The sequence below is a fragment of the Solwaraspora sp. WMMA2065 genome (genome assembly GCF_030345075.1).
Taxonomy (GTDB): Bacteria; Actinomycetota; Actinomycetes; order Mycobacteriales; family Micromonosporaceae; genus Micromonospora_E.
Genome location: NZ_CP128361.1, coordinates 2,932,856 through 2,990,526 on the forward strand (window position 1 = coordinate 2,932,856; position 57,671 = coordinate 2,990,526).

General features: G+C 71.1%; 49 protein-coding genes, 2 tRNA genes and 2 pseudogenes (2 of these 53 running past the window's edge). 17 read left to right on the forward strand and 36 right to left on the reverse strand.

Going from position 1 to position 57,671, the window contains the following annotated elements; genetic code table 11:
* The 5 genes from clpX to O7610_RS13240 all read right to left on the reverse strand — a co-directional run.
* Window positions 1–485: the beginning of an ATP-dependent Clp protease ATP-binding subunit ClpX gene (gene clpX, locus O7610_RS13220; RefSeq protein WP_281551039.1), read on the reverse strand. It extends 805 nt beyond the left edge of the window; the window shows 485 of its 1,290 coding nt (coding positions 1–485); its start codon is at window positions 483–485; its stop codon lies beyond the left edge, outside the window.
* A 211-nt stretch (window positions 486–696) separates the two neighbouring features.
* On the reverse strand, window positions 697–1,359 hold the full coding sequence (locus tag O7610_RS13225) for an ATP-dependent Clp protease proteolytic subunit (protein ID WP_281551040.1): 663 nt from the start codon (window positions 1,357–1,359) through the stop codon (window positions 697–699).
* Between the two features lie 11 nt (window positions 1,360–1,370).
* Window positions 1,371–2,015, reverse strand: coding sequence for a ClpP family protease (locus O7610_RS13230; protein ID WP_278170716.1), 645 nt, complete (start codon window positions 2,013–2,015; stop codon window positions 1,371–1,373).
* 214 nt (window positions 2,016–2,229) lie between these two features.
* A complete protein-coding gene (gene tig / locus O7610_RS13235) occupies window positions 2,230–3,576 on the reverse strand; it encodes a trigger factor (protein ID WP_281551041.1) in 1,347 nt (448 codons plus the stop codon).
* A gap of 164 nt (window positions 3,577–3,740) precedes the next feature.
* Window positions 3,741–3,814 (reverse strand) — tRNA-Pro (locus tag O7610_RS13240).
* Between the two features lie 156 nt (window positions 3,815–3,970).
* Here O7610_RS13240 and O7610_RS13245 point away from each other — a divergent pair.
* A tRNA-Gly gene (locus O7610_RS13245) sits at window positions 3,971–4,044 on the forward strand.
* A gap of 25 nt (window positions 4,045–4,069) precedes the next feature.
* Here the strand turns inward: O7610_RS13245 and O7610_RS13250 are convergent.
* Complete coding sequence (locus O7610_RS13250) at window positions 4,070–4,687, reverse strand: hypothetical protein (protein ID WP_281551042.1); 618 nt, start codon at window positions 4,685–4,687, stop codon at window positions 4,070–4,072.
* Window positions 4,688–4,924: 237 nt separating this feature from the next.
* Entirely contained in the window at window positions 4,925–5,212 is a 288-nt protein-coding gene (locus O7610_RS13255) for a hypothetical protein (RefSeq protein WP_281551043.1), read from the reverse strand.
* A 110-nt stretch (window positions 5,213–5,322) separates the two neighbouring features.
* Between O7610_RS13255 and O7610_RS13260 the strand changes: the two genes are divergently transcribed.
* A complete protein-coding gene (locus O7610_RS13260; RefSeq protein ID WP_289213618.1) occupies window positions 5,323–5,910 on the forward strand; it encodes a hypothetical protein in 588 nt (195 codons plus the stop codon).
* A 217-nt stretch (window positions 5,911–6,127) separates the two neighbouring features.
* Here the strand turns inward: O7610_RS13260 and O7610_RS13265 are convergent, their stop codons facing one another.
* On the reverse strand, window positions 6,128–6,886 hold the full coding sequence (locus O7610_RS13265) for an SDR family oxidoreductase (protein ID WP_281551044.1): 759 nt from the start codon (window positions 6,884–6,886) through the stop codon (window positions 6,128–6,130).
* Between the two features lie 66 nt (window positions 6,887–6,952).
* Between O7610_RS13265 and O7610_RS13270 the strand changes: the two genes are divergently transcribed.
* Window positions 6,953–7,837: a helix-turn-helix transcriptional regulator gene (locus O7610_RS13270; protein WP_289213619.1), complete on the forward strand. Its 885-nt coding sequence runs from the start codon at window positions 6,953–6,955 to the stop codon at window positions 7,835–7,837.
* 57 nt (window positions 7,838–7,894) lie between these two features.
* Here O7610_RS13270 and O7610_RS13275 read toward each other — a convergent pair whose 3' ends face one another.
* The 15 genes from O7610_RS13275 to O7610_RS13345 all read right to left on the reverse strand — a co-directional run bounded on the left by O7610_RS13275 (window position 7,895) and on the right by O7610_RS13345 (window position 24,300).
* The gene (locus O7610_RS13275; protein WP_289213394.1) at window positions 7,895–9,019 is read right to left on the reverse strand and encodes a DegT/DnrJ/EryC1/StrS family aminotransferase; all 1,125 of its coding nucleotides are present in this window, start codon (window positions 9,017–9,019) and stop codon (window positions 7,895–7,897) included.
* A gap of 28 nt (window positions 9,020–9,047) precedes the next feature.
* Complete coding sequence (locus O7610_RS13280) at window positions 9,048–10,406, reverse strand: lipopolysaccharide biosynthesis protein (RefSeq protein ID WP_289213395.1); 1,359 nt, start codon at window positions 10,404–10,406, stop codon at window positions 9,048–9,050.
* Entirely contained in the window at window positions 10,403–11,599 is a 1,197-nt protein-coding gene (locus O7610_RS13285; protein WP_289213396.1) for a glycosyltransferase family 4 protein, read from the reverse strand. The genes O7610_RS13280 and O7610_RS13285 overlap by 4 nt, the downstream gene beginning before the upstream one ends.
* Complete coding sequence (locus tag O7610_RS13290) at window positions 11,596–12,846, reverse strand: glycosyltransferase (RefSeq protein WP_281551048.1); 1,251 nt, start codon at window positions 12,844–12,846, stop codon at window positions 11,596–11,598. The genes O7610_RS13285 and O7610_RS13290 overlap by 4 nt, the downstream gene beginning before the upstream one ends.
* A 47-nt stretch (window positions 12,847–12,893) precedes the next feature.
* Window positions 12,894–13,901, reverse strand: a complete 1,008-nt coding sequence (locus O7610_RS13295) for a sulfotransferase family protein (RefSeq protein ID WP_289213397.1) — start codon at window positions 13,899–13,901, stop codon at window positions 12,894–12,896.
* Window positions 13,898–14,731: an FkbM family methyltransferase gene (locus tag O7610_RS13300; protein WP_289213398.1), complete on the reverse strand. Its 834-nt coding sequence runs from the start codon at window positions 14,729–14,731 to the stop codon at window positions 13,898–13,900. Before O7610_RS13300 ends, O7610_RS13295 begins: the two co-directional genes overlap by 4 nt.
* Window positions 14,722–15,720, reverse strand: coding sequence for an NAD-dependent epimerase/dehydratase family protein (locus tag O7610_RS13305; protein WP_289213399.1), 999 nt, complete (start codon window positions 15,718–15,720; stop codon window positions 14,722–14,724). The genes O7610_RS13300 and O7610_RS13305 overlap by 10 nt, the downstream gene beginning before the upstream one ends.
* Window positions 15,720–17,045, reverse strand: coding sequence for a nucleotide sugar dehydrogenase (locus O7610_RS13310; protein WP_289213400.1), 1,326 nt, complete (start codon window positions 17,043–17,045; stop codon window positions 15,720–15,722). The genes O7610_RS13305 and O7610_RS13310 overlap by 1 nt, the downstream gene beginning before the upstream one ends.
* 47 nt (window positions 17,046–17,092) lie before the next feature.
* Window positions 17,093–17,821: a sugar phosphate nucleotidyltransferase gene (locus O7610_RS13315; protein ID WP_281555668.1), complete on the reverse strand. Its 729-nt coding sequence runs from the start codon at window positions 17,819–17,821 to the stop codon at window positions 17,093–17,095.
* Window positions 17,822–17,845: 24 nt separating this feature from the next.
* Window positions 17,846–19,375, reverse strand: a complete 1,530-nt coding sequence (locus O7610_RS13320; RefSeq protein WP_281551053.1) for a hypothetical protein — start codon at window positions 19,373–19,375, stop codon at window positions 17,846–17,848.
* Window positions 19,375–21,645 (reverse strand): acyltransferase family protein, encoded by a 2,271-nt coding sequence (locus O7610_RS13325; RefSeq protein WP_289213401.1) that lies wholly within the window; start codon window positions 21,643–21,645, stop codon window positions 19,375–19,377. Before O7610_RS13325 ends, O7610_RS13320 begins: the two co-directional genes overlap by 1 nt.
* Window positions 21,646–21,841: 196 nt before the next feature.
* Entirely contained in the window at window positions 21,842–22,705 is an 864-nt protein-coding gene (locus tag O7610_RS13330; protein WP_289213402.1) for a maleylpyruvate isomerase family mycothiol-dependent enzyme, read from the reverse strand.
* A 55-nt stretch (window positions 22,706–22,760) separates the two neighbouring features.
* On the reverse strand, window positions 22,761–23,228 hold the full coding sequence (locus O7610_RS13335) for a hypothetical protein (RefSeq protein ID WP_289213403.1): 468 nt from the start codon (window positions 23,226–23,228) through the stop codon (window positions 22,761–22,763).
* Window positions 23,225–23,944, reverse strand: coding sequence for a hypothetical protein (locus O7610_RS13340; protein ID WP_289213404.1), 720 nt, complete (start codon window positions 23,942–23,944; stop codon window positions 23,225–23,227). Before O7610_RS13340 ends, O7610_RS13335 begins: the two co-directional genes overlap by 4 nt.
* A complete protein-coding gene (locus tag O7610_RS13345) occupies window positions 23,941–24,300 on the reverse strand; it encodes a hypothetical protein (RefSeq protein ID WP_289213405.1) in 360 nt (119 codons plus the stop codon). The genes O7610_RS13340 and O7610_RS13345 overlap by 4 nt, the downstream gene beginning before the upstream one ends.
* A gap of 268 nt (window positions 24,301–24,568) precedes the next feature.
* Between O7610_RS13345 and O7610_RS13350 the strand changes: the two genes are divergently transcribed.
* Window positions 24,569–24,805, forward strand: a complete 237-nt coding sequence (locus tag O7610_RS13350; RefSeq protein ID WP_502959090.1) for a winged helix-turn-helix domain-containing protein — start codon at window positions 24,569–24,571, stop codon at window positions 24,803–24,805.
* Between the two features lie 147 nt (window positions 24,806–24,952).
* Here the strand turns inward: O7610_RS13350 and O7610_RS13355 are convergent, their stop codons facing one another.
* The 6 genes from O7610_RS13355 to O7610_RS13380 all read right to left on the reverse strand — a co-directional run bounded on the left by O7610_RS13355 (window position 24,953) and on the right by O7610_RS13380 (window position 34,004).
* Window positions 24,953–28,384, reverse strand: a complete 3,432-nt coding sequence (locus O7610_RS13355) for a DEAD/DEAH box helicase family protein (protein WP_289213407.1) — start codon at window positions 28,382–28,384, stop codon at window positions 24,953–24,955.
* Window positions 28,381–29,580 (reverse strand): restriction endonuclease subunit S, encoded by a 1,200-nt coding sequence (locus tag O7610_RS13360; protein WP_289213408.1) that lies wholly within the window; start codon window positions 29,578–29,580, stop codon window positions 28,381–28,383. The genes O7610_RS13355 and O7610_RS13360 overlap by 4 nt, the downstream gene beginning before the upstream one ends.
* The gene (locus tag O7610_RS13365) at window positions 29,577–31,112 is read right to left on the reverse strand and encodes a type I restriction-modification system subunit M (protein ID WP_289213409.1); all 1,536 of its coding nucleotides are present in this window, start codon (window positions 31,110–31,112) and stop codon (window positions 29,577–29,579) included. Before O7610_RS13365 ends, O7610_RS13360 begins: the two co-directional genes overlap by 4 nt.
* A 182-nt stretch (window positions 31,113–31,294) precedes the next feature.
* Complete coding sequence (locus O7610_RS13370) at window positions 31,295–31,945, reverse strand: hypothetical protein (protein WP_289213410.1); 651 nt, start codon at window positions 31,943–31,945, stop codon at window positions 31,295–31,297.
* Window positions 31,946–31,995: 50 nt separating this feature from the next.
* Window positions 31,996–32,637, reverse strand: coding sequence for a hypothetical protein (locus tag O7610_RS13375; RefSeq protein WP_289213411.1), 642 nt, complete (start codon window positions 32,635–32,637; stop codon window positions 31,996–31,998).
* An 83-nt stretch (window positions 32,638–32,720) separates the two neighbouring features.
* The gene (locus O7610_RS13380; protein WP_289213412.1) at window positions 32,721–34,004 is read right to left on the reverse strand and encodes a helix-turn-helix transcriptional regulator; all 1,284 of its coding nucleotides are present in this window, start codon (window positions 34,002–34,004) and stop codon (window positions 32,721–32,723) included.
* Window positions 34,005–34,200: 196 nt separating this feature from the next.
* Here O7610_RS13380 and O7610_RS13385 point away from each other — a divergent pair, with 196 nt between their 5' ends.
* From O7610_RS13385 to O7610_RS13425, 9 genes and pseudogenes are all read left to right on the forward strand, one after another.
* Window positions 34,201–34,749, forward strand: a complete 549-nt coding sequence (locus O7610_RS13385; protein ID WP_289213413.1) for a ribonuclease FAU-1 family protein — start codon at window positions 34,201–34,203, stop codon at window positions 34,747–34,749.
* Window positions 34,750–34,798: 49 nt separating this feature from the next.
* Window positions 34,799–35,203 (forward strand): hypothetical protein, encoded by a 405-nt coding sequence (locus O7610_RS13390; protein WP_289213414.1) that lies wholly within the window; start codon window positions 34,799–34,801, stop codon window positions 35,201–35,203.
* Complete coding sequence (locus tag O7610_RS13395; protein WP_289213415.1) at window positions 35,200–35,724, forward strand: DUF6036 family nucleotidyltransferase; 525 nt, start codon at window positions 35,200–35,202, stop codon at window positions 35,722–35,724. Before O7610_RS13390 ends, O7610_RS13395 begins: the two co-directional genes overlap by 4 nt.
* A 142-nt stretch (window positions 35,725–35,866) precedes the next feature.
* Entirely contained in the window at window positions 35,867–47,338 is an 11,472-nt protein-coding gene (locus tag O7610_RS13400) for a non-ribosomal peptide synthetase (protein WP_289213416.1), read from the forward strand.
* Window positions 47,335–47,469 carry a hypothetical protein gene (locus tag O7610_RS13405; RefSeq protein ID WP_281551072.1) on the forward strand — a complete coding sequence of 45 codons (135 nt, stop codon included), beginning with the start codon at window positions 47,335–47,337 and terminating at the stop codon, window positions 47,467–47,469. Before O7610_RS13400 ends, O7610_RS13405 begins: the two co-directional genes overlap by 4 nt.
* Window positions 47,466–47,879 (forward strand): rhodanese-like domain-containing protein, encoded by a 414-nt coding sequence (locus tag O7610_RS13410; RefSeq protein ID WP_289213417.1) that lies wholly within the window; start codon window positions 47,466–47,468, stop codon window positions 47,877–47,879. Before O7610_RS13405 ends, O7610_RS13410 begins: the two co-directional genes overlap by 4 nt.
* A gap of 279 nt (window positions 47,880–48,158) precedes the next feature.
* Window positions 48,159–48,659: an ABC transporter substrate-binding protein gene (locus O7610_RS13415; RefSeq protein ID WP_348650052.1), complete on the forward strand. Its 501-nt coding sequence runs from the start codon at window positions 48,159–48,161 to the stop codon at window positions 48,657–48,659.
* A complete protein-coding gene (locus O7610_RS13420; protein ID WP_281551074.1) occupies window positions 48,653–49,288 on the forward strand; it encodes an ABC transporter permease subunit in 636 nt (211 codons plus the stop codon). The genes O7610_RS13415 and O7610_RS13420 overlap by 7 nt, the downstream gene beginning before the upstream one ends.
* Window positions 49,285–50,067 (forward strand): annotated as a pseudogene (locus O7610_RS13425) (amino acid ABC transporter ATP-binding protein). The gene O7610_RS13420 and the pseudogene O7610_RS13425 overlap by 4 nt, the downstream one beginning before the upstream one ends.
* Here O7610_RS13425 and egtD read toward each other — a convergent pair.
* The 4 genes from egtD to O7610_RS13445 all read right to left on the reverse strand — a co-directional run bounded on the left by egtD (window position 50,045) and on the right by O7610_RS13445 (window position 54,442).
* The gene (gene egtD / locus O7610_RS13430) at window positions 50,045–51,007 is read right to left on the reverse strand and encodes an L-histidine N(alpha)-methyltransferase (RefSeq protein ID WP_502959091.1); all 963 of its coding nucleotides are present in this window, start codon (window positions 51,005–51,007) and stop codon (window positions 50,045–50,047) included. The pseudogene O7610_RS13425 and the gene egtD sit on opposite strands and share 23 nt — an antisense overlap.
* Window positions 50,986–51,738 carry an ergothioneine biosynthesis protein EgtC gene (gene egtC, locus O7610_RS13435; RefSeq protein WP_289213418.1) on the reverse strand — a complete coding sequence of 251 codons (753 nt, stop codon included), beginning with the start codon at window positions 51,736–51,738 and terminating at the stop codon, window positions 50,986–50,988. The genes egtD and egtC overlap by 22 nt, the downstream gene beginning before the upstream one ends.
* Window positions 51,738–53,027, reverse strand: a complete 1,290-nt coding sequence (gene egtB, locus O7610_RS13440; RefSeq protein ID WP_281555670.1) for an ergothioneine biosynthesis protein EgtB — start codon at window positions 53,025–53,027, stop codon at window positions 51,738–51,740. The genes egtC and egtB overlap by 1 nt, the downstream gene beginning before the upstream one ends.
* A 71-nt stretch (window positions 53,028–53,098) precedes the next feature.
* Complete coding sequence (locus O7610_RS13445) at window positions 53,099–54,442, reverse strand: glutamate-cysteine ligase family protein (protein WP_289213419.1); 1,344 nt, start codon at window positions 54,440–54,442, stop codon at window positions 53,099–53,101.
* Between the two features lie 245 nt (window positions 54,443–54,687).
* On the opposite strand from O7610_RS13445, the gene O7610_RS13450 reads away from it, so the two are divergent.
* Window positions 54,688–54,936, forward strand: coding sequence for a hypothetical protein (locus tag O7610_RS13450; RefSeq protein WP_233606003.1), 249 nt, complete (start codon window positions 54,688–54,690; stop codon window positions 54,934–54,936).
* A gap of 59 nt (window positions 54,937–54,995) precedes the next feature.
* Here O7610_RS13450 and O7610_RS13455 read toward each other — a convergent pair whose 3' ends face one another.
* Together O7610_RS13455 and O7610_RS13460 are read right to left on the reverse strand one after the other, a co-directional pair.
* Complete coding sequence (locus O7610_RS13455) at window positions 54,996–55,193, reverse strand: type II toxin-antitoxin system Phd/YefM family antitoxin (RefSeq protein ID WP_281551077.1); 198 nt, start codon at window positions 55,191–55,193, stop codon at window positions 54,996–54,998.
* Window positions 55,194–55,314: 121 nt separating this feature from the next.
* Window positions 55,315–55,635: an SDR family NAD(P)-dependent oxidoreductase gene (locus O7610_RS13460; RefSeq protein WP_289213420.1), complete on the reverse strand. Its 321-nt coding sequence runs from the start codon at window positions 55,633–55,635 to the stop codon at window positions 55,315–55,317.
* Between O7610_RS13460 and O7610_RS30645 the strand changes: the two are divergent.
* The 3 genes and pseudogenes from O7610_RS30645 to O7610_RS13470 form a co-directional block, all read left to right on the forward strand.
* Window positions 55,558–55,779 (forward strand): annotated as a pseudogene (locus O7610_RS30645) (hypothetical protein); the annotation flags it as partial. The gene O7610_RS13460 and the pseudogene O7610_RS30645 sit on opposite strands and share 78 nt — an antisense overlap.
* A 100-nt stretch (window positions 55,780–55,879) precedes the next feature.
* Complete coding sequence (locus O7610_RS13465; RefSeq protein WP_281551079.1) at window positions 55,880–56,047, forward strand: winged helix DNA-binding protein; 168 nt, start codon at window positions 55,880–55,882, stop codon at window positions 56,045–56,047.
* A gap of 82 nt (window positions 56,048–56,129) precedes the next feature.
* Window positions 56,130–57,188: a serine hydrolase domain-containing protein gene (locus tag O7610_RS13470; RefSeq protein ID WP_281551080.1), complete on the forward strand. Its 1,059-nt coding sequence runs from the start codon at window positions 56,130–56,132 to the stop codon at window positions 57,186–57,188.
* Between the two features lie 410 nt (window positions 57,189–57,598).
* On the opposite strand, the gene O7610_RS13475 is transcribed toward O7610_RS13470, so the two are convergent.
* Window positions 57,599–57,671: the 3' end of a DUF397 domain-containing protein gene (locus O7610_RS13475; RefSeq protein ID WP_281551081.1), read on the reverse strand. Its footprint extends 128 nt past the window's final position; only the last 73 of its 201 coding nucleotides appear in the window; its start codon lies beyond the right edge, outside the window; it ends in the stop codon at window positions 57,599–57,601.

Consider the following 57,671-nt stretch of genomic DNA (forward strand, 5'->3'; position numbering starts at 1 on the left):
TTCTCGACGTCCTCGCCGACGTAGCCGGCCTCGGTCAGCGCGGTCGCGTCCGCTATGGCGAACGGCACGTTGAGCATCCGGGCGAGGGTCTGCGCGAGGTGGGTCTTGCCGCAGCCGGTAGGCCCGATCAGCAGGATGTTCGACTTGGCGACCTCGACGGCCTCGTTTGCCCCGGGCGCGCCGGCGGCATCCGCCTGGATCCGCTTGTAGTGGTTGTAGACGGCGACCGCGAGCGCCTTCTTGGCGTGGTCCTGGCCGACCACGTACGAGTCCAGGAACTGGCAGATCTCCATCGGCTTGGGAAGCTCTTCCCACTTGACCTCGCCGGACTCGGCCAGCTCCTCCTCGATGATCTCGTTACAGAGATCGATGCACTCGTCGCAGATGTAGACCCCTGGGCCCGCGATGAGCTTCTTGACCTGCTTCTGCGACTTGCCGCAGAAGGAGCACTTGAGTAGGTCGCCGCCGTCGCCGATCCGTGCCACCTACGTTCTCCCTGCGCTCTCGGCCGGTCTCGCCGGCCCTGGCCTAAGGACGGTCTGCCTCGTCAGTGTCGAGCACCTGCCGCCGGTCAACTCCGTCAGACGGTGCATCTCGACGTTACCCGCTGGCGGGGCAAACTCCGACCCCCAAAATCGGGTGTGTCAGAGGTCGGCCAGTCTACTCACTGCCCGGCCGACCTCTGACCGTGCGTCGTCAGCTGGCCGAGCTGCCTGCCAGCACACCCTTCTTCCGGCTGGTCAGGATGGTGTCGACCAGGCCGTAGTCGCGGGACTCCTCCGCGGTCATGATCTTGTCGCGGTCGATGTCCTTACGGACCTTCTCGACCGCCTGGTTGCAGTGCCGGGACAGCATCTCCTCCAGCTGGGTCCGCATCCGGAGGATCTCGCGGGCCTGGATCTCGATGTCCGAGCCCTGCCCGTAGCCGCCCTCGGTGGCCGGCTGGTGGATGATGATCCGCGAGTTCGGCAACGCCATCCGCTTACCGGGAGTGCCGGCGGCGAGCAGCACCGCGGCCGCGCTGGCCGCCTGCCCGAGGCAGACCGTCATGATGTCCGGCCGGACGTACTGCATCGTGTCGTAGATCGCCGTCATGGCGGTGAACGAGCCACCCGGCGAGTTGATGTACATGATGATGTCGCGGTCCGGGTCCGTGCCCTCGAGGGTGAGCAGCTGGGCCATCACGTCGTTGGCCGACGCGTCGTCCACCTGCACCCCGAGGAAGATGATCCGGTCCTCGAAGAGCTTGTTGTACGGGTTCGACTCCTTGATCCCGTACGAGGTGCGCTCCACGAACGACGGCAGGACGTACCGGTTGTGCACCGGAGCGAACCCGGGCGGCATGGTCAGGTCAGTCATCGTCGCCTTCCTCAGTTGCGGGTGCCAGCGCCGGTCGGGACCTGCGTGGCTCCAGTGATCACCCGGTCGATGAAACCGTAGTCGAGCGCCTCAGCGGCAGTGAACCAGCGGTCACGGTCCGAGTCCGCCTCGATCTGCGCCGGCTCCTGCCCGGTGTGGAACGCCACCCGCTCCTGGAACATCCGCTTGGTGTAGAGCATCTGCTCGGCCTGGATGGCGATGTCGGAGGCGGTACCACCCATCCCGCCGGACGGCTGGTGCATCATGATCCGCGCGTGCGGCAGAGCGTACCGCTTGCCCGGCGCACCGGCGCAGAGCAGCAACTGGCCCATGGACGCGGCCATACCCATCGCGATGGTGGCCACATCGTTGCTGACGTACTGCATGGTGTCGTAGATCGCCATGCCCGAGTAGACCGACCCGCCCGGCGAGTTGATGTACAGGTTGATGTCCCGGTCCGGGTCCTCGGCGGCCAGCAGCAGCAGCTGGGCGCAGATCCGGTTGGCCACCTGGTCGGTCACCTCGCTGCCCAGGAAGATGATCCGTTCCTTGAGCAGGCGGTTGAAGACCGTGTCGTCGAGGTTGCCACTGAGTGAGTCACCGCCGCGGGCCTCGCTCACCCGGTTGGGCATAGCTGGGATGTGCAGATCGGTCATGGCAGCCCTTCGCTCTCCGTGCGTCGTTAAGCCCGACATTAACCGTTGCTAACGGGCCGGGCGCCGTTCTCAGGGTGCTGTTCGCTCACAGCGCAGGGGGCCGCGACACGTGGTGCAGCGGTCACCCCGGTTGAGCAGGCGGGTGGTCCGCTACGACGAACGGGCCACCGGCCGGGCAGGAGCATCCCGGCCGACGGCCCGCAGTCGGTCACGCTCAGTGCTCGTGGTTGTGCTCGGCCTCGTTGGCTTCCCGGATGGCATCCATGCTGATCGGGTTGCCGGCGGCGTCCTTCATCGTGATCCGCTCCATCACCAGGCCGAGTGCCTTGCCCCGGCGGACGTCGCCGTAGACCGCTCCCGCCGCACCGGACCGGGCCAGCTGGTCGTAGTACTGCTGAGGCGCCATCCCGGCCCGCTGGGCGCGGTGCACGATCTCGTGGCCGAACTCGTCATCGGAGACCTGCACGTCCTCGGCGTCGGCGAGGGTGTCCAGCAGGAGCTGAATCTTGACCGCCTTCCCGGCCGCCTCGGTCAGCTCCGCGTCGATGTCGGACTCGGACTTCTCCTCGGAACCGAGGTAGTCCTCCCAGGAGGCCCCGATCCGCTCCAGCTGATCGGTCATCGCCTGCTTGCGGTGCTCGACCTCCTCGCGGACCACGCCGTCGGGTGCCGGTACGTCAGCCGCCTCGACCAACTGGTCGAGGGCCTTGTCCCGGGCGGCGTAGATCTGCTCGACCCGCTTGACCCGCTCGACCTTCTGCCGCAGGTCGTTGCGCAGCTCCTCCAGGCTGTCGAACTCGCTGGCCAGCTGGGCGAACGCGTCGTCCAGCTGCGGCAGCTCCTTCTCCTTGACGGTACGCACGGTCACCGCGACGTCCGCGTCCCGGCCAGCGTAGTCGCCGCCGACCAACTGAGTGACGAAGCTCGTCGCCGCGCCGGCGGCCAGGCCGACCAGTACCTCGTCCAGGCCGGGCAGCAACTGCTTGCTCCCGACCTCGTGGGAGAGGTTGGACGCCGAACCGCCCGGCACTTCCTCGCCGTCGACGGTCGCGGCCAGATCGATCTGGACGTAGTCGCCCTCCTGGGCCGGACGCTCGACCGTCTTCAGGGTGGCGAACCGCTCACGCAGCCCGCCGATCTGGTCCTCGATCTCCTTCTCGTCGATCTGCAGCTCGTCGACGGTGACCTCGATGGTGCTGAGATCCGGCAGGCTCAGCTGTGGCCGTACGTCCATCTCCGCAGTGAACTTCAGCGCCTCACCGTCGGTGAAGTCGGTGATCTCCACCTCCGGCCGGCCGAGCGTCTTCACCTCGTGCTCACGGACCGCGGCCAGGATGTTCTGCGGGATCGCCTCCTGGACGGCCTCGTTGAGCACCGAGCCCCGGCCGATCCGCTGGTCGATCACGGCCGCCGGCACCTTGCCCTTACGGAAGCCGGGGATGGTGACCTGCTGGGCAATCTCCCGGTACGCCTTCCGCAGGCTCGGTTCGAGCTCGACGAACGGCACCTCGATGGCGAGCCGGACCCGAGTCGGGCTCAAGGTCTCGACGGTGCTCTTCACAGGCGTACTCCTTGATGCATGTCAGTCTTGTCCGGTCGTCGCTGTCGGCGCCGGGCGCTGCTCGATGCAGCCACCCCCGCCGCGTGGCATGGCACAGCCCATCGAGTGTAGGCCTGCCGGCAGGCCGGATCGTTCTCACCCGGTGCCGAGCCGGCGGTTGACAGTCGGGGTGGCGGGATTTGAACCCACGGCCCCTCGCTCCCAAAGCGAGTGCGCTACCAAGCTGCGCCACACCCCGTGGCACCGGTCATTCTATGCCGTCGGCAATCCGCCACGCCGCCCGGTATCCCGCCGGCTGTCGGATCAGCCCTCCGCGCCGGCCGGCGGGACCCCCGTGCGGCAGACCCGCGACAACTTGTACGCTAGATGGTGTGCCCTGCTCGCCGGGGCGCCTGCGGGCGTAGCTCAATGGTAGAGCCTCAGTCTTCCAAACTGATTACGCGAGTTCGATTCTCGTCGCCCGCTCCATCGGCTCCACCGCAGGTCAGCGGCGCTACTCCCCTTCCGGTACGCCGTCGGCGGTCAGGGCGCCCTGCCCCGGCGCGGCCGGGAGGAAGATGTGGGTGTGCCCGTTGCCAGCGTCGACGTTGAGCACGTCGAGTTGTGTCGCTGCAACCGACCAAGTGGTGACCGCGATGTCCCGCTGACGGCCAGCGAGCTCCAGCAGAGTTCCACGGTCATCCTGTGGAAGGGCCAGCGCCGCCGTGTATGTGTCGACCGCGGCATCGAGCGCCCGTACCGCCGCAGCCAGACCGGAACGGGCGATGTTGACACCGGTGCCACCGGACGGCGGGTTGGCGAAGTCCTCGACCACGTCCCTGGTGATGCCCCGCCACCCTTCGACGTCTGACTGGGGAGCTGCCGGACCGGGCGGTTGGCCCGCCGGCACCGCACCGGCTAGCCCGTCGAGCACTGGCAAGAGGTTCTCCTGCGTACGGCGGGCAAGTGAGGTCAGCTCCACGATCTGGGCAGCGTTCCGCTCCTCCTCCTGCGCCTGCAGCTGCGCGACTCGGTCGTCGAGCGGTGCGGAGTCAGCTGCGTCGGTGGAGTCGCCTGCGGTCACGGCTCCGATCGGCGCAGCGAGTAGTGCGCCCAGCGCGAAAGCGATCACCAGTGGAGCCAGGCGACGAACCAACGGCGTCCCCGGCGAGGCTGGCCGGGTGGCCGGCCGGGCGGAGTCACGGGCACTGCGGCTTCGGCGATCTGCCGGCATGGTGGAGCCTCTCCACTGCTGGTGACGGGTGGGGTCACGCATAGGCTCGCCGAAGGCCGCTACGTCTCGCAGGGTGGGCCCGGCAACGGCCCGCCGAGGCCGGCGCCGAGGTCGAAACCACCCTAACGGACCTCCCTACCGCGCCGCGGGGTACCGACGTGTCGGCACCGCTGGCTGGCAGCACGGGAGCGCCACCGCCCGGGTCGGAATGATCCGCCGGGCATCGTCGTTGTGCATGGTCGCGCCACGCACTCCGGCCCGCAGCCGCCAGGCCCCGGCCAGGCGGCCCGGCGGGTGGGCCCGGTCGGGAATCGTCGACGGGTCGGCGTGGTTGTACATGGTCACGGCGCGCGGCAGCGCACCCGCACCCCCCATTCGGGGCGTGCCGGAGCCGCCCGCGAGCCGACGTCGCACGTCTGACATCCCGTACCACCCGGACGACCGTTTACCGCGCACCCGCCCGTGACAGGTGTGGTGCGCCCCCCTCGGCAAACGGAAGGTGGACCCCCATGACCACGATCATCACCCGTACCCTGCGTACCAGCCTGCGCACCACCGCCCTCGGCATCGCCGGGCTGACCCTGGCCGGCGGCGCGGTCGCCGCCCCCGCCCTGGCCGCCGAGCACGCCCCCACCGCCCTGGCCGCACCCGCGGCCGCCGCGAGCAGCGACAGCGTCGACACCGACAAGCTCACCCCGCACGGCGTGCAGGGCGAGCAGTCCCGCATCGGCCTGTCCGGCGAGCAGACCGACAACGTCAAGGGCATCATCGCCGCCACGAAGAAGGCCGGCATGCACGAGCGGGCCGCCGTGGTCGCCATCGCCACCGCCCTGCAGGAGTCAAAGCTGGAGAACCTCGGCCACCTCGGTGACCGCAACGACCACGACTCGCAGGGCCTGTTCCAGCAGCGCCCGTCGTCGGGCTGGGGCACCGTCGAGCAGATCACCGACGTGGAGTACTCCACCACCGCGTTCCTCACCGGGCTCAAGGCCGTCGACGGCTGGCAGGACATGCCGCTGACCCAGGCCGCGCAGACCGTGCAGGTGTCGGCGTACCCGGACCACTACGCCCAGTGGGAGACCCAGGCCGCCGAACTCGTCGCCCAGCACTGGAACAGCTGACCGCAGACACAGCGTCGAAGGGCCGGACCCCGCACCCGGGGTCCGGCCCGTCGACGTACTCCGACAGCTCAGCTGCGGCCGAGCAGGTCGGCGTTGAGGATGGTGCCGCCCAGGCACCAACCACCGTCGATGACCTCTTCGAGGATCACCAGCGTGGTTGGCCGGGCGCGTTCGCCGTACCCGTCCACGAAGGCGTCGGTGACGGCGGTCAGGCAGGTCAGCGGGCGTGCGGGTCGGCGGCGTTGAGGGCGGCCACGACCTGGTCGTAGTCGCCGCGTACCTCGGCGTACCGAAGGAACTTCACTCGCTCGACGAGGATCTCGTGAGCATGCAGGTCGGACTTGATCAGGGCCATCACCTCGTCGGCGAACTCGTCGAGCGGCATCGCGAAGTCCGAGGTCTCCTGGCCCGGCAGCAACCCGGTCCGCACGGCGGGCGGGACCAGCTCTGTCACCTGTACGCCGACCGGCGCCAACTGCAGGCGTAGCGTCTCGCTGAGCTGGTGGATCGCGGCCTTGGTGGCGTTGTACGTCGGGGTGACGCGCAGCGGGACGTGCGCCAGCCCGGAGGAGACCGTCACGATCGTGGCGTCGGGCCGGGTCTGGAGGTGCCCGGTGAACGCGGCGATCAGCCGGATCGGGCCGAGCAGGTTGGTGGTGACGATCTCCTCGGCGTCGGCGAGAAAGGCCGGGTCCGTCCAGTCCTCGCGCCGCATGATGCCGGCCATCGCGACCAGGACGTTCAGCTCCGGGTAGCGGTCGACGACGGAGGCGGCGGCCTGCGCGATGGACGCCGGGTCGGTGACGTCGACGTGTACGGTGCCGAAGCCGTGCTCGGCGGCGAGCCGGTCGAGCAGGCCGGCGCGCCGACCGCCGATGATCACGGTGTTCCCGGTGGTCTGCAGCCGCTCGGCCAGGGCGAGTCCGATGCCCGAGGTGCCACCGGGCACGAAGACGGTGTTTCCGGATGGGTTCATGCCCACCACCTTCGGCGCCGGGCGCGCCGGCCGGCAGAGACCCGGTGATCGGGGGACCGGCGATCCCTGGTTGGGCCGGGCCCTGCGGTCGCAGGATGGGGACATGGACCGTACCGGCCTGGCCGATTTCTCCGCCGCCGCCGTGCGGCGCTGCGTCCCGCCGATGTCGGCCTGTCGCCGGGCGCTCGTCGGCGCACGCCGGGGTTGCGGCGCGAGGAGTGTGCGGCGTTGACCGGGATGTCGGTCGACTACTACGTACGGCTGGAGCAGCGACGCGGGCCGCAGCCGTCGGAGCAGATGCTCGCCGCGCTCGCCCGTACGCTGCGGCTGACCGCCGAGGAGCGCGATCATCTGTACCGGCTGGCCGGCCACAACGTGCCGCGTCGCACGCCTGAGGACGGGCATGTCGCGCCGGCCCTGCTGCGGGTGTTGGACCGGATGGCGGACACTCCGGCGCTGATCCTGTCGTCGCTGAGCGAGGTGCTGGTGGCGAACCGCCTGGCCGTGTCGATCTTCGGTGATCCGGCGTCGCGGACCGGTCTGGCCCGCAGTGACGTTCACCGCTGGTTCACCGACCCGGCCGCCCGGTCGGTGTATCCGCCGGAGGACCACGACCGGCAGGGCCGGAGCCTGGTCGCTTCGCTGCGGGTGGCGTACGGCGCGGCAGGTCCCCGGTCGCGCGCCGGCGAGTTGGTGCGGGCGTTGCTGGCCGGTTCGGGTGAGTTCCGCGACCTGTGGCAGCGGCACGAGGTGGCCCGCCGGTTCGCCGATCACAAGACGCTGGTGCATCCCGAGGTCGGCGACATCGAGGTGGACTGTCAGGCGCTGTTCACCGAGGACCAGGGGCAGGCGTTGCTGGTGCTGACGCCCCGGCCGGGCAGCGAGGCCGAGGAGAAGATCCGGCTGCTCGCGGTGCTCGGTCAGCAGGACTTCGCCGGCACGGCCCGGTAGCGCACCGCCGTCGCACCCCCTGCCGCCCAGGCCAGGTCAGCCTCGGGGACGTCCCGGTCAGCCCAGGATCGTCCATAGGGCGTCGACCACCCGGTCCTGGTCAGCGTCGGTCAGGTCGGGATGGATCGGCAGGGACAGCTCCTCGGCGTAGTACGCCTCCGCCGTCGGGCACTCCCCCTGCCGGTAACCGAGATCGGTGAACACCGGATGCCGGTAGACCGGCAGGTAGTTGACCTGGACACCGATGCCCGCCGCCCGCATCCGGTCGTAGACCTCGCGGCGGCGATCAGCGAGTACGCGTACCGGGTAGAGATGCCAGACCGGGTCGACCCAGGGCCGCTGCTCGGGCAGCCGCAGACCCGGCAGATCGGCAAGCTGTTCGTGATACCGGGCCGCGAGTCGGGCCCGGTCGACCTTGAACCGGGGCAGCCGGGTCAGCTGGTTGAGCCCGAGCCCGCAGAGGACGTCGGAGAGCCGGTAGTTGAGGCCGAAGCTGTGCACCTCCTGATGCCAGCCGCCCTCGTCGCGGCGCCGCAGCCGGTCCGGGTCGCGGACCATGCCGTGGTTGGCGAACCGGCGTACCCGGTCCAGCAGGTCCGGGTCGGTTCCGGTCACCGCTCCGCCCTCGCCGGTGGTGAGGTTCTTGGTTGAAAAGAACGAAAAGGTCGTCAGGTCGGCGAGCGCGCCGACCGGCACGCCACGGTACGTCGACCCGATCGCGTGCGCCGCGTCGTCGAACAGCAGCGCCCCCGCGTCGGCGACGACCTTGCGCAGCTGCCCGTACTCGGCGGGGTGGCCGGCGTAGTCGACGGCGGTGACCACCCGGGTCCGGGAGGTGACCGCCGCCTGTACGGCGGCCGGATCCAGGTTGCCGGTCGCCTCCTCGACGTCGGCGAAGACCACCCGGGCGCCGTGCAGCGCGGCGGTCGCCGCCGTCGCGACGAAGGTCAGCGGCGTGGTGATCACCTCGTCGCCGGGGCGCAGGCCGACGGCGGCGTACGCGGTGTGCAGGGCGGCGGTGCCGGAGCTGACGCTGACGCAGCCCACCCCGCCGAGGTAGCCGCCCAGCTCGCTCTCGAACCGGCGTACGGTCGGCCCGGCGGTCAACCACTCGGTGCGTACGGCGGCGGCGACCGCTTCGGCGTCGGACTCGTCCAGACAGGGACGCCCGTAGGGAAGCATCGACATCACTCCATCACTGATCGGTGGGTCACACCGGGCTGAGCGGGGCCGGTCGCGGCGGGGAGTCGCCGGCTCCCTCGGGGCGCGGGTCGGCGGAGTCCGCGTGGCTGGGTCCACCCAGTCCCCGCCGGCGGTCCGCACCTGGTCGGCGGCGGGCAGACCGGGGCGCGGCCCGGCGGGTCAGCAGCAGCCAGGACGACGCCGAGATGCCGGCGTACACCGCGACGCAGGCGACCGCTGCGCCCACCTCGCCCCAGAGTTGAACGGCCAGCAGGAACAGCACCATCGCCGCTGCGCTCCAGGCCAGGCCGAACGCACCGACCGCGCCCATCCGGCCGGCACCGAGCAGGGCCCGGCTCGCCACCGCGTACGGCACGAACGCGACCTCGGCGACCAGCAGCACCACCAGCAGTGGTCCGGCGGCGGCGAACCCGGGGCCGAGCAGCGGGATGACCACCAGCCAGCCCAGCAGCCCGGTCACCGCGCCCACGACGGTCACCACGCCGGCGGTCGCCGCGACCGTGCGGACCGGGCGCAGCGGTCCGGACGCGACGGCCGCGTCCCGGTTGACGAGCTGGCCGATCGCGTTCGGCACCATCCTCGGCACCTGGCCGAGGGTGGACGCCACCGAGTAGACGCCGACCGCCGCCGCCCCGGTGAGCGCGCCGAGGACGTAGCGGTCCAGCCGCAGCGCCAGGGCCAGCCCGAGGGTGAGGCCGAGTGCGCGGCAGCCCCGGCCGAGCAGTCGGGACAGTTCGCGTCGGGTCGGGGCCTGGAAGCAGAGCAGCCCGGTGGCCCGCAGCGCGACGACCTGTGCGGTGGTCGCGGTCAGCATGCCGGTCCCCTGCCCGAGCAGCAGCGACCAGACGCTCGGTGCGACGGTGACTGCGACGAGCAGGCCGAGCCCGCCGCCGAGGGTGGTCGCCATCGCCCAGAGACTGCCGGACCGGAACAGACCGGCCGCGTACCAGCCGTCGGGTAGCTGGGTGTGGGCGACGTACCCGCAGGTCAGCACCGACAGGGCGAGCAGGTAGCGGGGGTCGGCGAGCGCCGGGTCGATCAGCGGCGCGGACAGCGCCGACACCGCGACGGCGAGTACGGCGGCGCTGACCGTGGCCGCCGCCGACCACCAGGTGTAGCTGGCGACCAGGTCGCGTCGCCGGGCACCGCCGCCCGCCGCCGGATACGCCGAACGCAGTTGCGGTCCGGTGCCGAGGCCGGCGAGCAGCGGGACGATGCCGGCGGTGGACACGCCCAGCACCATCAGGCCGCGACTATGTGGGCCGAGCACGCTGGCGGCCAGCAGCGCCGCCACCATGTTGCTGCTCATCTGTACGGCGCTGGAGCCGGCCAGTAGGGCCAGGGTGGACCGCCGGGCGCGGTTCACCGTGCCTCGGCCCGCCACAGCGACCGCCACTGTGCTGCGGCGTGCCGGGTCTGGAACGGTGACGCCGCGAAGCTCGCCCGGATCCGGTCGCGGTCGGCCGGTCCGGTCCGGGCGCTGCGCAGTACCGCCTCGGCCCACCGGTGCGGGCCGGCGCTGAGGTCGACGAGGGTGAGTCCGTCGACGTACCGGGACGCCTCGCGCAGGCAGGGCAGGTCGGTGGCGACGACGGGCAGCCCGGCGGCGAGCGCTTCGAGCACCACGCCGGGCAGCCCTTCCCAGTGGGAGGGCAGGACGAACACGTCGGCGGCGGCGAGCACCGGGGCGATCTCGTCCACTTCCCCGCCGAGGATGACCGTCGGGTCCTCCGGCACGTCCGGGTAGGCCGACACCACGTCGTCGACTCCGCACGGACCGACAATGAGCAGCCGGGTGCCCGGCGACGCCGGGCCGTCTGGGGCTTCGGTCCGGGCCTGGACCGCACGGTGCACGTCGACCAGGAACGGCCGGTTCTTCTCCGGCGCCGCCCGACCGATGTAGCCGATGACCATGGTGTCGGGTGGGATGCCCCATCGTCGGCGGGCCGCTGACCGGTCGCCGCCGTCGACCCGGGTCGTGTCAACGCTGTTGTAGAGGATCCGGCAGCCGGGCATGCCGACACGCCGACCGGCGTACGCCATCGCCGCGTCGCTGACCGCGACGATGTCGGTGGCGACCACGCGCAGCAGGCGGCGCAGGACGGCGCGCAGCAGCCGGCGGGCGACGGTGTCGCGCCGGCCGTCCCCTTCGCTCCACATCCGGGCGATGCGCACTGGCACGCCCATCCCGGCGGCCACCGCCAGCACCACCGCGCTGAACAGGCTGATGTGCGACACGACGACGTCGGGCCGCCGCCAGCGCAGGCAGCGCCGCAGCCGCAGCGGGAAGGTGACGGCCGGACGCTGCGGAACCTGGACGACCGCTGCCCCGGCGGCCCGGAACTGCGGTGCGAGGCTGCCGTCCCGTCCGCCCATGGTGATGAACGTCTGGCGCACCTCGGTAGCCGGGACGGCCCGGCACATGTCGAGCGAAAGCGTCTCTGCGCCGCCACGGTCGAGGGTGCCGATGACGTGGACGACGTGCACGGGCCTGCCGGCCGGCGGGGGTGAGCCGCGCCCGGGTGTCTCGGCGGTGGAGGTGGCGGCTGGCTGGGTCACGCGTAGCTCCTGTGGCTGGCCCGGCTGGCCGCACCGGTGCGTCCGCCGGTGCGCTCGGCGGTCGCCTCGGCGACGGCCTGGTAGTAGGCAGTCCGCCGGGCAGTGAGCACGTCGGCCGAGAAGTCCCAGGCCCGGCGGAGGTTGCGGGCCGACGCGGCGGCCATCAGCTCCGGGCGGTCCAGTAGCGCCGCGACGGCGCCGGCCCACCGACCGGGGTCGTCCGGCGGGACCAGCAACCCGGGTGGCAGCAGCTCGGGGATGCCGCCGACGGGTGAACCGATCGCGGGCAGTGCCCGCGCCATCGCTTCGATCAGCGCGCGGGGAAGCCCTTCGGTGCGGGACGGCATGACGAACAGGTCGGCGGCGTCGAGTTGCCGGCGGACAGCTTCGCCGCCGGGCAACGCCCCGGTGAAGACGACCCGGTCGGCGACACCGTACCTGCGGGCGAGGTCGGCCAGCTCGGCGCGGTGCCGTCCGTCGCCGACGTGGACCAGCCGGACCGCCCGGCCGTCGGCGGTCAGGGTGGCGAGCGCGGCGATGAGGGTGTCGATGCCCTTGTACCGCTGTTCGAGCGAGCCGACGGAGATCAGGGTGGCGGGCTGCCGGTTCGGTGTGACGCTTCCGGTCCGTCCGATGGTGCGGGCGGTGTCGACGTACGCGGCCGGAGTGAGGTCGACATCGGACACCGCGACGCTCAGCGCACCCGCCGAGGTCGGGTACCTGTCCTGCAGGAAACGGTCGGTGACGTAGGCGGCGCCGACAGCCCGGCGGCACTGCCGGCGCAGCCGGTCGACGTAGAGCCGCCGTAGGACGGGCCGCAGCGGGTGGTCGACCACGCCGGGGGCGAACAGGTCGTACGGATCACCGACCACCTCCATCGCGTACGGCAGGCGACGGCGGTCCCGGGCGACGGCCAGCAGCGTGCCGATCGGCGACGGCGCCCGCAGGATCACCGCGTCCTGCGGGCCTGCGCAGTCGCGCACAGCTCGACCGATCGCCGCCCGGTGGGTGAGGTAGCGGTACGGCCCGAGGTAGTACGGCACCGGCCAGACCTCGACGCCGGGTCCGTCGACCCGTTTCGCCTCAGCGGCCGGCTCGGCCTCGTCGCGTATCCGGGCGACAACCCGGACCTCGTCGAACGCCGCCAGGTACCCGCTCCAGAACTGGTGGTCCTGCCCGGTCCGGGCCCAGATCGCGCCGTCCGGGGTACGGGCGAACCGCGCCTCGATGGTCACCACCACTCGCATCGTTCCTCCACAGGCACCCGTCGGAAACACCCTGTTCAGAGCGGTATCTACACTTTCATTCGGTGATCCGCCCCGGTCCCGACCACTGACGGCTCGGGCGGCAGTGGGCGGTGGTAGCCGTACCTGCGTAGCAGCGGCGCGCACAGTCCGGTGAGGGTCCGGCGGGCGGCAACCGGCAGTCCGGTGCGCCAGGCGTCGTCGACGCGCAACGCCAGGCGGCCGGTGGTGAACCGCATCCGGTTGCCGGAGACGCTGTGCAGTTCACCCAGCTCCACCTCCCCGCCGGACAGGTAGGACAGATCCAGCCCGGTCTGCGGCAGACCGGCGAATCGGCTCAGCGTCCCGGCCGCACCCGGCGGATCGGCGAGGAACTCCTCGTACCGCATCCGGTGCACCAGCCGCCCGGCGACCGCGCCGTGCCGCCGCCGGCCCAGCCGGCCCAGCAGGTCGTACGCGGCGTTGTGTCCACTCCAGGTCAGGGCGCACCGGGCCGCCGGGAACCGCGGCACCCCGACGTCGGTGCCGGACTCCGGATCGTGCACCCGTCGCATCCAGGAGTACGCGACCCCCCTCGGGTCCCGCACCAGGTGCAGGATCCGCAGATCGGCCGGACCGGCCCAGCGCAGGCCGTACGCCAACGCGGTGTCCTTGGACGAGTCGACGACGACCCGGGCCCCGGTGACCGCCGCAGCGGCGGCGTAGATGCGCGCGTGGTAGTCGACGTACTCGATCACCCGGGCCCGACGCCGCTCGCCGAGCCACGGGGCGGCGAGCAGCCCGACGTGCCAGGTCCGGCCGACGACGGTCCGCAGCCAAGTGATCCGGTCAAGGTCGACGTTGTCCCAGCCGCCGTAGGCGTACTCGCCGATCTTGCTCCACAGCGGGCAGTCCCGGAACGCCGCACCGCACCCGCACAGCCGGTTGTCCCGTACCCCGTTGTCCCAGACCTGCGCGACCTCGCCCAGCCCGCACACCCCGGGCAGCTCGTTGAGCACCCGCTCGACGAGGGTACTGCCGCTGCGGCCGATCCCGCCGATGTAGCACAACCGCATCATTGCCTGCCCCGGGAGGCGTACACGTAGTACGGGATCCAAGGCCGGGGGTCGGCCGGTCGGGTGGTGATCGTGTACCCGGCGTCGCGCAGCAGCGCCTTGACCGGCGCGAAGGTGCGCATCCATGCGTCGGCCGGGCCCTCGGCCTTGAAGTCGTGGCAGGAGACGACGAGGTTGCCGACCACGTCGAGCACGTCGCGGGCCCCCTCCAGCACGCCCAGCTCGGCACCTTCGATGTTCATCTTGAGCAGGTCGACCCGGTCGACGCCGCAGGTCCGCAGGATCTCGTCCAGCCGGCGGCCGGTGACTTCGATCCCGCCGGTGCTCTCCTGGGTGATCCCGTTGCGGATGTGGCTGGCGGCGTCCTCGCCGATGCGCACCGGGCCGGCCTCACCGACCACCGCGCACTCCAGCAGCGTCACGTTGGTCAGCCGGTTCAGCTCGACGGTCCGGCGCAGGCAGCGGAAGGTACGCGGGTGCGCCTCGATGCTGAGCACCCGGCCCCGCTGGTCGACCACCCGGGAGAACAGCCGGACCTCGGTGCCGACACCGGCGCCGAGGTCGACGACGGTGTCACCGGGGCGCGGGTGGTAGCCGTACAGGAAGGTGTCCCGGACGACCAGGTCCTCCCGCTCGGCGGACAGCCCGCCCAGCTCGGTGTTGACCACGGTCCCGCCCTGGTACCGGTGGATCCAGGTGTCCTCCTCGTACCGTACGACGCAGCGCGAGCGGGACCGCAGCGTCAGCGCGATACCGCCGAGGCCGGCGATGATCCGGGGGTCGACGCGGTCGTCGACCAGGTCGAGGATCCGGCGACGCAGACTCACCGCCATGCCGGCACCTGTCCTTCAGAGACGGTCGGTCGGTCGTGGTCGCGGTACCAGGCGAAGGTCCGGCCGACGCCCTCTTCCAGGGCAACCGCCGGCTGATAGCCGGTGAGCCAGCGCAGCAGACCCAGGTCCGGGCAGCGTCGGTGCACCGAGCCGGCGGGGGCCGGTTCGGGTCGCAGGCTCGCGTGACTGCCGGCGGTACGCAGCACCAGCTTCGCCAGGTCGGCGATGTTGGTCTGCTCCGTGTCGTCGCCGATGTGCACGATCCGGCCGGCGGCGTCGTGGGTGGCCATCAGCCGGACCACCGCCTCGACGGCGTCATCGACGTAGCAGAAGGCGCGGTACTGGTCGGCGCCCGGCACCCGGAACGGGTCCTCGCCACGGAGCGCCCGCAGCGACATCTCCGGTACCACGTGGTCGGTGCCCATCCGGGGCCCGTACACGTTGTGGAACCGGCCGACCACGGCGTGCGCCCCGACGGCGCGGGAGCCGTGCAGCACGGCCGCTTCGCCCAGCAGCTTGCTGGTGGCGTACGCGAAGCGGGGTGCCGTCACGTCGGCCACCATCGCCGGGACGTCCTCACCGGTCGGTACGGCGGCCACCCCGGCGTCGACCGCACCGGCGTACACCTCACTGGTGGAGCTGAAGAAGACCCGGTCGGCGGCGGCGATCCAGTCCATCAGGTGCAGCGCGACGAGCGTGTTGATCCGGACCACCCGGGCCGGGTCGGCCTCGACATTGCGCACCCCGACCACGGCGGCCAGCAGGTAGATCTGGTCCCAGTGGCGGGGCAGCGCCGCCCAGGTCGCGGCCCGGGTGAGGTCACCGGCGACCACCTCGACCGCCGGGTCGGCGCAGACCTGAGCGAGTTCGGCGTCGTCGCGGCCCCGGGAGAAGTCGTCGACCACGGTGACCGCGTGACCGTCGGCGACCAGCCGGCGCACCAGGTGCAGGCCGATGAACCCGGCACCGCCGAGGACCAGCGCGCGCATCACACCGGCTCCCTGGTGGACCGGTAGCCCAGGCTCTCGTAGTGCACCCCGGCCGCCCGCACCGACTCCTCGTCGAGGATCCGCCACGAGTCATAGATGAACCGGACCGCGGTGCCGGGCAGCAGCGTGCCCACCGGCAGCCCTCGGTAGTCGGGGTGGTCGTTGAGCACCAGGACCGCGTCGGCCTCGCTGAACGCCTTGTCGAGGCTGACCGGCTCGCCGCCGTGGGCCCGGATGACCTCGTCGGCCACCAGCGGGTCGTGGCCGAGCACCCGTAGCCCGGCCCGGTCGAACGCCGGCAGCATCGCCACGACCGCCGCGCCGCGCATGTCGTCGGTGGGCGGCCAGCCCTTGTACGCCCAACCGAGGACGGCGAGGGTCGCTCCGGCGGTCGCGCCGCGCAGTTGCCGCAGTCGCCCGACGACGGTCTCCGCGACCTGCACCGGCAGTTGCTCGTTGCGCTGCCGGGCTGCGGCGACGAGCAGCGAAGTGTGTCCAGGCGCGCTGGCGCCGAACAGGTACGGGTCCTTGGACAGGCAGCTCCCACCGACGAAGCCGGGTCTGGCCAGGTCGGGTCGGGGGTAGTCGTGGTTGGCGGCCCGGACGACCTCCAACGGATCCACCCCGTGCGCCCCGGCGAGCAGGGCGACCTCGTTGCCGTACGCGTAGATCAGGTCGGTGTGGCAGTTGTTGGCCAGCTTCACCAGTTCGGCCGTCTCCAGGCTGGAGACCGGGACGACCTGCCGGGCGAGCCGGCCGAACAGCGCCTCCCCGGCGCGTCGGCTGTCGTCGTCGAGACCACCGACCACCTGGGGAAGTTCGGTCAGTTCGCGCAGCGCCTGCCCCTGGATGGTCCGTTCCGGTGCCATCACCAGCCGGGCCCGGCCCCAGGCGGCGGTCAACGCCGGCAGGACGACCCGCCGGCTGGTGCCGACCGGTACGGTACTGCGGACCACGACCAGGGTCTGCGGTCCGCAGCACCGGGCGATCTCGGTCGCGGCGGCCGCGACGTTGGTCAGGTCCGGCTGCCGGCCGCCGTCGCGGACCGGGATGGAGGTGGCGTCGCGGACCGGGGTCGACACGCAGATGACCGCGACGTCGAGGTCCGGCGGAAGCGTCGGGTGGACGAACAGGTTGCGGCCGAGGGTGTCCCGCAGCGCCTCGGCCAGACCCGGCTCGTACAGGTGGACCCGGCCGGCCGACAGCTCCTCCCGGACGCGCGGCTCGCTGTCGACGCCGTGCACCTCGAATCCGTTGCGGGCCAGGCCGGCCGCCAGGGTCAGCCCGACGTAACCCATACCCACGATGCCGATCCGATTCGCCATTGTCGCTCCTTGTCCGAGATCGAGATCTGTCCGGGCCGGGCGCGCGCTCATGCGGACTCCCTCAGCGCGGCCGGCAGCAGGATCGGTTTCAACGTCTCGAAGCTGCGGTTCGCCTCGTCGTAGTCCTCGGGTCGACCGATGTCGAGCCAGTAGCCGTCGAAGTCGTAGGCGGCGGGCGGGTTGCCCTGGTTGATCAGGTCGAGCATCAACTGGTCGAAGCCGAACGTGATGCCGCTCGGGTACGCCGCGATCGTCTGCCGGGTGAGCCCGTACACGCCCATGCTGACCCGGTAGTCCAGGGTGGGTTTCTCGTTGAACTCGACGACCTTGTCCCCTTCGACGGCCAGGACACCGAAGTCGACCTGGACCTTGCGCCGGAAGGTCGCCACGGTCACCGGGGCACCCGAGTCGGTGTGGACGCGCAGCAGGTCGGCGTAGTTGAGGTTGGTGAGAATGTCGCCGTTCATCACCAGGAAGCGCTCCGGCAGCCGGTCGCGCATCGTGAACAGTGGCCCGACGGTGGACAGCGGGGTCCGCTCCTGGGCGTAGTCGACGGACAGGCCGTGCCGTGAGCCGTCGCCGACGAATGCCCGAATCAGCGAGCCGTGGTGGTTGATCGCGATGGTCACGGTCCGGAAACCGCAGGCGGCCAGCTGGTGCAGGACCACGTCGAGGATCGCGTAGTGCTCGCCGATCGGCACGAGCGGCTTGGGCAGTGCGGTGGTGTACGGCCGCAGCCGCACCCCTCTGCCGCCCGCCATGATCACGACATGCATGTCGTCCACCCGATGCCCCTTCGGCTATTTGCGCTGGTTTGAGGCTAGCAGCGCTTTAGGCACTGATTGTCGGTATTGACGATGACCGACGGCCGTCCGTGGACTGCGCGCGACCGCGCAGAGCACCACGAGCGCCAGCGGCAGCGCCTCGCCGAGGTAGAACGCCAGGATGTTGTCCAGATCGGCGGTGACCAGGATGACCGTGATGGCGCACAGCGGCAGGCAGAGCAGCTTCGCCGCGAGGGCGTCGGACTGCCGCGCCCGCGCGTAGTACCGGGTGGCGAACCGGAGGAACAGCCCGAGGAACACGAACGACAGCAGGCCGCCGACCGGTCCGAAGTTGAGGATCGCCTCGCCGGTGATGCCGAAGACCCGTTGGGAGCTCACGCCGGAGGCGTACACGCCCGGCCCGTACAGCACGTCGGTGCCGACCGCCGACTTGCTCCGCACCCGCTCGGCGCCCACGCTGCCCGGCACCAGCAGCAGCGGCGCGGCGACGTAGGTACTCCCGTAGCTCCAATCCGCGACCCCGACGCGCTGCCGGTTGAGCAACAGCGCCTGGATGTCCGCCCGACCCAGATCGGCCAGTAGCACCGTCGGCAGGTCACGGCCGGTCTCAGCAGAGACCTCCTCGACGGTACGGGTGCCCTTGGCGATGTCGACGACCTCCACCCCGGCACCCTTGTAGAGCCCGTACGCGTACACGAACATGACCACGGCCACCGCCGAGGCGACGAAAGTCCTGCGGGTGATCGGCCGCACCAGCAGGTGCACCAGGACCAGGCCGAGCACCAGCGGCCACAGCACCGCCGACCGGCTGCCCCGCAGGCCGCCCACCAGGAACTGGACCGCGACCAGACCGACCAGCAGCAGCACCACCAGGTCGACGCGGCGGCGCAGCAGTTGCCGCCAGCGCACCAGGACCAGGCAGAACAGCAGCAGCGGGAAGGACTCACTGATCAGCAGCAACCAACCCAGCCCGGCGAACGCCGTACGGTCCTGGGTCATCGCCGTGAAGAAGCCGCCCGGCCCGCCGAGCAGCAGAACCTCGACACCGAACGCCAGGACACCGACGACGACGGCCATCAGCGCGACCGACTGGTAGCGCCCCGGGTCGAGCCGGGACGGCACGGCCCGCAGTGGACCGCGACCGGGCAGCGACAGGACCACCCGGTAGACGACCAGCCCGACCATGTTCAGCAGCGCCATCGCACCCAACGCCGATCGCCACCCCGCCGCCGACGGGTGCAGCAGCGGCGGCCAGTAGTCCAGCAGCACGTGCAGCACCGGCGCGAGGTAGTAGAAGTGGACGCCGAACAGGCCGAGGATCGCCTGCGGGTCGAACACGTCGCGCCGCCGCCGCAACCATTCGAAGGCGTCGACGCCGATCAGTACGCCGCAGACCGTGACCGGGATCAGGAACCAGTGCCGCAGCCGCGGATCCACGCAGGCCAGCAGCGCGCTGGTGGACGGGATCAGGGTAGCGGCCAGCACCCAGCTCGTCGCCGGCGTACCCGCGTCGTCGCCCGGATCAGGGCCGGTCAGGGTGTCCACTAGGCACCCAGCAGGCCGATCCGCTCGTCCAGCGCCCGCCACAGCAACCGTGAGTAGGTAGCCGAGATGTGATTGCCGTCGCGCAACGTGACCACGTTGCCGACCAGCGCCGGGCAGACCGTCGACGTGCAGAACCACGGGATCGGGTCGACGACCAGTGCGCCCTGGTCTCGTGCGGCGTCGGCGATCATTTGCCGTCGACGGGGCTCCAGCACCACGTCGGACACCGCACCGTGACAGGTCCGCGCGTCGGCCAGGTGCAGCGCCAGGCAGTCGACCACGGTCGCCGGCAGCCACGGTACGTCACCGATCAGCACCACCTCGCTGCCGGTGGACCTGATCGTGTCGACGGTCCGGGCCCAGCCGTCGGTCCAGACCCGGTCGCGGTCGGTGAACACGCCGACCGGGTCACCGAAGGTGTAGTTGGTCGACGAGGTGATCACCATCGCGGGTCGCAGCTCGCCGATCCGTCGCAGGGCCTGCTCCCGCCACTGGACACACTCGTCGTACGGCCGGTTGACCGAGTCCAGGTGAAACCGCACCGACGCGGCGCTGCAGAAACCCTTGACCATGACGACCAGTCGCCAACCGCGCTCGTCGGCCAGCCGGCGCAGCGCCGGGAACCAGCTGCCGGCGTGCGAGTCGCCGAGCAGCACCACGGTCTGCGCCGCGGCCGGGTCGCCGTACCCGCACGGGTGGTCGGTGCCGGTGTCGGTGATCCGCAGCACCACGCAGCCGTCGTGGAAAACGGCCGGGATGTCGGTGGTCACCTCGGGCAGCGGCGGGGTCAGGTTGGCCGGTACCGGACCGGCCTCGGCGCTGGCGGCGACCAACCGGGTCAGGTCACGCTCGATGTCGGCCGAGGCGGCCAGCGTGGCGGCGGTGTCGACCGGCCGGCCCGGCCCCACCAGCGTCGGCTTCGTCGCCAGCGCCGGCACCGCCACCGCGACGACGGCGGCCGACGCCACTGCTGCCAGGCCGACCGTGCGCCACGGCCGGGCCGCCCGTCGACCCCGCCGCAACGGGGCCTCGACGAGCAGGTACGTGCCGGCGGCGGCGGCCAGCGCCCCGCCGGCCAGGCCCAGGTTCTGCCAGATCGTGCCGTGCCCGCCGAGCAGTGCGGCGCCGATCACCAGGAACGGCCAGTGCCACAGGTACCACGAGTACGACAGCCGGCCGAGCCACTGCAGTGGGCGCAGGGCGAGCAGCCCGCCGACCCCACCGCTGTGCGGCGCGCAGCCGGCGGCGATCACCAGCGCCGCACCGGCGACCGGCAGCAGCGCCGGGTAACCCGGGAACGGGGTGGTGCTGTCGAACAGCAGGGCGGCGGCCAGGACAGCGGCCAACCCGGTCCAGGCCAGGCCGGCGGCGATCCGGGCCGGCAGCCGCGACGCGGCGCCGGCCCCGAGGGCGATCAGCACGCCGGCGAGCAACTGCCAGGCCCGCGCCGGGGAGCCGAAGTACGCGTACCCGGGCGACGTAGCGGTCTGCCAGACGCAGAGCGCGAAGGAGAGCGCGGCGACGCTGGCCACGACGACCAGCACCGGCCGCAGGTCACCCGGACGCCGCCAGGGCCGGGCCGACCGGGACTTGGCCGGCTGCGACCGGGCCGACGCTGACCGGGCCTGCCGCCAGCGCAGCAGACGGGGCCAGCCGAGCAGCACGAGCAGCAGCAGCGGCCAGCACAGGTAGAACTGTTCCTCGACCGCCAACGACCAGTAGTGCTCCAGCGGCGATTCCCGACGCATCGTGTCCAGATAGTCCACGCTGTTGCGGGCCAGCAGGAAGTTCACGCAGTACGCGGCGCTCGCGATCGCCTGGGTGGCGATCCACTGCAGTTGCAGCGGCAGCCACCACCAGGCGGCGAGCAGGGTGGTGATCAGCACCAGGACGGCGGCGGGCAGCAGCCGCCGGGCGCGCCGGGCGTAGAAGCCGAGGATGGAGATGGTGCCGTCGGTGGCGTACTCGCGCAGCAGCACCGAGGTGACCACGAAGCCGGAGATGACGTAGAAGACGTCAACGCCGACGTAGCCGCCACCGAACAGTGGGACGCCCGCGTGGTAGAGCACGACGAGCAGTACGGCGATCCCGCGCAGCCCTTCGATGTCGCGCCGGAACGTACCGTGCCCACGGCCACCGAGCGCGACCGGGCGGGCCGGACCCTGAGCCGGCCCCGGCGGCTTTTCCCGGTTCCGAGCGGTGGTTACCGTGCCGGACGTGCCGGACACACCCGCCGGCACGTCCGTCGTGGCCAGCTCGGAACTGGTCATCGCTACGCACCCACTCTCCGAACCCCGACGGGTACGGACAGTTCTATCAGTGCTTTTCACCGCGAGAGCGACGTTTGCCGGATTACCTCACCAAGAGTGCAAAACCGCCCAATAAGTGAAAGAGGTACGCTGATCGGTCGATAGCCCTGCAGCCGGATCGTCACCCGACCGATGCCGTGCTACGTCAAACCATGGCCTACTCGGCCGGGGTCGTGAAAAAGGTGGCGAGGACGGTCAGGGCGGTACGCGACTCGTCGGGCACGCCGTCGAGCACCGTGGCCGAGCCGCGGCCGGCCAGCGCGTCGGTTACCTCGGCAACCGGCGGGGCGGCCGACTCCGCCCGAGTCGCGGCAGGCGTCGCGGTCAGCGTCACCGATTCGTCGGCGACCACTTCGAAGACGCCGCCGCCGTCGCCACCGAGTTCAAGACGCTGATGTGCCCGGGCACCGAACTTCTGCGCCACCGCCGCCGCGATGAGCAGCCCGTACGCGGTCGCGTAGCTGGTCGCCTCGGCGTCGGTCGGGCGGTCGACGCCGAGCGGCAGGAAGATGTCGCGTTCGTGCAGCCACGAGTCCCACAGCACGTGCAGCGCCTGCACCGTCCAGTCCATCGGCCCGTACGGCAGGACGACGTCGAACCGGTCGTCGCGGGCCAGCCGGTCCCGGGCCACGGCGAGCGACTTCTCCGTCGTCGCGACGAGCCGGTCGAGGGTGTCGGCCGGCGACTCGCCGGTCGATGCCGCCAGCCAATGGCGGGGAGTGGTCCGGGGGTCGAACCCGGCTGTCACGTCGAACATCCGGTCGCCCGGATCGGGAGCAATCGCAACAGTGACGTCGCCCAGGTGCCGGACGGTGTCCTGCACCGACCAGCCGGGACAGCGGGTCGGCGCGGACCACTGCTCAGGGCTCAGACTCCGCAGGTCGTCGCAGAGCTGCCGCCGTTGGGCGGCGAAGACGTCGAGCAGCCGCGCGGGATCCAGAACGGACTGATCGGCGGTCCTCAGCAGCAGCGTGTGTGGCGGGCTGTTCCCGGTCATCATCGAGTCCCCTCCGGTCGCCAAAGGCACCAGCGTAATCCGGAGTTGTCCAACAGGGATCGGCGTTCGAGGTGGATGCCTAGCCGACAGGAGAGGCGGGGGTGACCATGGCGTCAACCTCGCGCAGCAGCGCGGCGTAGCCGGCCGGGCTGGGCTGCTCGTCGCTGACCAGGGCGACGGTCAGCAGCGTCTGCACGGTGATGTTCTCGGCGGTGGCCGGCAGTGTCTCGTGCCCGCCGAGCGCGGCCAGTAGCAGGTTCTCCGCGATGACCGGGTCGACCAGGGTGCGGTCGGGGTCGAACCGTTCCCGGACGCTGGCCACGAACCGGATCACCGCACCGTGGTCGTCGCGGCGGAACCGCCGGTCGGCGCAGAGCACGAACAACGCGCTGAGCAGGTCAAGATAGTGCTGGCGGTCGGCTTCGGTGAACCGCTCCGTCCGGCGATCGTGGGCGTGCACCTGCCCGGCCATCAGGTAGCTGAGCGCCGCCACCGGCTGGTTGGTCGGGGCCGACTGACTGGTCGGGGCAGTTCGACTGGTCGTCATGGTCGCAACTCCCGCTTCAGGTTGTTCCACAATGTCCTACGGAACACCTGCCAGCGGGTCCGGAACCGCAGGTGCCGACGGTTGGCGGCGACCACCGTCGCCGCCATCCGGGTGCCGATGGCAAGGGCGTCCCCGTTGGGGCTGGCTATCGGCCGCACCCCGGCCAGCCGGGCGGTCCGCGCGGCCGGCGGATCGACGCCGGCGTCGAGGGCGTCAATGTAGCGGTCCACCGCGCCGGTGCCGACGCTCAGACTGATCTCGACGTCACGCAGTCGGCTCAGCGCGACGGCCAGCCGATCGGCGGTGGCCTGGGCGTGCGGGTGTTCGCTGCGGTGCAGCCGGTCCGTGGCGTACGCCAGCCGGTGCCGCAGGTCGGGCAGCTGGGCGGCGGCGTGCGCGGCGTGCTGGCGGGCGGTCTGCAGGCCGTACAGAATGGATGCGACCGCGACCGGTCGGCCACCCGGCAGCTGCGGGCGTCCGGCGCTGACGGCGTCGAGAACATCACCGTACGCGTCCCACGCCTCGTGCAGCGCGTTCTGATAACGGTCGGTGGTCAGCCCGGCGTCCGGGTGCCGTACGCCGGCCAGTTGCTCGTCGGCGTGGGTGACGGCGGTCTCCATCGCCAGGGCGACGGTCCGCAGCACGTCGATCATGTCGGCGGCCACCTGCAACGCCTGCCCGTCGGCCGCGCTGACTTCAGCTTGCATGTCGGTCATGCCGACCTCCGCCACCAGGTGAACCGCGCCCGGTCGTTGTCGGTGGTCCGGGCCGAGTCGGACAGGGTCGCACCGGGCCGGCGGAACGGCAGTCGGTGGTAGCGGGCCAGGGTCGTCTCGGCGGCGGCCAGGTCGGCGCAGGGGCCGGGCCGTCCGCAGCCCAGACAACACCCGTTGTACGCCGATGTGGTGTGCGTGTCGACGGCCCGTTGCGCCGCGACGACCCGGTCGCGGGCGTACGCGGTGTAGACGGCACCGCTGGCGGACGCGGTCACCGGCTGTCCGTCGGGTCGGATCTCGGGGTGCTGTCGTTGGCGGTCGGGCAGGGTGGTGGCGGGTCGGGGGTCGGATGTCACCGGTCAGTGCCTCCCGTTCAGGCGTGGAGAGGGCGCACCTGGTCAGCCGGCGGGGGTTGCCGGCTGACCAGGCTCCTTGCGGGGAACCAGCTCCGGGTTTGCAGACCTGGGAACCGGTCAATGGGAGCTTTGCACACCCGGATGCACCAAGCAAGACACCGAGGCCAACTTTGTACATGTGGTCGCACAGAGCTTTGCTGTAGTAGCTGTGTCTTGTCGTACATAGCTGGGCTGTGATCCAATGGCGGGGCAGACCTGGGAGTCCAAAATGCCCGTGAAGCCCAAGTGGGAACAGCTCGTTGATCACCTCCGCTCGCAGATTGAGTCCGGCGAGCTGAGCCCAGGTGATCAACTGCCGTCAACGGCGCAGCTACGCGAACAGCACAACGTGTCCACCACAGTGGTGCGCCGCGCCATCCTCATGTTGCAGATGCAGGGCATCGTGCAGGGCGTACACGGGCTTGGGGTGTTCGTCGCCGACCGCGACGACGCCGGCGGCTCGTAGCCCGACCCTGCTGGACCGCCGCCGGCAGGATCCCCCGCGACCTCCGCGAGTGGAGGGCTGAGGCACGTTAAGACGCCCGAATTTCGTGCCTCAGCCCTCCACTCGCGAACGGATGCGGCCCACGACCGTCGCTCTGGTGGCCCAGGGTCAGGCGACGTCGGCCTCCGGCTCGGCCGCTCTCGCCTTGACCGTGCGCAGGATGCTGACGAGCTTGTCGACGTCCGCCGACGGGAAGACGGAATCCGGTCCGGCCGGAGCTTTCTCGGTGAACGGCGACTCGTAGAGCCGGCTCGGCTCCATCACCCCGTTCTGCGTCAGGTGGTCGATCATCGTGTTGATGAAGTCGAGCTGCCCCGCGTCGAGGTTGCGGCCGGCGGTGAACTCGTCGAACGCTTCGGTGGCGGCCTGCCGGTCCAGCCCGACGAGGGAGCGCAGGAACAGCCCGAGGCCGTTGGCCCGCCGCCGGGCCTGGGCGATCTCCTGCTCACTGCCGCCGCAGTCGACCAGCATCCGTTCCAGCTCGGCCAGGTCGGTCGGCGACAGCTGCCGGTTACGCCGCAACTTCTGCAACGCCACATGGTCCTCGTGGGTCCGCAGGTGCACCCGGACCTTCTCCCGGAACCGCTCGAAGTCGGTGCCGACGTCGAGACCGGTCAGGCGTACCTCGGTCACGTCGTTGATCTGGTCCTCGAAGTCGGTGTAGACGATTGCCCGCTTCGACTTCTCGACCAGCCGGACCAGCGACCGGACCCGCCGTCGTAGCCCTTCCAGCATCGGCAGGGTGACGTCGCGCCACCACTCCTCGGCGGCGACCTGGTCGAGCAGCTCCACCTCGGCGCGGATCGCCGGGATGTTCGTCTGTTCCAGCAACGCGGCGGCGATCGCCTGCACGTCGGCTTTGGTCCGGTCGAAGCGGCCACCGGCACCGAGCCGGGCGAGTTGCAGCCGCAGGATCATCAGGTCGAACCGTTTGGCTTCCTCGTCACCGGTCGGGCGTACTGTGCTGGGCAGCCCGGCCAGTTCGTGGCTGATCTCTTCCGACGCTGCCGGGGTGAGCCGCTGCCAACTCGCCGGGTCGGCGTACCGCTCGACTGCCTGCCGGTGTGGGCGGACCAGGAAGTTCTCCAGTCGCATGCCGGCGACCAGGCCGCGCAGCTCGTTCGCGACGTCCCAGCGCAGCCCGACTTCGCTGCGGGTGCCGTCGCCGTCGATGACCGTGCCGGCGGGCAGCCGCTGGTCGAGCTGGCTGATCAGCTCGACCTTCGCCTTGAAGATCCGCTCACTGAGCGACGCGGCCGTGGACCCCTCGGTACGGGTGGGTGACTGGCCGAAGTACTCGAAGTTCTCGCAGAAGTCGAAGACCAGGAAGTCCTTCTTGTGCTGGCCGGGACCGAACAGATCGTTGCGCAGCCGGGTGCCCCGGCCGATCATCTGCCAGAACTTCGTCTTCGACCGGACCTGCTTGAAGAAGACCAGGTTGACGACCTCCGGCACGTCGATGCCGGTGTCCATCATGTCGACCGAGATGGCGATGTGCGGTGCCTTCTCCGGGGTGCCGAACGAGTCGATGAGGCTCTGGGCGTACCGGTCCTTGTGCAGCACGACCCGGGCGAACTCGCCGCGCAGCTGCGGGTAGCTGGCGTTGAACCGGTCGGCGATGAACTCGGCGTGCCGGGTGTTCTTGGCGAAGATGATGGTCTTGCCGATCCGGTCGCCGCCGGCCACCCGGTGCCCCCGGATCATCAGCAGTTCGAGGACCTTGTCGACGGTGTCGGCGTTGAACAGCCACTGGTTGATGGCCTGCGCGTCGACCCGGTCCGGTGCCTCCTCCTCACCCCACTCCAGCTCGTCCCACTTCTCCTTCTCGTGCTCGGGAAGGTCGTCGTAGCGGATGCCGTGGCGCGGATAGCGGATCGCGACGGAGACGGCGCGCGGCGGGACCAGGTAACCCTCGCGGATCGCGTCCTGCAGGCCGTACGCGTCGGTCGGCACGCCGTTCTCCAGGTTGAACAGGCGGTACGTGTTGCGGTCGACCTCGTCCTTCGGGGTGGCGGTCAGCCCGACCAGCAGCGAGTCGAAGTAGTCGAAGATGGCGCCGTACTTCTGGTAGACCGACCGGTGCGCCTCGTCGATGATCACCAGGTCGAAGTAGCCCGGCCCGAACCGTCGGCTGCCGCCCTCGTCCAGCTCGTTGATCAGACCCATCATCGTGGGGTACGTGGCGACGTAGACGCGGCCGTCGGTGCGGTTGCGGTCCTGCGACAAGTTGACCGTCACCGTGTCCGGCAGGTGCGTCTTGAAGGCGTTCGTCGCCTGCTGCACCAGCGCCAGCCGGTCGGCGAGGAACAGCACCCGCTTGATCCAGTTGGCCCGCTGCAGCAGGTCGACCAGGGCGATCGTGGTGCGGGTCTTGCCGGCACCGGTAGCCATCACCACCAGCGCCTTACGCTGGCCGTCGACCTCGAACGTGTCGGCGATCCGGCGGATCGCCCGCTGCTGGTAGTGCCGGTTGACGATCCCCCGGTCGATCGACGTGTCGGCCAGCCGCTGCCGGGTCGACCGACGCTGGATCAGCAGGTCAAGCTGATCCTTGGTGTAGAAACCCTGGACCTTGCGGTACGGGTACCGCAGGTCGTCCCAGAGCCAGATCTCATAGCCGTTGGTGTAGAAGATCACCGGCCGCCGGCCGTACATCCGCTCCAGCGCGTCGGCGTACAGCTGGGCCTGGTTCTGGCCGTCGATGGCGTGCCGCCGGGCGCTCTTGGCCTCGACGATCGCCAGCGGCCGGTCGTCGTCTCCCCACAGGACATAGTCGACGTAGCCGATGCCGGTCTGGTTCGGCATGCCGCTGACCTGGAACTCGATGTCCCGTGCCTGATCCAGCGCCCAACCCGCCTCGTGCAGCAGCAGGTCGATGAACAGGTCCCGGGTCTGCTGCTCGTTGTAGTCGTGGGTGTCCGGCACCCTGCTGTTGCGCGCCTTGGCGGCGGCGACCTGCCGGCGAAGTTCCTTGACCTGCTCGTCGAGGTCGCCATCGAGCTCGGCGGCGGCTTCGCGTTCCTCGCGCTCCTCCTGCGCGGCGAGCTGGTCGGCGAGGGCACGCAGCTCGGCACGGGTCTTGGCCTGACGCACCGCCGGTCTCGGCAGCAGCGCTTCGTCGAAGACGAGACTGCTCGACGGCACGGCGGCCTGGTCGCGGGTGTAGGTGCGGGCCAGCCAGTACATCAGGTGGAACAGCTCCTGGCAGACCAGGAGCGCGTCCCGGTCACTGACCCGGCGGCTCTCGTGGACCGCCGTGTTGCCCTGCCGCCGGATGATCTCCATCTTGGCGTGCAGGTCCTCGCCGACCAGGTTCTTCAGCGCCGGCTCCGCGATCCGCGCGCCGAGATTCCCCCGGTACGGCCGCCGCAGCGCCTCATCGGCCCGATAGAGCCACTTGACCAGGTGTTCGAGGCAGCGCCGAGCATAGAAGCAGGCGTAGCGGGGGTCTGCGAACGTGTGCTGTTCGACGCGCTGCGCCTCGTCGAACAGGTCGGGCCACTCAGCCCGGAGGAAGGCGAAGTTGCTGGCTGCCGTCACAGCTCCCCCCGGAACGCCCGGTGCTGCAACGACGCGAACAACGCATCCAACTCCCCCAACGCCCTCCGCTGCACGACCTCGGCCTTCTCAATTGAAGAAATGGCGCTCGCAAATTCCCGCTGAAGATCCAAGGGAGGAACTTCGACAGCCACAGTGGCCAGGTTGGCCTTTGAGATGTTCGGCATAGATCCAGCCGAACCAGATGCAAGATCTTGGACGGTCCGCCTCTTCGGTGGATAACTGAGCAATGCATGAAGATATTCTGCTACGACAGGAGCTTCCTCCTTCAGCTCAAGCCGAAACATCAGGTCAGGCATCAGCCGCCGCGCCGGGGTAGACCGCACAAGAACACAGGCAGCAACCAGATCTCTCGTATTCTTACGCGAAAATAGGATGTCACCAGCACGCACCTCGTCTTCAGCGCGTGGCGCGACGGTTACCGGAAGCGCCTTGTTCTCGGCAGGTCGGAACTCACCGCTTGTCACAGCCCCCAGTTTGAGCACAGCCCACTCACCCTCAGAAGCCGGCCGATCGAGACAGATCGGGCTACGCCCACTATGAATCCTTTCGACCAAGGCACCAAGCGCCACCCTCTTCCATGATCGGTCATTCAAGATCGGATCGCCGAACATGTGAACAAAGGCGGCAGTGCGCGCCGCACCCAACAGATCGAGAGCAGCGCGACGCTTAGCGCGCAGGGTATCGACGCGGTCCAGCACGTCCGCGATCCGCCGCTGCTCCTCCAGCGGCGGCAGCGGCAATTCAACGCCAGCAACGATCGCCTTTGACACTTCCTTGAAGGTTGCCCCGTTACCCAGAGATTCGAGCATTGCCCGATTGGTTCGCAACCAGTAATACAGGTACTTCGCATCTATCGTATCACCCGGAACCAAGCTCTTGAACCCCTGATTCGTTGCAACAGGAACCCTATTTATAGCCACATGCCCAATCGGGGCACGCGAACTCAACAAGACCGAACCCGGAGGGAGAATTCTTGCGGCACAACTCCGCAGCCCAGATGCAGTGATGCTTCTCTCAGTTTTTTCAAGATACACACCAGGCAGCACACTAAGATCTTTGGGGGTAGCCCAATAGATGTCCCCATCCCAGTATTCCTCAACCCCAGTCTTCGGGGTTGCGCCAGATACGATCTCACAGCATTCACCGAGTGCGACTTTCGGCCACTTGTCCGTCACAGCAGCCCCTTGAGGTCGGCGAGGCCCTGCTGGATCTCGGATTCGAGGCGTTCGAGTTCGGCGATGATCTCGGCTGGCGGCCGGTGCTCGACCTCCTCGTGCACGATCTCCTTGTAGCGGTTGAGGCTCAGGTCGTAGTCCTGGGCGACGATGTCGTCCTTCGGCACGCAGAAGGACTGCTCGGTGCGGGCACGCTCCCGCTCGGCACCGTCACGCTGCTTCCAGCGGGCCAGCACGTCCGGCAGGTTGTTCTTGGCGTGCTCGTCGGCGGTCAGCGCCTCGGCCGGCACCGGGCCGAGCTTCGCCTCCGGCAGCAGCGGGCCACGCTTGTCGTCGAGGCTCCAACCGTCGGCCTTCACCTCGTAGAACCAGACGTTGCCCGTACCGCCGCTGTTGGTCTTGGTGAAGAACAGGATCGCGGTCGACACCCCGGCGTACGGCTTGAAGACCCCACCGGGCAGCTTGACCACCGCGTCGAGCTTCTGGTCCTCGACCAGCATGCGGCGCAACTCCTTGTGTGCCTTGCTGGAGCCGAAGAGCACCCCGTCGGGCACGACCACCGCCGCCTGGCCGCCGTTGCGCAGCAGCCGCAGGAACAGCGCCAGGAACAGCAGCTCGGTCTTCTTCGTCTTGACGGTCTGCTGCAGGATTCGCGAGGTGCGCTCGTAGTCGAGGCTGCCGGCGAACGGCGGATTTGCCAAGATCACCGAGTACGCGTCGGTCTCGTCGCTGACGTCGTCACCGAGGGAGTCCCGGTAGTCGATGGCCGGGTTCTCCACCCCGTGCAGCAGCATGTTCATGCTGCCGACCCGCAGCATGGTGTTGTCGAAGTCGAAGCCGTGGAACATGTCCTGGTGGAAGTGGTCACGTAGCACCGGGTCGTGCAGCGCGGCCGGGTGCCGTCGGCGGATGTACTCGACCGCGCCGACCAGGAAGCCGGCGGTGCCGCAGGCCGGGTCGCAGATGCGATCCTTCGGGCCGGGCTCGACCATCTCGACCATCAGGTTGATGATGTGCCGGGGCGTCCGGAACTGGCCGTTGTGCCCAGCCGTCGCGATCTTGCTGAGCATGTATTCGTACAGGTCACCCTTGGTGTCCCGGTCATCCATCGGGATGTCGTCGATCATGTCGACGACCCGCCCGAGCAGCGCCGGGTTCGGGATGGTGAAGCGGGCGTCCTTCATGTGCCGCGAGTACGCCGACCCGTCACCACCCAGGGTGCGCAGGAACGGGAAGACGTGCTCACCGACGATCTCGTACATCTTCCGCGGGTCGATGCTCTTGAAGCGCTGCCAGCGCAGCTCGCTGTATGGCACGCCGAGCGGGTCGTCGCCGTCGGGGTAGATGTGGCGGACCCCGTCGGGGCCGAGGCGCTGCGCCCGGTTGTCGGCGAGCGTCTGCAACTCGTCGAGACGGCGGATGAACAGCAGATACGTAATCTGCTCGATCACTTCGAGGGGGTTGGAGATACCGCCCGACCAGAAGGCGTCCCAGATGCGGTCGATCTTGCTCTTCAGTTCACCAGTGATCACGGAGTCATGTCCCAAGGGGCTGAGTGGTGGTGGACACGGAACCGTTTAGATTCAGCCATGTCCCCACTTGCCACAAGGGATTGTGGGCCAGGTTACTTGCGACTGTCGCAGCACGACACGAACGATCGTGCCGACCTTCGTGACCAGGCAGAGGAATCAACGCTGGTCAACGCATGATCAACCTAGAGGTTCGACAGGTACGCCTTCAGGCTCTTGACTGCCTGGTGAGTCAGGACGGCGGCTTCCTCGACGTTGGCGCGGGACAGCTCCGACCAGGTGTAGATCTCCTGCGTACGGTCCTGCCGCCCGCCGGCGAGCAGTTGTGCCACGCCGAGCTGGCTCGCCCGCATGGCATTGGCGACGTTTGCCAGCTTCGCCTGCTGCGTCTCGATCTCGTCCAGCAGCCGACGCAGCTGTTGCAGGTAGGAGCCGGTGCTCCCGCCGCCCCCACCGCTGCCGCCCCGGCTCGCCGGGCCGCCGATGGTGACCATCCGGTCGCCGCCGCCCCGGCTGCGGTGGCCGGGATAGCGGCGGCGGATGCTGCTCAGTGGTCTCGCTCCACCGCCACTACCGGAGCCGGAGCCCGGCCCGGAGCCGCCCGGGGTCGTGCCGTCGCCCGCCCGAACCTCACGTCGCCGGTCCAACACCGTGTTGACGAATCCCATGCCCGCGACGCTGACCGCGTGTCCGAGGATCGCGCCGACGATCGCGACGGACGACGGAAGTCCCCACTTGGTGGTCGCGAGTGCAGCAAGGGCGCCGAGGCCGGCACCCAACTGCTGGACGAGGTTGCCGGTGCCTTCCTTCGTGGTCTCGTGCCGCCACTGCTGCACGAACGACTGGGCTGGTCGTTCACCAGCCCGATACTGACGCCGCCGCCAGCTCACTCGTCGACCACCGGATCGAGGAAGGCGCAGGTCGCCGAGATCAGTACCGGCAGGTTCTCGGCGACTTCCCGAGCTATCGACTCCGGCGTCAGCCCCAAGGGCTCCTCCCCCGGCTCCAGCTCGTCCTCGTCAGCCGCCGCATAGTAGGCACACGCCTCCCACAGGTTCTTGCTGTGGAACGAGAACGACCAGAGCCCGTACACCGAGTTTGGTAGGGCGACGAGGGGTTGGTCACCGATGCCGATGCGGTGCTGGTGGGGGGCGTCCGGAGTGGAGCCGAGGCCCTGGGCCAGCGGCAGCAGCTTGTGCCGGCTGAACACCGGCCGCAGGTCGCCGTCCGGGTCGAACTCGACCAGCAGACCCCGGGCGATCAGGTCGTCGACGTACCGGGCGGCCTGCGGCTCCGGCTTCGGGGCGGTCTCCAGCATCCGCACCAGCGACTCCCGGTTGACCGACAGCTTGGCGTGCCGGTCCGGGTAGAGAAACGCCGCCGCCCACACCGCCGCCTCGGTCTCGGTCAACTCGACCAGGTCGTCGCCGAGGTGCACCTCGTAGCACTCCGGCGTCGGGTCCGGCGGTCGGACGTACCGGTAGCGCGGACCCATGCTCAACCCGGCGGGCACGATCACAGTCGACATACCGCCCAGTCTCCCAGCCTCAGCCAAGCCGACGCCGGCGGCCAGAGCCGGGCCCAGCGCAGGCACCGGCGGGTCGGGACTCGTCAGGCCGCCATCTTCGCCACGTCGTACGCCTCGACGAAGTCCCGTGCCGCTGGCACCTGGTCGGCCACCTGCCCGAGGTCGGCCCGCAGCCCGGCGAGCCGCTTGCGGCCACGCCCAGACTTCAGCTCGGCGATGTCGGGCAGCGCGTCCAGCCCGACAGTGCCCGCTGCGGTGGAGTCGCCCTGCTGGTGCAGCGCGATCGCCAGGCTGACCTTGCCGAGAATCTGGTTCCGCCGGTAGACCGGATCGTGGTGCGCCAACCGGGCTTGCAGGCAGGGAACCGCCCGCTCTGGGCGACCGAGCGCCATCTGCGACAGCGCCTCCACCGCATTGACCTCGTTGTCGTTGACGAACCTGATGTAGAGCGGGTCGTCGTCGCTGGGGCCACGATCGTACGCGGTCTTTGCCCTGGCCAGTGCGCGGTTGAACTCAACGGCGTCACCCATTTCTGCGGACGCGTGTGTCGTCCGCAGATGCAGCAGGCTGGTCAGCCGAGGGGTCGCCCAGGGGCCGGAGATGCGTCGGGCTGCCTCCGCAATCTGCAGTGACTCAACCGGCCGGGCCTCCCTGACCAGCATTGCCATCATCACCAGGGCGTGGACCTCAAGGTGCGGATCGTCGCGCAGCCGGGCGCGGACGATGGCCTCCTGCAGGTAGCGGCGCGACTCGGCACGCCGCTCCGCGTCCAGCGCGAGCCAGCCGATCCAGGCTTCCAGGTCACCGAGGTTGCTCTGCAGCGCGTCCCCGACCTGCCGGGGATAGGTGGCCTCCCGATCCCAGCGGGTCAGCCGCCGGTGCATGGCGATGGCGATGTCGCAAAGCCTGCCGCCACCGGCCGCCGCGTCGGCCCGCTCAAGGCCCGCGATGGTGGCCGACACCTGCTGCAGGTGCTCCATGCTCAGGTGCTGCGGCACGTCCGGGGCGGTGATCCAGTCCCGCAGCGGGCTGGCGATGCCCAGGCCCGCCAGAGCGGCATTGATCGTGAACGCACGCCGGTCCGTAAGATCACCTCCATTGTCGTCCCCCGATGTAACGGTACCGCCCCAATCGTCGATGTCCAGAGATCGATTTTCCGGCTCACCGGCGAGCAGGGCATCGAGTTGATCGACCGAGGTGCCGAGCGCTTCCGCGAGTCGTGCTCGGGTATACGGTTGCGGCTCGGCCTTACCCCGCTCCCACCGGGCAACGGTGGTGCGATCGACCTGCAGACGCGCGGCCAGCCCTTCCTGGCTGAAGCCGGCCGCCCTGCGCCTCCTGATGAAACTGTCCCGCCGTCCGGTCAACTGGACGCCCTCCCGTCGCGGCCCGTGTCCACGGTGCACACAAGTAACGCAGATCGGAAAGATCAATTCAACGGTCTGTCGACAACTCGCACGCGCCACCTTCGTGGAATTTCCGCGGCCCTCAGCTGACAAATAGCATCCAGCGTTTCGGGAACTCCGTACCAGATGGCAAGCTGTCTGGGGCACCATGCCACGCATGGACGACACCAGCATCGACGGACTCGCGCCGGTCACGGTGGTGCGCAACGGCGAGATACGCGCAGCGGGACGGCGGCTCGACGACATCGTCGTCTACGACTGGGGCTTCCGGCTCAACGGACGGCACCACGAGCAGCGCAGCTACGTACTGCTCGATGACGGGTTCCAGATCAACCAGCCGGTGATCTTTCCACCGGCGCAGCAAGGGTGGTGGTACTGCGACCTGGTCCGGGTGTCAGGCACCGACACCGAGATCGTCGTCGACGACCTATGGATCGATGTCATCGTCGGACCACCCGACCATCCCTACCGGGTGCTCGACCTCGACGAGTACGCCGCAGCGGCCAGAGATGGCGCGTTGACGCCGGCCGAGGCGGCCGACGGGCTCGTCCGTACCCAACGCTTTCTCGACCGCCGGCTGAACCGGCGCCACGAAACCCTGCGGACCTGGCCCGACTTCCCGCCGGAGACCGTCACCAGGCTCGCCGCCCTGCGTTTCGACCGAAGCTGGACCCGTACCACTTCGCCACGTCATGCTCCTCGATGAAGTCCCGCGCCCTGAGACGGCGTGCAGCGCGGCGTCGTAAGCTCTGAGTGTGACGCTCTGGACCGCAGCAGACGCCGCTCGTGATGCCGCCGCCGAGCTGGCAGGCGGCGGAGGTCTTCAGCACGCCTTCCGCTGTCTCCTTCAGCTCCTCGACGACTACCAGCGAGCACTGACCACGGATGGTGTTCCCGCTGGAGCGGAGCTGTTCGCAACGGCACCATCCGAAACCGGCGACGTTCGGGTGGACGCCGCACTCGCTGGATTGGCCGAACATCTCGCCCGCCGGGATGGCTGGCGGCCACCGACCTGGGCCTTCGACCAGAATCGGTATGCAAAGCCATGGTGGTTCGTATCGGGACTCAAGTCCTGGCATGCCACCGCAATCGTCGAGTCACCACTGGCATTCCGCAAGCGCGGTGTGTTCATCACAGAATCGGCGCTAACGCGAGTATGAGTCTTCTCGATCGCAGCCAGATTCTTCATCTGTTCAACGAGCTATCCACAGAGCTGCGCAACCAGGACATCCGCGCTGAGATCTTCCTGGTCGGTGGTGCGGCGATGGCCCTAGCCTACGACGCTCGCCGGGCAACCCGGGACATCGATGCCATCTTCGCCCCGAAAACCGGAGTGCACCTGGCGGCCGCTGCCGTGGCAGCCAGAAACGATCTTCCGGACGACTGGCTCAACGATGCCGTCAAAGGGTTCCTCCCTGGATCGGATCCCCAAGCACGCCAGGTGTTCGAAAACGACTCTCTTCGCGTCGACGTCGCCTCACCCGAGTATCTCCTCGCCATGAAACTCCTGGCAGCAAGAGAACAGGACATTGATGACATAGCCATCTTGTATCGGCTTTGCGGATTCACCACAGCGGCGCAAGGACTTGACCTGGTCGAGTCCGTGTATCCAGGACGACCGATCGCCCCCAAGGTTCAATTCATGCTTGAGGAGCTGTTCCCGGATCCAGCCGAGCAGTAGCGACGAGCGCTTCCGGCGCGCAGCTACGCCAAGCCGGACTGGCTCACACGCCGACGCTCGCCGGCACACGACACCCGGGATTCGCCGCGTTCCGGCTGGCCGGACCAGGTGGGGTGTCGACCGGCTCGGCTAGGGTCTGGCCGTGCTGATCACGGACGGGCCGAACGGCGAGAAACACCTGCTCGATGTGCTGATCGCAGCCGCCGACGCCGCCCCGGATCAGACGAGCACGCACGTACGCGGGGACGGCACCGAACGCGTCGTCACCCACCGTCAGCTGCGCGACGACGCACTACGGGTCGCCGGTGGGCTGCGGGACGCCGGGATCGCGGCCGGCACGCCGGTGATCCTGCTGGCCGATGCCGGCGACGACTTCCAGCCGGTGTTCTGGGGCGCGCTGGCGGCCGGGCTGGTCCCCGTACCGCTGCCGGCGGAACCGACCCGGGTGGCCGGCGTGCGTGACCTGCTCGGCGGCGTACCGGTGATCGTCGACGACGCCTGCGCCCCGGTGGCGCGGCAGGCCGACGCCCCGGCGCTGCGCCTCGCCACCTTGCGGGCCGGCGGGAGAGCACCACGCAAGCTGCCGACACCCGACCCCGACTCACCCGCGTTCCTGCAGTTCTCCTCCGGTAGCACCGGCACTCCGCGCGGCGTCGAGCTGCGACACCGCAACGTGCTGGCGAACCTACGGCAGATCGGCCAGGCCGCCGCACTGACCGCCGACGACGTCTCGGTCAGCTGGATGCCGTACTTCCACGACATGGGGCTGATCGGCACCCACCTGGCACCGCTGGCCGCCCGGCTGCGGCAGGTGCGGATCGGCCCGCTGACCTTCGCGAAACGGCCGCTGCTGTGGTTCAGCGCCGCGCACCGGCACCGGGCCACGCTGCTGTCGGCGGCCAACTTCGCCCTCGCCCTCGCCGTCCGGCGGGTGCCGGCCGAGGCCCTGGCCGGGCTGGACCTGAGCGCCGTACGGCTGATGATGGTCGGCGCGGAGCCGATCTCGCCGGTGGTGTGGCGGGCGTTCGTCGAACGGACCCGGCCCGCCGGGCTCGACCCGGCCGCACTGCAACCGGTGTACGGGCTGGCCGAGGCGACCCTCGCCGTCACCGTCCCGCCGCTGGGCGAGACCGCCGTACCGGTGCGGGTGGACCGGACGGCGCTCGCCGCCGGCACGGTGCAGCCGGCTGCCGCAGGCGACCCGGGCGCGGTGGAGTTCATGGACGTCGGGCCGCCGGTGCCCGGCTGTCAGGTGCGCGTCGTCGACGACGCCGGCAACGTCGTCGGAGGCGACGACGCCGGCCGGATCGTCGGTGACGGCCGCGACGGCGGTGCGCCGCAGGTCGGCCGGATCGAGGTACGTGGCCCGAACGTGGCCGCCGGCTACCACGGTGATCCGACGGCCACCGCCGAGGTGTTCGTCGACGGGTGGCTGCGTACCGGTGATCTGGGATTTTTGCGCGACGGCGGCCGGCTCTGCGTGACCGGCCGGGCCAAGGACGTGGTGTTCGTCAACGGCCGTACGTTCCACGCCGCCGACCTGGAGGAGGTCGTCGCCGGCACGGCCGGGCTGCCGGCGGGGCGGGTCGCGGTGATCGGCTGCAGCGACCACGACAGCGGTGCCGAACGGATCGTGGTCTTCGTGCAGTGGGCCGGCACCATGGCGCCATCGGCCGACGCCGCTGCGGTGCTCGGTGAGGTGGCGGCCCGGATCGTGGCGGCGACCGGGCACGACCAGGTACGGGTGCTGCCGGTGCCGGCCGGGGCGTTCCCCCGCACCACCAGCGGCAAGCTGCGTCGGCCCCGGCTGCGCCAGCGGTACGCCGCCGGTGACTTCGCCGCCGTCGAACAGCGCTGGGCGGCAACGGCACCGTCGACGTCGGCGATCGCACCGACGATGAGCACGGTGGCCGGCGGCGGGAGCCGCGACGAGGTGGAGCGGGTCGTGCGGGCGGTGTGGGCGCGAGTGCTGCGCCGGCCAGCCGACGGGATCGGCGTCCACGACCGGTTCAGCACGCTGGGCGGTTCGTCGCTGCAGGCGATGGAGGTGCTGGCCGGACTGGAGGACGCGTTCGGCCGCGAACTCGACCCGGCCGAGCTGCGGGAACGGGCGACGGTGGCGGCGCTGGCCGACCATCTGCTCGCCCCAGTGCAGGACGGGAGCCTGAAACCGGCCCGACCGGCGAGCGGGCCAGCCGCCGCTGCGGCTGCCGGGCCGGCGGACGGGGTGGCGATTATCGGGCTGGCCTGCCGGTTCCCCGGTGCGGACAGCCCGGACGAGTTCTGGCGGCAGCTGCTAGACGGGCGCGACAGCGTCGGCGAGATCCCGCCGCAGCGGTGGCGGCCGGTCGAGGGCGAGACCGCCCGCTGGGGGGCGTTTCTTGACGACCCGGCCGGCTTCGACGCCGGCTTCTTCGGCATGTCCGACACCGACGCCGACCACGCCGACCCGCACGCCCGGATCTTCCTGGAGTTGGCGCACGAGGCGTTGGAACGCGCCGGGTACGCCGGGCCGCGCCGGCACGGCCGCCGGGTCGGGGTGTTCGCGGCGGTCGGCGAGAGCGGCTACACCGAACTGCTCCGCGCCGATTCCGACGTCACCGGCGAACCGGCCGCGCTGGTCGGCAACCTGCGCAACCTGATCCCGGCCCGCGTCGCGCAGGCCCTCGACCTGACCGGGCCGGCGATCGCGGTCGACACCGCCTGCTCGTCGGCGCTGGTCGCGCTGCACCTGGCAGTACGCAGCCTGCGCGAGCGCGAATGTGACCTGGCCGTGGTCGGCGGGGTCAACCTGAACCTGACCCCGACCGGGCACCGGCTGCTCGCCGCCGCCGGGGCGCTGTCGGCCACCGGCCGGTGCCGGGTATTCGCCGCCGACGCCGACGGGTTCGTGCCCGGCGAGGGCGGGGCCGCGCTGGTCCTGGCCCGCGTCGACGACGCCCGCGCCGCCGGGGACGGACTTCTTGCCCTGGTACGCGGGACCGCCGTCAACAACGACGGCCGCTCGCTGAGTCTGCTGGCACCGAACCCGTTGCGCCAACGGGAAGTGGTCGCCCAGGCGTACCGGGACAGCGGCGTCGACCCGACCATCGTGTCCTACGTGGAGGCCCACGGGACGGGTACGGAGCTCGGCGACCCGGTCGAGGTGCGGTCGTTGGCGTACGCCTTCCCGCCGCGCCCGGACGGCCGGCCCCGGCTGCTCGGCTCGGTCAAGTCGAACCTCGGTCACCTGCTCAACGCCGCCGGGATGCCGGCTCTGGTCAAGGTGATCCTGGCGCTACGGCACCGGCAACTGCCTCCGTCGCTGCACGTCGGCACCCCGTCGCCCCGGCTGGACCTGGCCGGCGCCGGGTTCGAGGTGGCGACCGGCGCGCAGGACTGGGTCGACGATGACGGTCCGTTGACCGCCGGGGTGAACGCGTTCGGGTTCGGCGGCACCAACGCGCACGCGATCCTGCAGGAGGCCGATCCGGCACCGGCACCGCAGCAGGCTGCCGGGGCGACCATCGCCGGGCCGCCGTACCTGTTGACCTGCTCGGCGGCGACCGAGGTCGCGTTGCGGCAGTCGCTGCAGGACCTCGCCGCCCATCTCGACGCGCATCCGGAGCTGGATCCCGGCGATGTCTGCGCCACCGTCAACACCGCCCGGGACGACCGGCCGCACCGGGTCGCTGTCGTCGGCGACAGCACCGCCGGGCTCGCCGCCGCGTTGGCCGCCGCCGCGTCCGGCCCGGTCACCGAGGTGGTACGCCGGCCGCGTACCGCCGTGGTGTGGCCCGGCGACGAGACCGGGCCGACGGCGGTCTGCCGGCGGCTCGCCGACTGGGGGGTGGTGCCCGACGCCGTCGTCGGCGACGACGCCGACCAGCTGCGGGCACTGCTCGACCAGGGCTACGACGTGCTGCTCGGCCTCGACCCGGACCGGCTGACCCTGGCCGAACGCGAGGCGTCGCCGGAGGCGGCGGACCGGGTCGAGATGCTGTCGGTGCCGCCGACCGACGCCGACGGCGGGCTGACCGGGCTGGTCGGGGCGCTGTGGCAGCGCGGAGTCGCCCTGGACCGGGTCCGGCTCTCCGGTGGTCGGCGCCGGGTGGCCGTGCCGACGTACCCGTTCCAGCGGCGACGGCACTGGCTGCCGGCGACCATGAAGGACGATCTGGTCCATCAGGTGCGCTGGTCGCCACTGCCGGTGCCGGCCGGCCACTCCCCCGCCTCGGTGCATCTGACCGGGCCGGGTGCGGTGCCCGGCGGCCCGCTGGCGGACGGGCTGCGCGACCGGCTGGCCGCCGACGGCATCGAGCTTGTCACCGGGACCGGTGACGCCGAGCTCATCGTCTACCTGGCCAGCGTCGACCCGTTCGACGTCGACGGCGGTGTGGCCGGGCTGGACGCGGCCGTCGACGCCACGCTGCACGGCGTGACCGGGCTGGTCGCCACGCTGCCCGAACGCGGTTTCCGGCTGCTGGTCGTCACCCAGGACGCGGTCAGCACCGGAGCGGCCGGTGAACGGCCGGACCCGGTGCAGAGCCTGGTCAACGGGTTGACGGCCGCGCTCGCCGACGAACACCCGGACAACACGGTGTCCGGAGTGGACCTGTCAGCGGCCGATGACGTGCCGGCCCGGGTCGACGCGCTGGTCGCCGAAGTGGCGACCGTCGGGGCGCGGTCAGATCCGGCGGCGGTGGAGTCGCGGCCGGCGGAGTCGAGGCCGGTGGCGTGGCGGGGCGGGCAGCGGCTGGGCCGGCGGCTCGTCCCGGCCGAACCGGCCGCCGAGGACACGACGGAACCGGTCGACGCCGACGGCGTACAGCTGATTGTCGGTGGCACGGGTGGTGTCGGCGCCGCGCTCGCCGCGGACCTGGCCGCTCGCGGACACCGCCGGATCGTGCTGGCCGGCCGCGCCGCCGCCGCGCCGGACCGTCTGGTCGACCGGCTGCGTGCCCTCGGCGCGCAGGTCGGCTACCGCCGGTGTGACATCACCGACGCCGCCGACGTCGACGCGCTGATCGCCGGGCTGCCCGACCTCGCCGGGGTGTTTCACGCCGCCGGTGCGGTCCGGCCCGGCCCGCTGCGGTCGAGGTCCGTGGCGCAACTGCAGGCCGTGCTGGCGCCGAAGGTACGCGGCGGTCACCTGCTGGTCCGGGCGCTGCGCCGGTACGGTCGACGGCCGGCGACCGTGGTGGCGTTCACCTCGGTCAGCGCGCTGCTGCCCGGACTCGCCGGGGCGGTCGGTGACTACGCCGCCGCCAACGCCTTCCTGGACACGTACGCCGCCGTCGAGCGGGCCGCCGGACGGCCGCTGCGTACCGTCGGGTTCTCGGCCCTGGCCGATGCGGGGATGGCCGCCCACCCGGGGCTCGCGGCGCGGCTGGCCGCCCGGGGACTGCCGGCGCTGCCGTTCGACGACGCCCTGCCGGCGCTGTGGTCGGCGCTGCGCCGACCCGCCGCCCACCTAGTCGTCACCCGGCTGACCGCTGCGGGCGAGGCTGCGACAGTCACCGCGAGCGTGCCTCCAGTGGACACCCTGCCGCAACCGCAGGCCGTGCCGAGTCGTGACGCGGACCGGCAGCTGGACACCCCGGGCGAAATCGGGGACATGCTGCGGCGGCTACTCGCCGACGCGCTCGACTGCGACCCGGCGCAGATCGACGACGACACGTCGTTCCTCACCCTCGGCCTGGACTCACTCACCGCCATCGACCTGGTCAAGACCCTCGAAGGTGAACTCGGCCGGCCGCTGCCGACCATGCTGCTGTTCGAGCACGGCACCATCGCCGCACTCGTCGCCCGGCTGGCGGATCCGCCGCCGGCTGTTGCTCCGACCGCCGTCACCGCCGACGACGACGCGGAGTCGTTCGCGCTGTCCGGGGTGCAGCGGGCGTTCCACACGCTGCACCGGCTCTACCCGCAGGTCGCCGCGTACGGGTTCGTCCGGCACTCCGTCACCGGACCGCTCGACGCCGACCTGCTCGGGCAGGCCCTGGCGCAGCTGACGCGCCGGCACCCGATGCTGCGGATGCGGTGGACCGACGACGGTGCCGCGCCGCCCCGTCAGCTGATCGGCCCGCCGACGCCGGCCGCTGACTGGTACGCCGTCCACGACTACGGCCAAGGTGACGGTGACGGTGACGTCGACACGCTGACCGAACGGCTGTGCAACGAGCCGATCGACCTGACCCGCCGACCGCCGCTGCGCGCCGCCCTGATCCGGACCGGTCCGGACGCCGCCCAGCTGCTGCTGGTGCTGCACCACGCCGCCGGGGACGGGGCCAGCCTGAGTGTGCTCAGCGAGGAGCTGTGGCAGGTGTACGGGGCGCTGGCCGCCGGCCGCGTACCGCAGCTGCCGGCGGTGCCGGCGACGTTCCGCGACCACCTGGCCGTCGCCGCGCCGGCACGCGCGGAAGACCTGGCCTTCTGGCGGGAGACCCTGGCGTCGTGGCCGACCGGGCTGCGGCTGCCGTGGCGCGACCCGGCCGCACCGCCCGCGCCGCCGTACGCCGCTCATCAGGTCGCCGTCGACCCGCCGACGGTGGCCGCGTTGACCCGGGCGGCCGCCGCCGCACAGGTGTCGCTGTTCCACCTGTTGCTCGCCGGGTACGCCCGGTGCCTGGCCCGCGCCAGCGGGCAGCGCACCGTCACCGTGTCGGTGGCGCGGGCCGGCCGCGACGCCCGGCTGCCCGGCGTCGACCGGGTCGTCGGGCCGTTCGCCGACATCCTGCCGGTGACGGTCGACGTCGACCCGACCGAGCCGGCGGCCGACCTCGCGCGGCGGGTCCTGGCCGCCTGGCTGGTCGCGCAGCGGCACGGCATGGTCGACGCGGTCGACCTGGCGCGGGCGACGCCGCGACCCGCCGACCCGGCTGCCGACGCCGGCAGCGGCGTCGGCGGCCGGCCGGTCACCACCAGCCCGGCCAGTTTCAGCTTCGCCCGTTTCCCGGCCACAGCGGATACGGACTGCCCGGTACGGGTGTCGCCGGTCGCCGCCGGCACCGCGTCGGCCGGCACCCGGCTGGGGCTGCTCTGCTGGCCCGACGGCGAGCGGCTGCGGTTCGCCTGGAACCATCCGGTGGCGTCGCTGGACCGGGCGGCCGTCGCCGGGCTGGCCGCCGATTTCCTCGCCGAACTGGCTGACCTGGCCAAGCAGACCGACCCGCCCTCGAGGGAGTCCACTTCGGGGATGCTGCCGTCGGTAGTGGAGCGAATCGGGCAGGTGTGCCGCCGGCACGCCGACGCCGTCGCAGTCGAGGCGGGCGAGCTGCGGATGACATACCGGCAGTTGGACGCCGCCGCCGACCGGGTCGCCGCCGCGCTACGCCACCACGGCGTACAAGCCGGTGACCTGGTCGGATTGCTGGCCGCGCGCGGACCCGCCGCCGTCGCCGCCATCGTCGGGGTGCTGCGCGTCGGAGCCGGCTGGGTGCCGTTGGACGTCGCCCACCCGGCAGCCCGCCACCGCGATCAGCTGCGGCGAAGCGGCGCACAGGTGCTGTTGCACGACACCGAGTCGACGACGCTGGCCGATGCGCTGGCCGGGCTGGTCATGGTCGACGTCGACACGGTCATCGTCAACGGGACCACTGCCGACCCGGTCACAGACGGCACGGCCGCTGCCGACCCGGACGGTACGGCGTACGTCATCTTCACCTCCGGGTCGACCGGCCGGCCCAAGGGCGTGCCGGTCAGTCACCGCTCGACTGGCGGCTATCTGCGCTGGGCGGTCGACACGTTCGGCTACCGCAGCGGTGACCGGCTGGCGCAGACCTCGTCGTTGTGCTTCGACGCCTCCGTCCGGCAACTGCTGGCGCCGCTGCTGGTCGGAGCGACGGTCGTCGTACTCGCCCCGCAGGTGCTGCGCGACCCCGACGAGGTGCTGCGCCGGGTCGAACACGACCGGATCACGGTCTGGAGCTCGGTGCCGACGCTGTGGGGTCAGCTGCTGGCGGCGGCGCAGCGGCGTACCGCCTCGGGCGGGCGACCGGACCTGTCGGCGCTGCGCTGGATCCACGTCGGCGGCGAAACGCTGCCTCCCGGGCAGGTGCGGAGCTGGTTCGACCTGTTCGGCCCCGGGCACCGGATCACCAACCTGTACGGGCCGACCGAGGCGACCATCAACGCCGCCTGGTTCCTGATCGACCGGCGGCCGGCCGACGGCCTGCGGCGGGTGCCGATCGGCCGGCCGGCCGCCGGCGCGACGCTGACCGTCGTCGACGCCGCCGGGCGGCCCTGCCCGCCGGGTGAGGCCGGCGAGCTACTCATCTCCGGGCCCGGGTTGACCAGTGGCTACCTGGACGATGCGGCACAGACTGAGGCGGCGTTCGTCCACCGCGACTGCCGGCGCTGGTACCGCAGCGGCGACCGGGTCCGCGTCGGACCCACCGGGGACCTGGAGTTCCTCGGCCGGCTCGACGACCAGGTGAAGCTGCACGGCCACCGGATCGAGCCGGCAGAGGTCGAAGCGGCGCTGGGCAATCACCCGGCGGTCGCCACGGCGGTGGTGCTGCTCCGGACGCAACCGTATCCCCGGCTCGTCGCGTACGCGCAACTGCGGGCCCCGAGCGCGGACGTCGCGACGGACGCCGCCGACCTGCGCCGGCACCTCGCCGACCGGCTGCCGCCGCAGTGGGTTCCGGCCCGGATTCACCTGGTACGGGAGCTGCCGACGACCGCCACCGGCAAGGTTGACCGGCTGGCATTCACCGGGCTGCCGGGCGAGGATGCAGACTCGGCCGACGACGCCCCGCCGCCTGCCGTTGGCAAGGCACCGCGCACCGGTACGGAGCGGCGGGTGGCGCAGGTGTGGCAGTCCGTGCTCGGGTTGCCCGCCATACACCGCGACGACGATTTCTTCGCCATCGGTGGCGACTCCATCGTGGCCCTCGACGTCTTCGCCCGGCTGCGGGAACACTTTTCGGTCTTGCCCCGCCCGACGGTCATCTACGACCACCGCACCCTGGCCGGGCTGGCTGCGGCGATCGACGAAGCCGCCGCCGGGGTGCCGGCGGACGCGGCGGCTCCGGGCCCGTCGTGCCCGGCCGCGTCCGCTGCGGACAGATCGACGGTCGCGTACGACCCACGGCCGTTTCCACTCGCCCCCGCCCAGCGTGGCTTCCTGCTCGCCGAGGCCGTCGCGCCTGGCAGCAGCTCGACCTGGCTGGCCCGGCTGCGGATGTCCGGTCGGCTGGACCGGCGCCGCTTCCAGCAGGCGGTCGACGTCACCGTGGCCCGGCATCCGATGCTGCGTACCGTGTTTCCGGCCGGGGCCCGGCCACCGGTGCAGCAGGAGTTGCCGGCGACGCTGCGGCTGCCGGTGCTGTTCGAGACCATCGGGTCGGCCGACCAGCTCGACAGCCGGGTCGCCGGCCTGGTCGACGACCGGGTCGCGCGGGAACGTCAGCGGACGTTGGAGCCGTGGGCCTGGCCGTTGCTGCGGCTACTGGTGCTGGCCGTCGGGCCGGACGAGCATATCCTGCTGGTGCACGCCCACCATTTGATCGGCGACGGGTACAGCGCGGCGCTACTCGGGCGGGAACTGCTGACTCTGCACGACGCGCTGGCGGTCGGAGCGCCGGTCGACGTCGCGCCGCTGCGCACGACCTTCCGTGACTACGTGGCCTGGCAGCGGCAGCGGCAGCGGCAGGATGATCCGGATCCGCAGGCAGACCGCTGGTGGCGGGAACGGTTCGGGCAGCCGTACCGGCCGCCGACGCTGCGCGCCTCGACCGGTGCCGCAGGAACCGACAACACCGGGCAGTCGCACACCGCAGGATTCACCTTGGATGGTGCGGTGTCCGCCGCGCTGGGCCGGCTGGCCGCCGCCGCGGGCAGCAGCGGGTACGCGCCGGTGCTCACCGCGTACCGCCGGGGGTTGGCCCGGCTGACCGGCCAGGACGACCTGGTGATCGGTCTGACCGTGACCGGCCGGGATCACCCCCTACCGGACCTGCATCGGCTCTTCGGACCGTGCGCGGTGCTGCTGCCGCTGCGGCTGACCGGTGCCGGGCGGGCGTTCGACAACGATCTGGCCCAGGTGGCCGGCGAGGTCGCCACGGCCCGCCGGCACGGCGCCGAAGGGGAGCTGGTTCCGGCCGAGTCCGCCGGCAGCCGGCCGACGGCGATGCTGGCCGGGGCGCAGTTCATCTTCAGCTCCCTCGACTTCACCGGGATCGGACCGACCGGTGACGGCGCACCGGGTGGGTTGACGCTGCACTGGGACGACGGCGACAGCGAACTGGAACCGCCGCCGGTCGGCACCGACGTGTTGCTGACCGCCCGACCAGTCGACGCCGGGCTGCGGGTCACCGTCCGGGCGACGGCACAGGCGCTGGACCCGGACCGCTTCGCCGACTTCGTCGCCGCGATGGCGGCCGACCTGATCGCGGCCGGAACGGACAGCGCCGGAACGGACAGCGGCCCGGACGCCGCCGCGGGTGCGGGGCTGCCGACGCGGCGGGCGACGGGACCAGACCCCGGGGCCGCGCTGGACGCGGCGATCGTCGGCTACCTGCCGGCACCGGCCCAGCTGGCGAGGTTGGCCAGGGTACCGGCGGCGGCGCTGCCCCGGGAGCAGATCCGCAAGCTGCTGTTTCCCGACGGTGCTCCCCGCCTGCTGGAAGAGTTGGTCACCCCGCTCGGGCGGTCCGGTTTCGTCTGCCTACCGCTGTTCGCCGACGAACTCGACGGCGGTGTCGCCGACGTCGTGGCACGGGCGGTCGAGCACGCGGCAGGTCAGGGAGCACGCTGCGTGTCGCTCGCCGGGCTGGTGCCGTCGTTCACCGGCTACGGCTTCGACGTACTGCGGCAGGTGAATCCGGCGGTACGGGTGACGACCGGGCACGCGACGACCGCCACCTCGGTGGTGCTGACCACGCTGGCGGCCCTCGACGCCGCCGGTCGTGATCTCGCCGCCGGGCCGCTCGCCGTGGTCGGTCTGGGCTCGATCGGCCGGTCGGCGCTGGAGCTGCTGCTGGGCCAGGGTGGGCAGCATCCGCCACGGATCGTGCTGGCCGATCTGCCCGGCAGCCGGCGACGGCTGGCCGACTACCCGGACCGGTTGCGGCGCCTCGGGTACCGGGGCGACCTGGTCTGGGCCGATTCGACGCCCACTGCCGCGCCACCGGTGTACGCGGCGACGACCATCGTCGCGGCGGTGAGCAGCGCCACGGAGATCGTCGACGTGGACCGGCTGCGCCCAGGGACCGTGCTGGTCGACGACTCGTTCCCGCATTGTGTGAACCCGGCCGCCGCACTGCGGCGGATGCGCGACGATGGCGACGTGCTGGTGGTGGGCGGCGGGCTGCTCTCCTGCGGCCCGGTGCGGCGGGTCCTGCCCGCCGGTCTGCCGGCGGCGGCAGTGGCCGGGTACGCGGCACGCACCGCGCTGCCGGACACGGTGGCCTCGTGCCAGCTGGAGTCGCTGCTGCAGGCGGACCGGCCGGAGCTGCCGCTGGTGCATGGTCTGGTCGACACAGATCTGACGGCGGCGTACTGGTCTGCGGCGCGCAGGGCCGGGACAACGGCTGCCCCACTGCATCTGGGCGGCACTACTGTCGCCGAGTTGATCGACGGGCGGCTGGCGGCGGCGCGGCACGTCCGCTCACAGAAAGGGGTAGCATGATCACCATCACCACCGAGACGCGAGCCGACCACCTGGCGGCCGATACGCGACGAGCCGTTCATCCGCACGACCACGGCGACTCGTCCGGGCTGCAGCTGCTGGCTGCGGACCGGCCCGGAGCCAAGTGGTGACCCGGCCGCCCGAACGGCCCGGACCCGGCATCGACCGGCTACTCGACCAGGTACGCGAACGGTTGGACCGGGTCAACCCGGTCGTTGCCCAGCAGGCCCAGCGCGAAGGTCGAGCGATGCTGGTCGACATCCGGCCGATCGCCCAACGCGCGGAGTTCGGGGAGATCCGCGACGCGCTCGTGATCGAACGCAACGTGCTGGAATGGCGGCTCGACCCCCGTAGCGCGGCCCGGATCGACCTCGCCGACGACCTGCGACTGTGGCCGATCATCTTCTGTCAGGAGGGGTACGCCTCCTCGTTGGCGGCCGCCTCGCTCCAGGACATCGGTTTAGCCCGGGCCACCGACCTGACCGGTGGTTTCGCCGCCTGGCAGGCCGCCGGGCTACCGGTGGTCAACCCGCACCGGTAAGACTCCCTCCACCGCCATCGGACCACAGTGCCCTCCGCCGGTGGCGCCCAGGTACCACCGGGATGCGGGCAACGACCATTGATCGCCGGGCCGACGGCTGATCGAATGTAGTCCGGCCGGCCCGGCGAGAGCACCGCGGCCCGATCGTCAAGGAGCCTCATGAGCATGTCCCGTCGGAAGATGGGTCTACTGGGCACGGTGTCGGTCCTGGTGGCTGTCGCCGGCTGCTCGCCGTAACCGGAGGACCCGCCGGCCCCGGCCGTATGCGACCCGCAGCAGTTGGACACCCTCGTCGCCGGGACGTTGACCGTCGGCACCGACCAGCCGGCGTACCCGCCGTGGTTCGTCGACGACGCCCCGGAGAGCGGCGCCGGCTTCGAAAGCGCGGTGGCGTACGCCGTGGCCAACCAGCTGGGCTACGAACCGGACAAGGTCAGCTGGGTGCGGGTGCCGTTCAACAACGCCATCGCACCCGGGCCGAAGGACTTCGACGTCGACATCAACCAGTTCTCCATCACCGAGCAGCGCCGGTCGGCGGTCGACTTCTCCAGCCCGTACTACGACGTCACCCAGGCGGTGATCGCGCTGGACGGGACGCCGGCCGCCGCCGCGACGACCCTGGCCGACCTGCGCGACGTCAAGCTCGGCGCCCAGGTCGGCACGACCAGCTTCCGGGCGATCACCGAGGTGGTGGCCCCGGCGGCCGAGCCGGCCGTGTTCAACAACAACGACGACGCCAAGGCAGCGCTGCGCAACGGCAGAGCGTCCGGTCGGTGCTGATCGCCGCCGGTTCCACGGCCGTGCTCGGTGCCCTGCTGGTGACGGCGGTCGCGAACTCCCCCGGCTGGCCCCGGGTCCAGCAGTCGTTCTTCGACCCGGCCGTGGCGACGCAGGCACTACCGGCGGTGCTGCGCGGGCTCTGGCTCAACGTACGGACGCTGGTGTTCTGCGCCGTCGGGGCGCTGGCGCTGGGGTTGGCGATCGCGCTCGCCCGCACCCTGCGCCCGGCGGTGTTCTTTCCGCTGCGGGCCGCCGCGACCTCCTACACGCACGTGTTCCGGGCCGGCATCGAATCGGTGCACCCGGCGCAGCGGGCCGCCGCCCGGTCGCTGGGGCTCAGCCACGCGCAGACGATGCGGCATGTGGTGCTGCCGCAGGCGGTCCGGCGGGTCGCGCCGCCGCTGCTCAACGATTTGGTGGCGCTGCAGAAGGACGTCGGGCTGATCTCCCTGGCCGGCCCGGTCGACGCGATCCGCGCCGCCCAGATCGAGACCGCCACCAGCTACAACTTCACCCCGTACGTGGTGGCCGGGGTGCTGTTCATCCTGATGGCGATCCCGCTGGTGGCGGTGACCGACTGGGTGACGTTGCGGGCCGCCCGGCGGCAGACCTGGGCCGGCGCGGCATGACGCCGGCGGCGGACGCCGGCCGGCACGGCGGGCCACCGGTGTTGGCCTGCGCCGGGGTCCGCAAGGTCTTCGGCGACCGGGTCGTGCTGCGCGACCTGAGCCTCGACGTGGCCGAGCACGAGGTGGTCGCGGTGATCGGCGGCAGCGGCTCCGGCAAGTCGACCCTGCTGCGGACGGTCAACCTGCTGGAGACCGTCGACGACGGCACGATCCACCTGGACGGTCGGGACATCACCGACCCACGGGTCGACCCCGACCAGGTACGTCAACGGATCGGGTTGGTGTTCCAGTCGTACAACCTCTTCCCGCATCTGACCGTGCTGGACAACGTCACACTGGCACCGCGCAGGGTGCACCGGCTCCCTCGGGCGCGGGCCGAGCGGCGGGCGATGGAGCTGCTGGACCGGGTCGGGCTGGCCGATCAGGCGAGGCAGTACCCGGACCGGCTCTCCGGCGGCCAGCAGCAGCGGGCGGCGATCGCCCGGACCCTGATCAACGCGCCCCGGCTGCTGCTGCTCGACGAGGTCACCTCGGCGCTGGACCCGGAACTCGGCGGCGAGGTGCTGGCCCTGATCCGGGAGCTGAAGAACGACGGGTAGATGACGATGCTGATCGCCACCCACGAGATGGGCCTCGCCCGGGAGGTCGCCGACCGGGTCTGCTTCCTGGCCGACGGCGCCATCTGCGAGCAGGGGCCGCCGCAGCGGGTGCTCGGCGACCCCGAGCACCCGCGTACCCAACAGTTCCTGCGCAGGGTCACCGGCACCGGGACAGGCTGATCGCGAACCGGCCGGCCGGGTCGGTCCACCAGTGGGTCAACTCGAAACCGGCGGCGGCCAGCTCGGCGGTCACCCCGGCCCGGCGGAACTTCGCCGACACCTCGGTCCGCAGCTCCTCGCCGGCGGTGAAGCTCACCGGCAGGTTGAGATCGGCCACGTGCACCCGCATGTCCCGCTCGGCACGCAGCCGCATCTCGATCCACTCCCGCTCGGTGTCCCACAGTGCGACGTGCCGGAACGCCGCCGGGTCGAAGTCGGCACCGAGCTGCTGGTTCAGTACATGCAGCACGTTGCGGTTGAACTCGCCGGTCACCCCCTGGCTGTCGTCGTAGGCGGCGACCAGGGTGGCCGGGTCCTTGACCAGGTCGGTGCCGAGCAGCAGCCAGCCGCCGGTGCCGAGCGCCCCGTGCAGCTCGGCCAGGAACTCGGCCCGCTCGTCCGGCACCAGGTTGCCGATGGTGCCGCCGAGGAACGCGACGAGCCGGTCGTCGCCGGCCGGGATCCGGCCGAGGTGACGGGTGAAGTCGCCGACGACCGCGTGGACCGGCAGCCCCGGGTAGTCCCGGTCGATGGCGGTGGCGGCGTCGCGCAGTGCCGCCTCGGAGACGTCCAGCGGCACGAACAGGTCGAGGCTGCCCTGCCGGCGCAGCGCGTCGAGCAGCAGCCGGGTCTTCTCCGACGAACCGGAGCCGAGCTCGACCAAGGTCCGGGCCCGGGTGACGGCGGCGATATCGTCGGCGTGGGCGGCCAGCGCGGCCCGCTCGGCCCGGGTCGGGTAGTACTCCGGCAGGGTGGTGATGCGTTCGAACAGTTCGCTGCCGTACTTGTCGTAGAACCACTTCGGGGGCAGCCATTTCGGGTCGGCGGTGAGTCCGGCGTGGGCGTCGGTCCGCAGCGCGTGCCGCTGGTCGGCGTCGGTCAGCTCGATGTCGATCCGCACAGATCCTCCACGGTGTAGGTGTGCCGGTCGGCGACGACGAGCCGGCGGTCGGCGACCGGGTGCCAGGCCGGGTCGTCGTCGGACGGTTCGGAGGCGATGATCATCCGCTCCGGCCCGGCGAGGACGGACAGGGAATGGCCGACGGCGCTGGCCCAGGCCCGTTCGCCGTCGGTGAGCAGCAGGTTGAGCCGGGACGCCGGGGCGGCGGCCAGGACGCCGGTGACGGTGTCGGTGATCGCCGTGCCCGGGTCGACGCCGGCTCGCAGCCGGTGCCGCAGCAGCGCCCACAGCAGCGCCGAGTCGGTCGGCGCGTCGAGGGTGAGCAGGTCGGTCACCGGCAGGGTGGCGGCCAGCTCGGCGACGCTGTACGGCCACCCGGCCACCACCCCGTTGTGGCTGAACAGCCAGCGCCCGTCAGTGAACGGCGCGCAGGCCGTCTCGCCGAACGGCATCCCGGGGGTCGCCGAGCGGACCGCAGCCAGCACCGCGCCGGCGGTGGTGGCCCGACCCAGCTCGACCAGGCCGGGATCGGCCCAGACCGGCCCGGACCGCCGGTAGCGGACCGGGCCGGACGGGGTGTACCAGCCGATGCCGAAACCGTCGACGTTGACCGTGCCGCCGCCGCGCATGTCCCGGGGTGCCCAGGACTGGCGGTACAGGCCGTACGGCGGCTCGACCAGCAGCTGCGTCAGGCTGACCGGCGGGCCCAGGTAGAGCTGGTGGCGGCACACTAGGCGGTCTCGCCGGGGTACGGGTCACGGGCGGTCCGGAAACCGCTGAAGATCTGCCGCCGGATCGGGTAGTCCCAGTTGCGGAAGGTGCCCCGGCAGGCGGAGCGGTCGGTGCCGAACGAGCCGCCGCGCAGCACCCGGTAGTCGCGGCCGAAGAAGACCTCCGAGTATTCGCGGTACGGGAACGCGGCGAAGCCGGGATAGCCGGTGAACCAGGTGCCGGTCCACTCCCACACGTCGCCGATCAGCTGGTGCACGCCGGCCGGTGACGCGCCGGCCGGGTAGGCGCCGACCGGTGCCGGGTGCAGGTGCCGCTGGCCCAGGTTGGCGTGCTCGGGGCCGGGGTCGTCGTCGCCCCACGGGTAGCGGCGGGACCGGCCGGTAACCGGGTCGAACCGGGCCGCCTTCTCCCACTCGGCTTCGGTGGGCAGCCGGCGGCCGGCCCAACTGGCGTACGCCTGCGCCTCGTACCAGCCCACGTGCACCACCGGCTCGTCGGACACGATCGCCGACCGCCGGCCGAACCGGGTGTAGCTGCCGTCGCCGTGCCAGTGCGCCGGTCCGCTGAGCCGGGCCTGCAGCCGGTGGGCCCAGCCCTCGGCGCTCCACCACCGCTCGTCGTGGTAGCCGCCGTCGTCGATGAACTGCTGGTACCGGGAGTTGCTGACCGGCGCGCGGTCGATGAAGAAGGCCGGTACGTCGACGGTGTGCGCCGGGCGTTCGTTGTCCAGCGCCCACGGCTCGGTGGAGGTGCCCATGGTGAACGGTCCGCCGGGGATCAGCGCCTCACCGTCGACGCCTCCGGCCGGCGCCGGCGGCGTCGGCGCACCGCTGAGCACCGGCGGGCCGGCCCGCAGCTGGTGGGTGGCGAGCATCGTCTCGTCGTGCTGCTGCTCGTGCTGCACGATCATGCCGAACGCGAAGCCCTGCTCGACCAGCCGGCGGCCGTCGAACGTCACCGTGTCGAGCAGGTCGAGGACCTTGTCCCGGACGGTACGGGTATACGCGCGTGCCTCGGCCGGGGCCAGCAGCGGCAACGCCGGACGGTCGGCGCGGGCGTGTTTGAACGCGTCGTAGAGGTGGTCGATGTCGGCACGGACCGGCTCCCGGCCGCCGACGTCGCGGACCAGCCACAGCTCCTCCTGGTTGCCGATGTGCGCCAGGTCCCAGACCAGGGGCGACATCAGCCGGGAGTGCTGCCGAACGAGGTCGTCGTCGTCGACCGGGTCGGTCAGGGCGCGGCTGCGCCGCCGGGCCCGGTCGAGGTCGGCGGCGAGCGCGGTACGCAGGTCGGACGCGGCCGCCGAAGGTGGCTCGTGTGTGGTCGGCGTCTGGCGGGTCGGGTCGTGGGCTGTCTCGGTCACCTGGTACCTCCCCAGGGGTGGGTTCGCTGGTGCAGCCGTCGGCGCAGGGCGCGCACCACGGTGCTGGTTGTCTCGTCGGGCAGGCCGGTGTCGGTCAGGCGTTCGCAGGCCAGCTCGGCCAGCGAGTGGGCGGCCGACGCGACAACCGGATCGGCTAGCCCGTCGCGGGCGGCGGGCAGCCAGCGGTCGGCCGCGTCCATCACCGTCGACGTCGCGGTCCGCAGCGTCTCGTCGCGGGCGAACAGCGCGGCCAGCACCGCCGCCGGGACGATCCACTCGCCGCCCGGCTGCGCGTCGAGGTAGCGCAGCTCCAGGTAGCCACGTGGGCGGACCGGCGGAAACATGGTGCTCAGATGCAGGTCGAGGTCGGCGTAGGTCGGCGGTCGGGGCGTGCCGGTGAGGATCCATTCGCCGAAGGTCGCCGGCCCCGGCAGCCGCCAGCCGGTGGGCTCGTCGACGAACAGCGGTGGCGTGTCCAGCACCCGCCGGGTCCAGTCGGCGACCGGATCGGACGGCCGCATGTTGGCGGTCGGATCGGCCGGTGCGGCGGTGCGGACCGGGTCGAGGGTCAGCCAGGTCGCCATCCGGCTCGACACCCAGCCGGTGCGCCGGCCGGCCCGCGACGGCGAGTTGGCGAACAGGGCGAGCAGCGGCGGACCGAGCAGGTGCGCGGCCGACCAACGGAGGGAGAGCTGCCGTTCGCTGCCGGTGTCCAGGCAGACCTGCAGGCCAGCTGTGCCGCACATCATGTCGGCACCGGCCTGACCCTGCCGGGCGAAAGCCGCCGCCATCGCCGTGTAGCGGCGGTTGCGCAGGATCTGCCGGGGCGGCCGGTACGGATCGCATCCGGTCCGGCCGAGCAGCAGGCCGGCCCGGTCGAGTCGGCGGGTCAGCGCGACGACGTCGGCCGACGCGGCCCGGTGCAATGTGGTAAGGGATTCCGTCGGCGGGGTGGAGATCTCCACCTGCCCGCCGGGTTCGACCGTTACCAGTCCGCCCTGTGGAAGCGGGTCGTGCGGGCTGGTGGGGCGTAGTGTCCGCGGGGCGTGGTCACCGAGGGCAGTCGCGAGGTCGGCGGGGTCGAGCGGTCTGGCGGGGTGGTCTCGGTAGTGAACGGTCCATTCGAGTTCGACGCCGATCCGTCGGGGTGGGCCGGTCTTGAAGCAGATCCGGGTGATGTAGCCGGCGGCGGCGGTCGGGTCGGTGATGGCGGTACCGGCCGGGACGTCGGCCACGCTGCTCGGACCGGCCGACGTCGCAGACTCGGCGGCCACCGGTAGCACGTCGGGCGGATGGGCGGATGGTGGATGGGGAGCTGGTGGATGGGGAGCTTTGGTCATCGCGTCTCCTCCAGTGAACGATCGATCGCGGGTAGCGATCGATCTTCGCTACCGTATCGTCACCGTCCGACATTTGCCGAGACACCGGCGGTCCGCGGGGCCGGCGGCGGGCGACGTTCCCCATTCCGCAACCCGGCGGTCACCTGCGGATTCGGGTCACCGGGGGTGGGATTCGCGTCACCCGGGGTGTGATCGCCGCCGGACGGGGTACCGGCAGGGTCGGTGCCGACCGGAGGGGAGCCAACGTGACCGACGGGGCAAGGATCGACGATGACCAGGTGGTGATGCGGGCGGCCCGGGCCGCGCACGCCCACGCCGACGCGACCACTCAGACCGCCCGGTTCCTGGACCGGGTCGGCGCGGTCCCCGACCCGGCGGTGATCGCCGAGTACGCGGCGCTGCTGGCCCGGGAGGAGTCGACCCGCGACGAGCGGGCCGACGCGCTCCGCGACGCCGGGCTGGACGTGCCGAGCCTGGACACCGACGCGGCGTGACGCCAGCCCGATCAGCGCTGCCGCACGGTGGTCGAGGCTTGTCGTCGGGGTCCGTCTCCTCATTCGGCCTGTTCACGAGCCCGCCGTTGCGCCATGAGCAGTGCCATCTCCTCGGCGCTGGTGCTCTCGCCCCTGGCGAGAGCGTCGTCTGCCGCCGCTATCCGCGCCATGGCGGTCGGGTCGGAGAGCAGTTCGATGGTGGCCTCCAGCGATTCAAGATCCTCGGCGGAGATCAGCACCAGCGGCAACACCGTCATAGACAACAATGTTGGCCTATGACACCGCCGGCATCCACAGGGTGGTCAGGTCGGGCAGGCGGAGACGAGGTCAAGAGATCCCCCGCGATCCGCGAAGGCTCCTGGGATCCGTACGGGCGGGTCAGCGCACAAGTTCGCGGCCGCCCGGAGCGGGCCACTGTACGGCGTTGGCGATCAGCACGGATATCGGCCCGGGTCGGGTGGTGATCTGCTCGACGACGCCCTGCACGGCGGCGAGGTCGCCGTGGTCCAGCCCGACGGCGCAGGCGTCGCCGCCTGCCTGGGCGATGGCGTCGACGACCTCCATCGCGGCGGCGCGGTTGGTGTGCCAGGACACCGCCACGGCGGCGCCTTCGGCGGCCAGATGCCGGGCGGCGGCCCTGCCGATGGCGCCGGAAGCGCCGGTGACCAGGGCAACCTTGTTCAACAGACCGGTTTCCATCACCACTCCATAGCCGACTACAGGTTAGCCGACTATGAATCAGGATCGAGCCGTTCGCTGCACCCGGGGCAGAACGTCCTACTGTGGATTCTCGGGCAGGAGCCCGACCGCCTGACGGTCTCCGAGGTCGCCGCCCGGCTCGGCGTGGAGCAGCCGACGGTGACCCGCAGCCTCAGTCGTCTCGAACACGGCGGCTGGTTTCGTCCGGGAATCCGTACCGGGCGACCGGCGCCTCACCCGGATCGTGCTGACCGACAAGGGCCGGACCGGCGTTTCGCAGATCGAAGCGGCCTGGCGCACCCTCGCCGAAACTGCGACCGCCGGAATGGCGAACGATCAGCGAGCGACGCTGGTCGAGCTGCTCGAAAAGGTACGCGGGAACCTGCTCACCCTCACCACCGAAACCGGCTGAGCAGACCGCCGTACGCCGTGGCGCCCGCCCGCCGGCAATTTTCGGTGGCGGCACGGTTCTGCCGGCTGCGATGCTCACCACCGTGCCCGACCTCGCACTGTTCTCCGCCGCACTCGGCGAACGCGCCGCGAATGACGAGTTCACCGGCTCGGTCCTGGTGACGTTGGGAGACCAACGGCTGCTGGCCGGCGCGTACGGCAACGCCAACCGGGCCTGCCGTACACCGTGCACCCTGGACACCAGGTTCGACACCGCGTCGGTCACGAAGCTGTTCACCGCCGTCGCCGTACTCCAGCAGATCGAGCGCGGCGCGTTCACGCTGGAGACCTCGGCGGTCGAGTACCTCGGGCTCACCGGTACCACGATCTCGCCGGACGTCACCGCGTACCACCTGCTCACCCACACGTCCGGGATTGCCGACGACGCCGACGAGTCGGACGGTGAACGGTACGAGGACCTGTTCGTCGACGAGCCGACGTACGCGTTCACCGAGACCGCCCACCACCTGCCGCACTTCGTCGACAAACCGCCGAGGTTCGCGCCGGGCGAGGGCTGCCGGTACTGCAACGTCGGGTACATCCTGCTCGGCCTCATGGTCGAGCGGGCCACCGGCGGCTCCTACCGCGAGTACGTGCACGCCAACGTCTTCGAGCCCGCCGGCATGAGCCGGTCGGCGTTCCTGCGCATGGACGTCGTCGCACCCGACGTCGCCGAAGGCGTGGAGGCGATCCGCGACGCCGACGGCACGATCACCGGCTGGCGGCGCAACATCTTCTCGTACCCGCCGGTCGGCGACCCGGCCGGCGGCGCGTACACGACGGTCGGCGACCTCACCGCGTTCCACCGGGCGCTGGTCGAGGGCCGGCTGCTGGGACCGGAGTCGACCGCGGCGATGCTCGTCCCGTACGCGCAGGCGGAGGGCAACCGGCGCAACGGGTACGGGCTGGAGTTCAGGACCGACGCCGACGGCCGGGTCCGCTACTACGGGAAGGTGGGCGTGAACTTCGGCGTCAGCGCGTTGCTGCGGCACTACCCCGGCCACGGCGCGGGCGACGGCATCACGCTGGCCATGCTCGGCGTCGGCGAGGACACCATCTGGCCGCTGGTCCGGCTGTTCGACGAATCGATGCCGCAGGCCTGAGGCATCCGGCTGCGGGCAGCGCGCGGTACGCGGCAGTTCCGGACGCCAAGGCAGGGGCACTACATCGAGGTGAGGCTGAGACACCTCATCTCGCGCACTTGACGTGCGCCAGCCTCACCTCGACGTCGAACCAGCCTGCCGGGCTTCACGCCGGGTTGTGCTGCCGCCACTTAGCAGTGAGCACAGCGGACAACCGGAAGGGAAGACAGCGATGGCAGCGCACGACGTGGTCAGCTTCGGGTTGATAGTTGAACGGTACCCGGCTGGTCCTCGACGTCGGGCCCGCAACCCGATGAACGATGTCCTGGAACGAGCTCTCGTGCAGAGTCAAGAACCTCACCAGAGCATCGAAGGAACCCCGGCCACAGCGTACGGGTGGCCGGGGTTCCGAAGGCGTTACCGGATGCGGGTCAGGGGGTGGCGGTGGTGTCCTTGGTCGACGCGACGAACGCCGACCAGGCGGCCGGGCCGAAGGTCAACGTA

Bases quoted from the DNA above. Each gene is read 5' to 3' on its own strand.
- O7610_RS13455 (WP_281551077.1), bottom strand. From the start codon at position 55,193: ATGACGGTGTTGCCGCTGGTGCTGATCTCCGCCGAGGATCTTGAATCG.
- O7610_RS13350 (WP_502959090.1), top strand. From the start codon at position 24,569: ATGCCCGTGAAGCCCAAGTGGGAACAGCTCGTTGATCACCTCCGCTCG.
- O7610_RS13385 (WP_289213413.1), top strand. From the start codon at position 34,201: ATGGACGACACCAGCATCGACGGACTCGCGCCGGTCACGGTGGTGCGC.
- O7610_RS13225 (WP_281551040.1), bottom strand. From the start codon at position 1,359: ATGACTGACCTGACCATGCCGCCCGGGTTCGCTCCGGTGCACAACCGG.
- O7610_RS13275 (WP_289213394.1), bottom strand. From the start codon at position 9,019: ATGCTTCCCTACGGGCGTCCCTGTCTGGACGAGTCCGACGCCGAAGCG.
- O7610_RS13335 (WP_289213403.1), bottom strand. From the start codon at position 23,228: ATGACGACCAGTCGAACTGCCCCGACCAGTCAGTCGGCCCCGACCAAC.
- O7610_RS13325 (WP_289213401.1), bottom strand. From the start codon at position 21,645: ATGACCAGTTCCGAGCTGGCCACGACGGACGTGCCGGCGGGTGTGTCC.
- O7610_RS13315 (WP_281555668.1), bottom strand. From the start codon at position 17,821: ATGCATGTCGTGATCATGGCGGGCGGCAGAGGGGTGCGGCTGCGGCCG.
- O7610_RS13405 (WP_281551072.1), top strand. From the start codon at position 47,335: ATGATCACCATCACCACCGAGACGCGAGCCGACCACCTGGCGGCCGAT.
- O7610_RS13290 (WP_281551048.1), bottom strand. From the start codon at position 12,846: ATGCGAGTGGTGGTGACCATCGAGGCGCGGTTCGCCCGTACCCCGGAC.
- O7610_RS13395 (WP_289213415.1), top strand. From the start codon at position 35,200: ATGAGTCTTCTCGATCGCAGCCAGATTCTTCATCTGTTCAACGAGCTA.
- O7610_RS13295 (WP_289213397.1), bottom strand. From the start codon at position 13,901: ATGATGCGGTTGTGCTACATCGGCGGGATCGGCCGCAGCGGCAGTACC.
- O7610_RS13340 (WP_289213404.1), bottom strand. From the start codon at position 23,944: ATGACCGACATGCAAGCTGAAGTCAGCGCGGCCGACGGGCAGGCGTTG.
- O7610_RS13445 (WP_289213419.1), bottom strand. From the start codon at position 54,442: ATGACCAAAGCTCCCCATCCACCAGCTCCCCATCCACCATCCGCCCAT.
- O7610_RS13310 (WP_289213400.1), bottom strand. From the start codon at position 17,045: ATGGCGAATCGGATCGGCATCGTGGGTATGGGTTACGTCGGGCTGACC.
- O7610_RS13300 (WP_289213398.1), bottom strand. From the start codon at position 14,731: ATGGCGGTGAGTCTGCGTCGCCGGATCCTCGACCTGGTCGACGACCGC.
- O7610_RS13230 (WP_278170716.1), bottom strand. From the start codon at position 2,015: ATGACCGATCTGCACATCCCAGCTATGCCCAACCGGGTGAGCGAGGCC.
- O7610_RS13265 (WP_281551044.1), bottom strand. From the start codon at position 6,886: ATGAACCCATCCGGAAACACCGTCTTCGTGCCCGGTGGCACCTCGGGC.
- O7610_RS13255 (WP_281551043.1), bottom strand. From the start codon at position 5,212: ATGTCAGACGTGCGACGTCGGCTCGCGGGCGGCTCCGGCACGCCCCGA.
- O7610_RS13305 (WP_289213399.1), bottom strand. From the start codon at position 15,720: ATGCGCGCGCTGGTCCTCGGCGGTGCCGGGTTCATCGGCCTGCACCTG.
- O7610_RS13460 (WP_289213420.1), bottom strand. From the start codon at position 55,635: ATGGAAACCGGTCTGTTGAACAAGGTTGCCCTGGTCACCGGCGCTTCC.
- O7610_RS13375 (WP_289213411.1), bottom strand. From the start codon at position 32,637: ATGTCGACTGTGATCGTGCCCGCCGGGTTGAGCATGGGTCCGCGCTAC.